Source organism: Alicyclobacillus sp. CIJ1 (genome assembly GCF_057538885.1).
On record NZ_BAAJPH010000137.1, the window covers coordinates 56,728 to 114,398 of the forward strand.

A 57,671-nucleotide genomic window follows, 5' to 3' on the forward strand; every position below is an offset into this window, starting at 1 on the left:
TCGCCCCGTGGAGGAGGACGTGCTGGCGCCCTCGTTCGGCCAGTTCGATCGCGACGGCGCAGACGAGACGGGGTACGACGGGGAGGACGCGCTTCAGGACGTTCTGCGCCATGACCGCCCAGTCCAGGGACTTGCGCGTTACGACGAGCCGGACCTCGATGACGATGCGGGGTATGTCGAGTCGGTGGACCGCATTTCGGAGGACGACTATCGGCGGACGTTGCCGTCCCCGGCCCAGTTGCTCACCGATTACGACGAACCGTGACATTCAGGGTTCTCGAGTGTGAGAACGAAAGTGTCGGCCCGGAGGCCAAGGCGAAGGCACTCGACGGCGATGGCGTCGGCCGGGGGGACATTCCCCAGATTGACGGCCGGGCCAAAGCGGCGAATGAGTTCTACTTGCTGGGATTTTTTTGGCGCTTCCCAGATGACGCGGCTCCGCGCATCAGGGGGCAACGCGTCGACGAACACCGTTAAGGCGTCGTCGAGTACTTTGCCACCGGGATCGTAAATGCCGACACCTTCGCCGGATTCGCGCCCCTCGAGGATCACATAATCGGCGCCGGCTTCGAGATCCCGCAGAACGCCCTCTGCGCAGCGCACAAGGTCCACGTCGTGACTCAGCTTTTTACCCACCTCCGTAATGACGAGGGGAAACACGCGCTTGGCCGCCGCAATGGCCTTTGTGCGATGATCTGGCGGCAGGTCGATAGTGCCGTCCGAGATTTCCATGGCCTGAAACCCGAGCTCGCGACAGCGCAGGAGGTATTCGGCGAATACGCCTTGCGTCCACGCCACCTCGCCCAAGGTCCCGCCGGGGCATGCCATGACGCCCTGTTCCGCTGCGCGCTGGAGTTTGGATCTGAGGATGTGCTCGGGGTATACGGCGCTCGTCCCAAATCCGAGCTTGAGCACATCGATGATGGGCGCCGCCATCGACAGGAGGGACTCCGTCTCGGCCAAACTCAGACCCTTGTCAATCACCATGGTGATCCCGCTCGTGCGGGGCTTCCCGCTCCGCACGCCGAGCGGTGGGGCAATCCATTGTGAGAAGGCGCCGCCCTCTGGTACAATCACCGTATTCACACCCCTTCACGTGCCGCCTTTTCACGGTATGCGACGGCGGCTTCCGAGGGTGCAGGCTGTCAGCCGGCGGGGAGACGGGTCGAGTGGGGAAACAGAAGTGGATCTTGTACGTGGTCGGCCTGGTGGTGCTCATTGCCGACCAATGGATCAAACAGCTCGTGCGGGCGAAGTTGGCCATCGGCAGCGCCGTCGTGGTCATCCCTGGCGTGGTCGAGTTCACGCACCTTCAGAATCCGGGTGCTGCCTTCAGCCTGTTGCCGCATCAAGTTTGGCTCTTTGTCCTCGTGGCCATTGCAGTCGTGGCGGCCGTGGTCGTGGTGAACACGCGCTTTCAGCTGAGCGCCTTGGCGCAAGTGGGACTTGGGCTCTTGCTCGGCGGGGCGCTCGGCAATATGGTGGATCGCGTCTTTTCCCCGACCCATACGGTCACCGACTATGTGTACTTCTACACCATTCATTTTCCCGTCTTCAACCTCGCGGACGCCTCCATCGACATCGGCGTCGTGCTCCTCATCCTCTCCACGTTCCGAGGCGGACATGATGCCCGCGACTGATTGAAGGAGGACACCATGAGACCGGCCATCCACGTTCAATATGAGGTGAGTGCGGAGGACGCGGGCGAGCGGCTCGACCGATGGCTGACTGACAGGTTGCAGGAAGACGACATTGAGGTCTCGCGGACGCAGGTGCAGCGCTGGCTTGATGATGGGTTGATCCGTCGCGCGCGCCCTGGGCGGCTCAAGGCGAGTGAACCGGTTGAGGCGGGCGACCTCTACGAGGTGGACGTGCCGGAAGAGGAGCCGCTGGAGCTTGTGCCGGATGAGGGCGTGCCGTTTGTCGTCGCCTACGAGGACGACGACGTCATCGTGGTGGACAAGCCGCGCGGCGTCGTGGTACACCCGGGGGCGGGCCACTTGCGGGGCACGCTGGTGAATGGCCTCTTGGCGCGCGGCACCTCGCTCTGTACGCTCGCGGGCGCGATGAGGCCGGGCGTCGTGCACCGGATCGACAAGGACACGAGCGGGCTCGTCGTGTTTGCCAAGTCGGATCGGGCCTATCGCACGTTGGTCCAGGCGTTTCGGGCGCACGATGTCGAGCGGGAGTACGTGGCCATCGCGCACGGCCGCCTGCCGCACCGCGAGGGCACCATCGACATGCCCATCGCGCGGGATCCGGCGGATCGCCAGCGGATGGCCGTCCGCCAAGGGGGCAAGCGCGCCGTCACGCACTTCGAGGTCCTCGAGCTGTTTGCGAACTATTCGTACCTCCGCCTGCGGCTGGAGACGGGCCGCACGCATCAGATCCGCGTCCACCTCGCGGCCATCGGTCATCCCATCGCGGGCGATCCCGTCTACGGTCCTCGCCACACGCTGCCTATCGACGGCCAGGCGCTCCACGCGCGGACGCTCGGCTTCACGCATCCGGACGGTCGTCGCCTTCGGTTCGAGAGCGCCGTGCCCTCCGACATGGCCTGGCTCCTTGAGGGGTTGCGCCAGGGGCGAATCGGAGCTTGACACCCTTCGCCCGAACTGATAGTCTACTTTCGAACTGAAGATGGACACTGCCTTTAAACCAATCCCGTGAGGTTGGTAAGGAGTCGGACGTGTTGGGAGAATGGCGCACGCGTGGCGCGTCTTCCGGGCTAAGGCCACCTCTCGCGGAGAGGCGGCCTTTTTTCGTGCCGACGAGAGCGGTGCCGAGGAGGGAAGGCTGTGGCTCAAAAGACGCAGATTATGGACGAAGCGGCGATGCGCAGATCGCTCACCCGCATGGCGCACGAGATCCTCGAGCGCAACAAGGGGCTCGACGACCTCGTGCTCGTCGGGATCGTCACGCGCGGCGCCATCCTGGCGGAGCGGCTCGGGCGGAAGCTGTTCGAGATTGAGGGACAGAGGGTGCCGTGCCACCGGCTGGATCCCCGCCCGTACCGGGACGATCGCGACCGGACCGCGTCGCCCGAGGCGCCCGCGCCAAACATCGACGTGGCGGATCGCAAGGTGATTCTGGTGGACGACGTGCTGTACACGGGCCGGACGGTGAGGGCCGCGCTCGACGCCATGATGCGTGCGGGCCGCGCGCGGTGCGTGCAGCTCGCGACGCTCGTGGACCGCGGCCATCGGGAGCTTCCCATTCGGCCTGACTTTGTGGGGAAAAACGTTCCGACGGCGCGAGACGAGCAGGTCATTGTCCGCCTGGCGGAAGTGGACGGGGTGGACGGCGTCTGGATTGCGGAAGGAAGGGCGTGAGGGCGGTGGCGGTGAACATGCGAGGCGCGGTGTTTCACGCGTTGACCGTGAACCAGTTCGATGTGCCGCTGGTATGGGAGTTGATGGAACGCGCTGAGTGGCTCCGCGGCTTGGACCGTGAAGAGGCTCGGACGCGACTTCAGGGCAAGATTGTTGCGACGCTGTTCTACGAGCCGTCCACGCGCACGCGGCTCTCGTTTGAATCCGCGGTCCTCCGTCTCGGCGGCAGCGTCGTGGGGGCCGAGAACGCGCGCGAGTCGTCGTCGTCGAAGAAGGGCGAGACACTTGAGGACGTGTTTCGCGTCGTAGGCTGTTACGCCGACGCCATCGTCATTCGCCACCACGATCCGCACGAACTCGATCGGGCCGCGCGCTTCTCGCCCGTGCCCATCGTGAATGCCGGCGCCGGAAGCGGGGAGCACCCGACGCAGGCGCTGCTCGACGTGTACACCATCTGGCGCGAGCTCGGCCGGATCGAACATCTCACCGTCGCGGTGATGGGCGATCTCAAGTACGGCCGCACGGTCCACTCGCTGCTTCGGCTTTTGGCCAAGTTCCCCGGCGTGCGGGTTCGCCTCTTTCACCCGGCGCCGCTCGGCTTGCCGGACGATCTCGCCAGCGAACTTGCCGCCTCGGGCCTCTCGCTCGAGCGGGCGCCGGATCTCGCGTCGGCCATCCGCGGCGCGGACGTGGTCTACCAGACGCGCATTCAGTTCGAGCGGCTGACCGGCGAGGTGGATCCCAACGCAGCCAGCCTGTATGCCCTCACCAAGGACCACCTGGCGCTCTTGCCCGATCACGCGCGGATCCTGCATCCGCTTCCTCGCGTCGGGGAAATCGCGCCCGAGGTGGACGAGGATGTCCGGGCGGCGTACTTCCGGCAGGTGGAAAATGGACTCTACATGCGCATGGCGCTTCTCGACGCCATGCTGGGAGGCGAGCGGCGATGAGGATTCGATGGGACGGCGGGCGCGTGTGGGACTCGGGCCTCGGCGATTTCATGGAAGCGAGCGTGGCGTTCGACACCGAGACGGGCGAGATTGTGGCCGTTGGGCACCCGTCCGCCATCCGCGCGGACGAGGTGCGTTCCATCCGCGGTTTGTGCGTGTTGCCTGGCTTCGTCGACGTGCACGTCCACTTGCGCGATCCCGGCCTCACGCACAAGGAGACCCTCGCGAGTGGCTTGCAGGCCGCCGCGGCCGGCGGGTTCACGCAGGTAGCGTGCATGCCGAACACCCAGCCTCCCATCGCGCGTGCCGAGATCGTGGAGGATATCATCCGCCGAGGAGAGGCCATCGGCAAGGCTGAGGTGCATCCCATCGCCTGCCTGACATTGGATCAGGAAGGCGAGGCGCTCGCGGATTACGAGGCGCTCGCAAAAGCGGGCGCGCTCGGGTTTTCCGACGACGGCCGCGGCGTACAGGACGGCGGGCTGATGCGGGAGGCGTTGACCAAGCTCGCCGCCCTCGGCAAACCCGCGATGATCCATGCGGAGGACGAATCCATCTCGCGCGGGGGGGCGCTCCATGAGCGGGCGGCCGCGCGGCTCGGCACGACGGCGCAGCCAGGGAGCGCGGAGGCGGCAATGATTGCGCGAGACATCCTCCTCGCGGAAGAGACAGGCGCGCACCTGCACGTCTGCCACGTGAGCCGCGAGGCGTCCGCTGCCCTCGTGCAATTTGGAAAGCGTCGTGGCATCCGCGTGACAGCGGAAGTGACGCCGCATCACCTGCTCTTGTCGGAGCGGGACATCCAGAGCGCGGACGCCAATTGGAAGGTGAATCCGCCGCTTGCATCCGAGGAGGACCGGCGGGCGTGTCTTGCCGCGTTCGCGGATGGAACGTTGGACATCATCGCCACCGATCACGCGCCGCATCACCCGGACGAAAAAGCGAAGGGCATGGACGAGGCCCCGTTCGGCATGGTGGGGCTCGAGATGGCGTTTGCCCTCTTGTACACGGGGCTCGTGTGCGAGGGGCTTGTGCCGATGCGCCGGCTGGTAGAGGCTATGAGCGAGCGGCCTTGCAGGTTATTTGGGCTTGAAGGCGGCCAGATTCGCCCAGGCGCGCGGGCGGACCTGGTGCTGGTGGATCTCGGCAGGCGATGGACCATCGACCCGAGCGCATTGTACACGAAAGGCAGGAATACGCCGTTTGCTGGGCAGTCGGTGGTCGGCAAGGTGATCGAGACGATTCGTGCGGGGCGCGTGATTTTTCGCGAGGGAGAGGAGCGGTTGTCATGATGCTGAACGGTCGGAGAAGGGCCCGGCTGGTGCTGAAGAACGGCCTCGTGTTTGAAGGCGTGCACTTCGGCGCCACGGGCACCCGGTTCGGCGAGGTCGTGTTCAACACGGGCATGACGGGATATCAGGAAATTTTGACGGATCCGTCGTATTACGGGCAGATCGTCACCATGACGTACCCGCTCATTGGCAATTACGGCGTGAACGTAGACGACGTCGAGAGCCGCCATCCGCACGTGCGCGGATTTGCGGTGAGGACGTTCTGCGAGTGGCCGTCTCATCACAAGCTGGTAGACAAGCTGGAGTCGTACCTGGTGCAGCACGACATCGTCGGGATCGCCGGGATTGACACGCGCGAGCTGACGAAGGCCATCCGGACGGTGGGGGCGATGCCGGGAGTCGTCACCACGGAGGATGTGCCGGTGGAATCGCTTCTTGCGCGCATGGACGAGGCGCTGGTGCCGGATGCGGTCAAGCGGGTGACCACGCAAACCGTGTACCGCGCGCCGGGGCCTGGGCACCGCGTTGTGCTCATCGATTACGGGATGAAGGCGGGGATCCTCCGCTCCTTGCTGGAGCGCGGATGCGACGTGATTGTCGTGCCGGCCACGTCGACGGCGGAGGACGTGCTTCGCTGGAAGCCGCACGGCGTGATGCTGTCGAACGGCCCGGGCAACCCGGAGGACGCGCCTTACGCGGTGGAGGCGCTTCGCGGCCTCATCGGCAAGGTGCCCATCTTCGGCATCTGCCTAGGGCATCAGCTCATTGCCCTCGCGTGCGGCGCCAAGACGCGCAAGCTGAAGTTCGGCCACCGCGGCGCGAACCATCCGGTGAAAGACCTTCGGACGGGCCGCGTGGACATCACGTCCCAAAACCACGGGTATGTCGTCGATGCGGACTCGCTCCGCGGGACGCCGCTCGAGCTCACGCACGTCAATCTGAACGACGGCACGGTAGAGGGGCTGGTGCACCGACACGAACCCGTTTTCTGCGTGCAGTATCATCCGGAGTCGAGGCCGGGGCCGAGCGATGCCCGCTACTTGTTTGACGAGTTCATCGACCTCATGACGCGCGTGAGAGAGGGGCGGTTTGCGCATGCCTAAGCGGACGGACATTCGCAAGATCATGGTCATCGGGTCAGGGCCGATTGTCATTGGCCAGGCGGCCGAGTTCGACTACGCGGGCACGCAGGCTTGCCAGGCGCTGAAGGAAGAGGGCTACGAGGTTGTGCTCGTCAACTCGAACCCCGCCACCATCATGACCGACGAGCACATGGCGGATCGGGTGTACATCGAGCCCATCACGCTCGATTTCGTCACGCAGATCATCCGGAAGGAGCGGCCGGACGGCCTGCTCGCCACGCTTGGCGGTCAAACGGGCCTGAACATGGCCGTGCAGCTCGCGGAGGCCGGCGTTCTCGAGGCAGAGGGGGTTGAACTCCTCGGCACGCCGCTTGAGGCCATTCAAAAGGCCGAGGATCGCGAGAAGTTCCGCCAGCTCATGCAGGAGATCGGCCAGCCCGTGCCGCGCAGCGCCATCGTGAGAAACCAGGCGGAGGCGGACGCGTTCGCGGAGGAAGTCGGCTTTCCCATCATCATCCGGCCTGCGTACACGCTCGGCGGAACGGGGGGCGGGATTGCCTCCAACTGGCGCGAATATCACGAAATTGTGGAGCGCGGACTCACGCTCTCGCCGATTCACCAGGTGCTTGTGGAGCAGAGCATCGCGGGCTTCAAGGAGATTGAGTACGAGGTCATGCGCGACGCCGACGGCACGGCCATCGTCGTGTGCAACATGGAGAACATGGATCCCGTCGGGGTGCACACGGGTGACTCCATCGTCGTGGCGCCGAGCCAGACGCTCTCGGACGAAGAGTACCAGATGCTGCGCGACGCGAGCCTCCAGATCATTCACGCGCTCGGCATTCAGGGCGGGTGCAACGTGCAGCTTGCGCTCGATCCCCACTCGTCGCGCTACTATGTGATTGAGGTCAATCCGCGCGTCAGCCGCTCGAGCGCATTGGCTTCGAAGGCCACGGGGTATCCCATCGCGCGGATCGCCACGAAGATCGCCGTCGGATACCGGCTTGCGGAACTGAAAAATCCGGTCACGCAGGATTCGTACGCCGCGTTCGAGCCGGCCTTGGACTACATCGTCACGAAGATCCCGCGCTGGCCATTCGACAAGTTCCGGAGCGCGAATCGGTCCCTCGGCACCCAGATGAAGGCGACGGGCGAGGTGATGGCCATCGGCCGCACGTTCGGCGAGTCGCTGCTCAAGGCGGTTCGCAGCCTGGAAATCGGCGCCTACAGCCTATGGACGAAGCAGTCGGACAAGTGGTCGAACCTCGAGATTGAGAAAAAGATTCGCGTGGCTGACGACGATCGCCTGTTTGCCATCGCTGAGGCGCTGCGCCGGGGCGTGTCGGTGGAACAGATCCACGATTGGTCGAAGATCGACCGCTGGTTCCTGTGGCATTTGGAGGCCCTGGTGGACCTGGAGCAGCGCATTGCCGCGGTTGCCAACCCGCGCCTGCCCATCGAGCAGGTGCTGGACGAGCACCGGGAACTCATTCACGAGGCGAAGCGAAACGGGTTTCCGGACCGCGAGCTCGCTCGTCTCCTCCAGGCGGATGCGATGGCTATCCGCGCATGGCGAAAAAAACGAGGCATTGTCCCGGTGTACAAGATGGTGGACACCTGCGCCGGGGAGTTCGCGGCTTCCACGCCTTATTACTACAGCACGTATGAGCGGGAGGACGAGGTCGAGACGAGCCCGCGCAAGAAGATGGTGGTGCTTGGTTCTGGGCCTATCCGCATCGGCCAGGGCATTGAATTCGACTACTGCACGGTGCACGCGGTGTGGGCGCTGCAGCGGGAAGGCTACGAGGCAGTCGTCATCAACAACAACCCGGAGACCGTTTCGACGGACTTCAGCACGTCGGACCGGCTGTATTTCGAGCCGCTCGACGTGGAGGACGTGCTGAACGTGATCGATCGGGAGCAGCCGGAGGGCGTGATCGTCCAGTTCGGCGGACAGACGGCCATCAATCTGGCGGGGCCGCTGGCGGACGCGGGCGTGCGGATCTTCGGCACCTCCCGCGAGAGCATCGACGCCGCGGAGGACCGCGAGAAGTTTGACGCGCTGCTCACGCAGCTGGGGATTCAGCGCCCAGAGGGCCGAACGGTCACCACCGTCGAGGCGGCGGTCGAGGCGGCGGAGTCGATTGGCTATCCGGTGCTCGTGCGCCCCTCGTACGTCCTCGGCGGGCGCGCGATGCAGATCATCACGAACACCAACGAGCTTCTCCAATATATGGAGGAAGCGGTGGAGGTGTCGCAGCAGCACCCGGTGCTCGTCGACCGGTACGTGAACGGCATTGAGGCGGAGGTCGACGCCATCTCGGACGGCGAGACGGTGATCATCCCGGGCATCATGGAGCACATCGAGCGTGCGGGCGTGCACTCGGGGGACTCCATTGCCGTGTATCCGCCGCAGAACCTGACGGAGGACGTGAAGCGGATCATCGAGGATCACACCATTCGCATCGCGCAAAGCCTCAACGTGAAGGGGCTCATGAACGTGCAGTTCATCGTGCACGACGGACAGGTGGAGGTCATCGAGGTGAATCCAAGGTCGTCGCGCACCGTGCCGTTCCTCTCCAAGGTGACCGGCGTGCCCATGGTCCAACTCGCCATGCATGCGGTCTGTGGCGGCAGGTTGGCGGATCTCGGCTATACCAGCGGGCGCGTGCCAGAGTCGCCCGCCGTGGCGGTCAAGGTGCCCGTGTTCTCGTTTGCGAAGCTTCACCAGGTCGATATCAGTCTCGGCCCCGAGATGAAGTCGACGGGTGAGGTCATGGGGCGCGATCTCGTCTACGAAAAGGCGCTGTACAAGGGGCTCATTGCCTCCGGAATTGCGATCCCGGCGCACGGGACGGTGCTCGCGACCATTGCGGACAAAGATAAGCCGGAGGCGTACCCGCTGCTGCGCGAGTTCGCGCGCCTCGGCTATCGGCTCGCGGCGACCGAGGGCACGGCGAAATACCTGCGCGATCGCGGCCTTGAGGTGCGCGTCGTGAACAAGCTGGCGCAGGGCACGCCCAATCTCGCGGACGACATCCGGCAGGGCAAGATCCAGCTTGTCATCAACACGCTCACCAAGGGTCTCAAACCCGAGCGGGACGGCTTCCGCATCCGGCGGACGGCCGTCGAGCACGGGGTGCCGTGCTTGACCTCGCTCGACACGGTCCGATCCGTGCTCGACATCATGAAGCTCATTCACTTCCAGACCATGGCGCTGGGCGATCCGGTCCCAGGGCAGGGAGGTGGCGACGGTGACTGAGGCGCTGATGCAGGAGCTCGCCTCGCCCGCGTACGACGAAGCGCGCAGGCGCATCTACGTCGCGCTGGACGTGGACTCGGAGGAGCGCGCGTTGGACTTCGTCGATCGCCTGTCGCCCGTGGTGGACGGCTACAAGGTGGGGCTGGAGCTGTTTCACCGAGCGGGCATGCGCCTCGTGGAGGCCCTGCTGAAGCTGAATTTGCGGGTGTTTCTCGATGTCAAGCTGCACGACATCCCGAACACCGTCGCCGGCGCGCTTCGGGCCATCGCGCAGTATCCCATTGAAATGGTGAACGTGCACGCGTCGGGCGGCCTCAAGATGCTCGCGGCAGCGCGCGAGGCCGTGGACGGATCGCCCCATCGCCCGCTTCTCGTGGGGGTGACCGTGCTCACAAGTTTGACAGACGCGGATCTTGAGGGGATGGGCGTCGGCACGACCTCGTCTGCGTGGGTGCGCCGGCTGGCGCAGATGGCCGAGCAGGCGGGGCTCGACGGCGTGGTCTGCTCGGCCCAGGAGTTGGAGATGCTCCGCGACGTGGTCACCCCCTCCTTCGAGCGCGTGGTGCCGGGCATCCGCCTCGCGGGCGACCGGGTGCACGATCAGGCTCGCGTGATGTCGCCCGATGCGGCCATCCGGCACGGAGCCACGCGCCTGGTCCTCGGGCGAGCGGTGACGGAGGCGGACGATCCCGTCGCCGCCTTGGCGCGCTACCTTCGTTCCGTGAGGGAGGGATTGACGCATGAGTGAACCGACGTTCACCGTCGAGTACGACGACCTTTCATACACCATCGCGAGGGGACTTCTGCAAATCGGCGCGGTGGAACTGAGGCCGCATCAGCCGTTCACCTGGTCGAGCGGCTGGCGTTCCCCCATCTACTGCGACAACCGCCTCATCCTCGGATATCCGCTGCTTCGCAGCCAGGTCGTTTCCGGTTTTGAGTCGATCATCGACTACGAGCTGCCCGCGGTAGAACTCATCGCAGGCGCCGCGACGGGAGGCATCCCGCACGCCGCCATGCTGGCGGATCGCCTGGGTCTGCCATGCGCGTACGTGCGCTCCGAGCCGAAGGCGCACGGCCGGGGCAAACAGATTGAAGGCTACGCGCGTCCCGGGATGAAGGCCGTCGTCATCGAGGACACCCTGTCGACGGGACGGTCCGCGTATCAGGCCGCCCAGGCCCTTCGGGACGCGGGGGTGGACGTGATGGCCATCCTCACCATTCTGTCATACGACTTCGACGTCGCCACCAAGCGCGCCGAGGACACCGGCATCCCCGCGTATCGGCTGGTGCCGTACGAAGTGCTCATTCAGGTGGCGCTCGAACGCGGCGATATCCAGGAGTCGGACGTGGCGCTTCTCATGCGCTGGCGCAAGTCTCCCGATACGTACGGACTCTGATATCACGCTGCAGACAGGCGGTCCTTGGGCGATATCCCCAGGGGCCGCTTGACTCTTTCTCCGCCGAACGGGACATCCTACCCGACAGGTGAAGGAGGGGCTCACGTGGATCTTCACACGGGCCGCACGCTGTGGTCGGAGTCGGACATCGCGTCGACATCCTATCCCCGGCTCGACCGGGATGTGCAAAGCGATGTCGTGGTGGTGGGCGGCGGCATCGGGGGAGCCATCGCCGCGTGGGAAATTGCGGAACGCGGATTGGACGTCGTGGTGCTGGAGCGACACCGCGTAGGCATGGGATCGACCCGAGGAAACACGGGCCTTCTGCAATACGCGAACGACATGCCGCTCGCCGAGATGATCCGCGTGCACGGGCGTGCACGAGCGGTCGCGTTCTACCGGCGTTGTTGGGAAGGCCTCGGACGGCTTCGGGAGATCGTGAAGCAACTTCCAGAGGACGTCGAGTTTGCGGATCGGATGAGCGTCTGTTACGCGTCCGTTCCGGCTCACATCTCCCGCTTGAAGGACGAAGCCCGCACGCTTGCGCAACACGGCTTTGCTGCCGAGCTCGTAGTCGGCCGCGACGAACTGCGGCGGGCCTTCGGGATCGACCGCGAGGCGGCGTTCGTGACGTACGGAGATGCGGAGGTCAATCCGCTGAAGTTCACTCGGGCGCTTTTGGCCGAGATCGTCCGCCGCGGCGCCGCCCAGGTCTTTGAGCGCACCGCGGTGGTTCGCACGGAAGAGAACGACGCGCACGTCGCCGTGGAGACGGACGCGGGGTTTCGCGTCCGGGCGCGCGCGGCGGTCTTCGCAACGGGATACGTCTTCCAGAACACGCGGCCCCTCGCGGGTGCGCGGCTTGGCTGTACGTACGCAATCGCCACAGAACCGCTGTCGGACCTGGCGGCTTGGCCAGTAGGTGCCCTCATCTGGGAGACCGCTCGTCCGTATTTGTACATGCGAACGACGCGCGACAGGCGGCTCGTGGTCGGTGGGCTCGACTTACCCGTTCCAGACGGCCCTCGGCGCGACGAAGGCCTCAACGTGCGCGCCGAGCAGCTGGCCCGCATGGCACAGGAGGTCCTTCCCGACATCGGATCCTTGTCCATTGCCTACCGCTGGGCCTCAACGTTCGGCTCGACAGTCGACGGATGGCCTATCGTCGGCGTGTATCCGGGCTTTCGTCGGATCTTCTGCGCGCTTGGCTACGGCGGAAACGGGATGGTCTGTTACGCGGTAGCGGCGGACATGCTCGCGAGGCGGCTTGTGGGGAAAAACCGGCCCGAGGACGAGGGGCTCGGGCCGGCACGATGGTCTCTGTGGCGGCGCGCGGCGAGAAGGCTGTCGCGGGCGGTGCGGTTGTGACTCATGAGGCGCCGGGCTCTGGCGCTTCCACCGTAGGCGATGGCGCCCGCGGCGTGGGTGGCACAGCGAAAATCGCGATGCCAAGCGCGCAGATGCCGATGGCGATGAGGAAGATATCGGTCAGCGACATCGCGTGGGTCATCGCGGTGCTGACGAGCGGCGCAATGGCGCCGCGGATCCCAAACAGAAGGAAATGAAGTCCAAACGCTTCGGCTTCTCGCCCGGGGACCGCGCGAAAGATATACGACATGCAGCCGATGTCCCAGACGGCGTCGCCGACGCCCAGCAGGGCGCAGGCGGCGATCACGGCCGCAAACGACCCGCTGAACACGTACAGCACTGGGGCGAGGGCGTAGGCACTCATGCCGATGAACATGGCGTGGCGCGGCGACCACGTGTCGATGATCCATCCCACCACAAAATATGCCACTAACAGGGCCACGTAGTACGACACGCGCGTCACGCCAATCTGGGCGTTGGACAGGTTCAGGGTGTGAACCTGATAGATCTGGTAAATCGGTCCCGCCAACAGGTTGCCGAAGCCGGTGGCCATGGTGGCCATCAGGAAGATGGTCAGAGGCCGGCTGGCGCGGGCCACTTGCCAATGCCCGAAGATTTGCTCGATTCGCCGCGAAGGCTGCGCCGAAGTGGCTTCCGGCCCAGGCGTCTCGACCTCACGGGCGCGGGAGAACAGAATCACCGACAGCGTCCCCATGATGGCGGCACCGATGAGCGGCCATCGGTCGCCCTGATGTTGGCTCCACTCCCCGACGATGTATGCGAGGGGGATGAGGAGCGTCCCCTGCGCGACGCGCACGTAGCCCATCAGCCGCCCCCGGAGCGCAGGCGGATACATGCGGGCGAGCAGCGCGGGATAGGCGGGCGCTTGAATGCCGTTCATGAAGTTCACGATGAACGCCGTCACGAGGAAGGCCGTGGGTGTCAACAGCGCACCTGCCAACAGGACGGACAGCCGACCGACGACGAGCGGCCACAGGACGAAAGGCTTCGTCGATCGCCCGCGCATGAGGTGAGCCCACATCGGCGACCACAGCATGCCAATGGCCGGTGCCGCCGTGAGCAGCCCAACTTCGAGATTCGATGCGCCGTGTCGAATGGCCATGGGCACGTAAAATTGGTTGACGACGACATTGAACAGAGCGAACAGGACCGAACCTCCAAAATCGATTCGGAAGTTCCACCACGTCTTCCACTTCATCTGCATCCCGAGGCGGGTGACCACGTCGTCGGGACTCATGCTCGCGCTCCTCATGCTCATCCCCAGCGCAAGGGCGCGGCCGAGCCGCGCCCCGAGAATTGGCGAGTGTTCACATGCTCGATGAGGGTCATACCCATCCGCGCCAGCGCATGGCCTCCGCGAACGGGCGAATGCCCACCATGTAGGCTGCCATGCGAGGCAGCACGTCGTACCGCTCCGCGGTGTCGAGAATGTTGTGCACGCTCTGCACCATCATGTTTTCCAGGCGTTGGTTGACTTCGTCCTCCGTCCAATAGAAGCCCTGGTTGTTTTGCACCCACTCGAAATACGAAACGGTGACGCCGCCCGCATTGGCCACGACGTCCGGCACGACGACGATGCCGCGCTCGTGCAGGATGTGATCCGCCTCAGGCGTGGTGGGTCCGTTCGCCGCCTCGACGATGAGGCTCGCCTGGATCTTGTCCGCGTTGCCTTCGTGAATTTGGTTCTCCAGCGCCGCGGGAACGAGGACGTCACACGGCTTGGTCAAGAATTCCTCTGTCGGAATGACGCCGGAAAGTCTTGGCGTGACCATGCCGAACGAGTCCTTTTCCTCGATGAGTTCCGGGATGGGCAGGCCATTCTCGTTGTACACACCGCCGCCCGCGTCGCTGATGCCAACCACGGTGGCGCCGAGCTCGTGAAGGATGCGAGCCACGTTTGAACCGACGTTGCCGAATCCCTGCACCAGAACCCGCAGCTCCGAAAGCTTTTTGCCCATTCGCTCCGCGGTCTCCCGCAGCGCCACTACGACGCCCAGCGCGGTCGCAGATTCGCGCCCGCGCGATCCGCCTAGGACGAGTGGCTTACCCGTGATGAAGCCCGGTGAGTCGAACTCGCGGATGCGGCTGTACTCGTCGTACATCCATGCCATGATCTGGCTGTTCGTGTACACATCCGGCGCCGGGATGTCCTTCGCCGGGCCCACAATCTGACTGATGGCCCGCACGTAGCCGCGCGCCAGTCGCTCCTGCTCGGACAGGCTCATGCTGCGCGGATCGCAGACGATGCCGCCCTTGGCTCCGCCGTACGGAAGGTTGAAGATGCCGCACTTCAGCGACATCCAGATGGACAGCGCCTTGACCTCATCCAGCGTCACGTCGGGATGGAAGCGAACGCCGCCCTTGGTGGGGCCAATGGCGTCGTTGTGCTGCGCTCGGTACCCTGTAAAGACTTCTACATGCCCGTCGTCCATGCGGACCGGGATGCGAACCGTCATGACCCGGATAGGCTCCTTGAGAAGCTCGTAGACAGCCTCCTCATAGCCGAGGCGATCCAGGGCTTCGCGGATGGTCGCCTGCGTGTTGCTGAGAATGTTGGTGTCGTGCGCGGGCTTATTCGCACCGACGATCAGGCGTTTGTTCCCTTGTTCCTGCGACATGGTCCATCTCTCCTTCAACGGGAATCGCTCGTTTCGCGCCTCGCAAGCGTTCGGGACATGATGCTCTCCACAAGCGATCGCTCCGGCGTCACGAAGAGCGTCCTCTGATGGTCGTACAGCGCAAACCCGGGCCGGGCTCCATTCGGTTTCCATACGTGGCGGACTTCTGTCACGTCGACGGGTACGTTTGCCGAATCGCGCATTCGGCTGAAATACGCGGCGAGCGTGGCCGCCTCTTCAATGGTGCGTTCCGGGATCTCGTCCGCCTGCCCCCGTTCGATCACGACGTGCGATCCCGGCGCGTCTTTGACATGGAGCCACAGGTCGCGCTTGTCGGCCTTGCGAAACGTCAGCCGATCGTTCTGCACGTTGTTCCGGCCGACGCGGATGACAAAGCCATCGCTGGACCGAAACGCGTGCGGCTCCGACTCTGTGGCGCGCCGCTTGCCGCCAGTCCCTCGTCGATTGGTGCGCGCCAAGAACCCCTGCGCTTCGAGTTCGCGACGCACCTCTTCGAGGTTTTCGAGGGAGGTATCCCCGAGGGCCTGCAACACATCTTCTAGATAGCGCAGGTCTCGCAACGTGTTTTCGCGCTCCGCTTCGATCCACTGCCGCGCCCGCTTCCGTTTCGCCGCCATGCGAAAGAGGCGTTGCGCGTTGGCGATGGCGTCGAGTGCGGGATCCAGCTCGATCCGCAAAGGCCGGTTGTCGTCATAGTAGTTCGGGAGCTCGATCTCCGAAGCCCCACGCGGGACCTCGTGCGCATATGCGGTCAGAACCTCGGCCTTGATCCGCAGTTCTTCCTCCGCTTCGGCGTCTTCCCACTCCTGCTCGAGGCGGACGAGCTTGCCCCGCAGGCGGTCCATGTGTTCTCTCACGGTCCGCTCCAGCTCTCGGGCCAAGCGCGACTGGCGCAGAGATTCGCCGGTATCGGCGAACAGCCAGCGGATAGCCTCGCTCACCGTTTCGCACTCGGCGAACCGAGCGCGCGACGTGAGCCGAAACGGGGCGCATTCTACGGCCCGGCCCACGTCGTCGAGGCCGACGGAAGCAGGTTCCCGCCCTTCGTCCACGGCGGCTGCGAGATCGAGCGCCGCCCGATGAATGGACGTCGGCTCAGCGGAACCCGTTCGCGCGATGGCGCGATGGAGGATCTCGCGAGCCGTCACTGGTCCCGTACCGGCGAGCTTCTCCACGATGGCCATCTGATTGGCGCGGGAGGCGCCGGCGGATGGATCGACACCAAGGAAATCCTCGGGCGCGCACTGTTCCACCGGCTTCTTGCGTTGCGGGGGCGGCGGAAGATAGGGGACTCCCGGCAACACGGCTCGGTAGCGGGACATCTCCTCCGAGACGCGCACGGCGCTGTCGATGATCAGGCGGCTTCCGTCGGTCCGCTCTTCGACGAGCACGATGTTGCTGTGTCGCCCCATGATCTCGCAGATCAGCGTGTACGCGCGCCGGTCGCCGAGGTCGTCCAGTGCTTCAATTGCCAGTTCAAGCACCCGATCCCATCCCGGCTGTGTGACGCGGAGGATGCGCCCCCCCTCAATGTGTTTGCGCAAGAGCACGCAGAACATCGGCGGCGTGGCCGGGTTGTCTGGGCGTTCGTCCGCGAGAAAGTGGACGCGCGCAAATTGTTGGTGGGCGGACACGTACAGGCGCCGCGCCCCCAAATGGGCCGAGCGGACGGCGAGGACGAGATCGCGCTCGCCGGGTTGATAAACTCTGTCGATCCGTGCGCCTCGCAACGCGTCGTCGAGTTCGCGCGCGAGGCGGCGCAAGGTCCAACCGTCCACGCTCGATGCTCCTCTCTCACGAAGCCAGTATACCGCAGTTTCCTGCATTCGGCGCGGTGATTTCTTGACAAAGGTCGTCTGGATACGACCAGGTCTCGGACATGTTCGCTCGGCCTGACGCATAGATGATTACGAGACAAGTTCACGAAGGGGTGTGCTCGGTGGAACAACAAACGTGGCATGCGCAGAGCGAGGCCGAATGCCTCGCGCGACTCGGGACGTCGCTTGACGGGCTCTCCCAAGCGGAGGTGGAACGGCGGCGCGAGGTGCACGGGCTGAACTTGCTGCACGACGGAAACAAAGTGTCGCTGTTGACCGTCTTCTTCAATCAGTTTCGCGACTTTATGATACTTGTGCTCATCGCGGCCACGCTCATCTCCGGCCTTCTCGGCGAATACACCGACGCCATCACCATCATCGCCATCGTCTTTCTGAATGGGATCCTCGGCTTCGTGCAGGAAGTGAGGGCTGAGCGTTCACTCAAGGCGCTCAAGGAGCTCACGGCACCGGTGGCGAAGGTGCGACGCGAAGGCGCAGTGGTGGAGGTCTCCGCGAAGGAGCTGGTGCCAGGGGATATCGTGCTGCTCGAAGACGGGGATCGCGTCCCAGCCGACGGCCGCATCGTTCGTGCCCGATGGCTGGAGGTGGAGGAGTCAGCGCTCACCGGCGAGTCGGTGCCAGTGGCGAAGGATCCGCGCGTCACGGTACCGGCAGACAGCCCGCTTGCCGAGCGCCGGAACATGGTGTACATGGGGACAATGGTCACCCGCGGCCGGGCGGAGTACGTCGTGACGGCCACGGGCATGCAAACCGAGATGGGGAAGATTGCAGATCTCATTGATCAATCCGAGGATCAGGAGACGCCGCTTCAGAAGCGGCTGGATCAGCTCGGCAAGACGCTCGTCTGGATCTCGCTCGGCATCACCGTGCTCGTGGTCGTGGCGGGCGTGCTGCATGGGCACGCGCTCTACGAGATGTTCTTGGCGGGCGTGTCGCTTGCGGTCGCGGCCATTCCGGAGGGACTACCGGCCATTGTCACCATCGCCCTCGCGCTTGGCGTCCAGCGGATGATCAAGCGGAATGCCATCGTGCGCCGGCTTCCTTCGGTCGAAACGCTCGGGTGCGCCACCGTGATTTGCTCGGACAAGACGGGGACGTTGACTCAAAACAGGATGACGGTCACGGAGATTTACGCGGATGGACTGTACGTAGAAGTGACGGGTTCCGGCCACCAATTGCAAGGCGAATTTGTCGCGAACGGCCGCCGGATCGAGCCCGGGCGGCGGGCTGCGCTCAAGAGTTTGGTCGAGATCGCGGCCGTGTGCAACCAGGCGCATCTTGAGCCGGGGGCAGACGGCGCGTCCGCGCAGGCCGTCAAGGGAGATCCGACGGAAATCGCGCTTCTCGTCCTGGCGCACAAGGCGGGCTTCACGCAGCCGGACAGCGTGTACGAGCGCGTTGACGAACGGCCCTTTGATGCAGATCGGAAGATGATGAGCGTGCTGGTGCGTTCGGGCGACGAGTGGTTCGCGTTCGTCAAAGGGGCGCCGGACGTGCTTTTGGCGCGCTGCACCCACGTGCTTCTCGGCAACCGCGAAGAGCCGATTGGGCAGTCGTTGCGCAAACAGATTCTCGCGGCCAACGAACAAATGGCTTCTCGCGCGCTGCGCAACCTCGGGTTCGCGTACCGGCGCTTCCGTTCGGCGGAAGAGGCGCGCCAGGCGGATTGGGAGTCTGAGCTTGTGTTCGTGGGGATTTGCGGCATGATCGATCCGCCGCGGGACGAGGCGAAGGCGGCCATCGCCAAGGCCAAGTCGGCCGGCATTCGCACGGTCATGATCACGGGGGATCATCAGGCGACGGCGACGGCCATCGCGAAACAGCTCGACATCCTGCCGCCAGGCGGACGCGTGCTCACGGGGGCCGATCTGGAGGGCTTGGACGACAAGCGCCTCTCCAACCTCGTGCGCGACACCTATGTCTACGCGCGTGTGACCCCGGAGCACAAGCTTCGCATCGTGCGAGCGCTCCAGGCGAATCACGAGGTGGTCGCGATGACGGGGGATGGCGTCAACGACGCTCCCGCCATCAAACAGGCGGATATCGGCATCGCCATGGGGCAGAGCGGGACGGATGTGGCGAAGGAGGCGTCCAGCCTCATCCTCGCGGACGACAACTACGCCACCATCGTGGCCGCGGTGGAAGAGGGGCGCGCCATCTACGACAACATCAAGAAGTTCATCCGTTACCTGCTCGCGTCGAACGTGGGCGAGATTCTGACGATGTTCCTGGCCATGCTGGCCGGCTGGCCTCTGCCTCTGACGCCGATTCAAATCCTTTGGGTCAACCTCGTCACGGACGGACTGCCGGCCATCGCGCTCGGCGTCGATGCGCCCGAGGACGACATCATGAGCCGCCCGCCGAGAAACGTGCACGAGGGCATTTTCGCGCGCGGCATGGCGGTCAAGATTCTGTCCCGCGGCGTGCTCATCGGACTGGCCACACTCGCGGTATTCGCGTGGTCCCTGCGCCAAGGCGAGGAGCTCGCGCACGCGCAGACGATGGCCTACGCGACGCTCACCATGGCCCAGCTCATCCTCGTCTTCGACTCGCGGAGCCTCGAAGGCGGCATCTTGCGGCGGAATCCACTGGAAAACGTCTGGCTTCTGTTGGCCGTGCTGTCCTCGGTCGCGCTGTTTGCGTGCACGATGTACGTCCCGCGCATGGCCGAGGTGTTTCACACGACGCCGCTCGGATTCAGCGATTGGGCCATCGTGCTCGTGGCGGCAGCGGTACCCACGTTCGCGCTCTCGGTGCGGCGGATGGGCCGGAACAGGCTTCACAAGTTCCAGCAGCGGTCCGGTTCCGACGCGGCGGCCTGATTGCCAACTCGTCTGCCCATCGGTACAATCCTGACCAGACGATAAGCGGTCAGGAGGCATGCGCGTGGGGATTCGCAGCATGACAGGTTTTGGCCGGGCGGAAGGGCGCGTCGGACCGTACGACGTGGTGGTCGAGGCGAAGTCGGTGAATCATCGCTTCCTGGAGGTCTCCGTGCGCTTGCCGCGGGAATGGTCGTTTGCCGAGATGAGGGTGCGCGATCGCGTCAAGTCTCGTTTGCACCGCGGTCGGCTGGATATCGCCGTCTCGCTCGCCGGGGCAGGTGCGGAAGCGGGGGAGGTTCATGTCGATTGGGCGCTCATCGACGCGCTCGTCGAGGCGGATCGGACCCTGTGCGAAAAGCTCGGGATTGAGTTTGATCCGCGCGCGGCGCGCCAGTGGCTGATGTTCCCCGGTGCCGTCGCGGTGCGCCCTGCGGCATTAGACGAGGAAGAGGCCATCACGTCGCTCACAGGACTCGTGGACGACGCGCTTGAGAAACTCGTGGCCATGCGCGAACGCGAAGGAGAAGATCTCGCCCGCGCCTGCATCGGCTACCTCCAGGAGGTGGATGCTCACCTTCGTGCTGTCCGGGAGCGGGCGCCGGCGTCTGTTTCGGCGTACCGCGCGGCGCTTCTGGCCAGGGTGTCGGAACTCGGCGTCTCCGTCGACGACGCGCGCCTGGCGCAGGAAGTCGCGCTGTTTGCCGAACGCGTCGCGATCGAGGAGGAACTGGTGCGGCTCGAGGCCCACGTGCGAGCGATGCGCGACGATCTCGGCCGAACGGAACCCGTGGGTCGTCGACTCGATTTCCTCGTGCAGGAGATGCACCGCGAGGTGAATACCATCGCGGCGAAGTCTCAGGACGCCGAGATCAGCCAACACGTCGTGGAGATGAAGGCGTTGGTCGAAAAACTGCGCGAACAGGCGCAGAACGTCGAGTAGCAGACCTCCCCTTTCCTTTGCGCCGAGATCGATGTACAATGTAAGGAAGCGTCGTCTGTGTTCGAGGATTTGCGTCCGCCCTGCAGGGCGGAGATTTCGATATGGGGTGACCGTCGTTGATCTATCCGTCCATTGACCGGTTGTTGGAGCGGTGCAACAGCAAATACGCGCTCGTTGTGCTCGCGGCGAAGCGCGCGCGCAAGCTGCAGAACGAGACCCTGAATCAGCCTGGCGCGTCGACAACGCGGAACGTGAGCCGCGCGCTGTGGGAAATTCACGACGGCGTCGTTCGCTGCAAAAACTTCGACGGCGAGTGACGCAGATTCGTGATCAGGCGATGAGGCAGGACAACCGCGCGTTGTTCTGCCTCTTGTCATGAACGGCAGGAGCCAAGGGAGGGTGCGGTATGGACAAAAAGACCATCCTCGTCGGGGTAGGAGGAGGCATTGCGGCGTACAAGTCCGCGAATCTGTGTTCACTCCTGGTGAAGCGCGGTTACGAGGTGCAGGTGCTGATGACCGAACACGCGACCCGGTTCATTCAGCCGCTCACCCTGCAGGCCCTGACCAAGCACCCGGTGATCTTTGACACGTTTGCAGAGCCGAATCCGTCCGAGATTGCGCATATCGCGGTGGCGGATCGCGCCGACCTGTACGTGATTGCGCCGGCCACGGCCAATCTCATCGCCAAGCTAGCGCACGGCCTGGCGGACGACATGGTCACGACCACTGCGCTTGCCGCGACCTGTCCCACGGTTGTGGCGCCGGCGATGAACGTCCACATGTTTGAACACCCCGCCGTGCAGGAGAACCTGGACATTCTCCGTCGCCGGGGGACGCTCGTGCTAGATCCAGGCGAAGGGCCGCTCGCCTGCGGTTACACGGGCCGCGGGCGCATGCCCGAACCCGAGGATATCGCGGACGTGATTGAGGCCGTGCTCCACCAGGAGCGCGATTTGGAGGGCCTCACCCTTCTCATTACGGCCGGGCCGACGGTGGAGGATATCGATCCTGTCCGGTATCTCACCAATCGGTCGAGCGGCAAGATGGGGTACGCGCTCGCCGAGCAGGCCGCGCGCCGCGGCGCCCGCGTCACCTTGATCTCAGGCCCGACGCATCTCAAACCGGTTCCCGGGGCCCGGATGGTCTACGTCCGCTCGACCGAGCAGATGCTGCACGCCGTAAGCGAGTTCTTCCCCGAGGCGGATGCGTTCATCTCGGCTGCGGCACCGGCCGATTTCCGGCCTGCCCGCACCTTGGATCATAAATGGAAAAAATCACAAGGGCCGCTCAAGCTCGATCTCGTCGAGACGCCCGACATCCTGCTCGCCGCGAGCCGCCTGAAGCGCCCTGGCCAGGTCGTGGTCGGATTTGCGGCGGAGACGGACATGCCTTTGGAACACGCCCGGCGCAAGCTCATCGACAAGGACCTCGACCTGATTGTGGTCAACGACGTGACGAAGCCAGGAGCAGGCTTCGAAGTGGACACCAACCAGGTCACGCTCATCGCGAAGGACGGATCGACGGAGGCCCTGCCGGTCATGGAAAAGCACAGAGTGGCGGATCACATCCTGACCCGCGTTCGGCAGGTCGTTCGCGTGTCGGACGGTGAGCGGCCTTTATGACCGCTCGGACCGCCCGCGTCGCGGAGGTGGTGGTCGATGGGACGGCGCTGTTTTTGGACAAGCGGTTCGATTACGCCGTTCCAGCGGGGATGGATGTCTCGCCGGGCGTGCGCGTGGTGGTGCCGCTGCGGGACTCGTTCCGGTCCGGCATCGTCTGGGCGGTGCGGGAGGCCGAAGATGCAGGCCGGCTTCGTCCGCTCGCGCGCGTGATGGATCGAGTTCCCGTGCTCACGCCGGATCAGATGCGCATGGCGGAGTGGCTCTGCGACCGCTATGCCGCCACACTGCCCGAGGCTGTGTCGGCCATCTTGCCGGGGGCATTTCGCGTGCGCGTCCGGAAAGTCATCGTTCCCAGTGCGGATGCGTCCGTCCCAGACGACGTGCAAGCCTCGGCGCTCTTTCGCTGGATCGCCGACGCCGAGCCAGAGTGGAGCGAGCTTCGCGCGCGTTCCAAGGCGGACGAACGTGCTGTCCGGGCGTGGTTGGAGGCCGGTTTCGTCCGGGAAGAGATCCGGGTGGACGAGGCGGTGGGCGAGAAGCGGCGGGCCTACCTCGTCGCCTGCGCGCCAGACGAGGATCTCAGGCTCGAGGCGGAGCGCCGGCGTCGGCGCGCGCGGCGCCAGAGTGAAATCTTGCTGCGACTTGCAGACGAGCGCGAGGTACTTTGGGATCGGCAGGCGTATCCGCCCTCGTCCGTGGCGCCCCTCATCGAGGCGGGACTGGTGGCTGTGGCGGAGCGGCGCGTGAGACGGGCTTTTGCCTCGCTCGACGAAGACGCGCCTTGGCCCGAGCTCACGACGTATCAGGCGGCCGCGGTGCGCGCGCTCAGCGAGATGGCCGGACAGGGCCATGGCGTGGCGCTGCTGCACGGCGTGACCGGCAGCGGCAAGACCGAGGTGTACATGCACCTGATTCGCGCGGCCATCGAAGACGAGGGGCAGGCCCTTGTGCTTGTGCCGGAGATTGCCCTTACGCCGCAGCTTGTGCAGAGGTTCGAGCGGAGGTTCGGAAGCCGGGTTGCCGTCCTGCATTCGGGATTGTCGCTCGGCGAGCGGCGCGAGGAGTGGACGCGGGTTCTCGAGGGAGACGCAAGCGTGGTCATCGGGGCGAGATCGGCGGTCTTTGCGCCGATGCGCAAGCTTCGGCTGGTCGTGATCGATGAGGAACACGAGCCGTCGTACAAGCAGGAAGATGCGCCCCACTACGACGCGCGCGAAGTGGCCATGTGGCGCGCGCGGGAGGCCGGGGCGCTCGTGGTCTTGGGATCGGCGACGCCATCGCTCGCGTCCATGTTTCGGGTGGAACGAGGCGGCGCGAGGCTTGTCTCCTTGCCGGTTCGGGCGAATCGACGGCCGCTGCCGCCGGTGGACGTGATCGACATGCGCGAGGAGTTGCGCGCGGGAAACCGGTCGATTTTCAGCCGCAGGCTCGCCGCGGAGCTGGAGCGCACGGTGGCCGAGGGCATGCAGGCCATCCTGTTTCTGAATCGCCGAGGCTACGCGCACGCAGCGCTATGCAGAGCGTGCGGCCACAGCATGGAGTGTCCGCGCTGCGACATTCACCTGACGGTCCACCGGCAGACGAGCGGGCACGTCCTTGTGTGCCACTACTGCGGGCACGAGGAGCCACTCGTCCGCCGCTGCCCCACTTGCGGCGAAGATGCGCTGGTCCCGTATGGACTCGGGACCGAGCAGGTGGAGCAGCACCTGCTGCGCACGTGGCCCGCGATGCGCGTATTGCGGATGGATTTGGACACCACGCGGCGAAAGGGAGCGCTTGAGTCCATCATCGATCGGTTCCAGCGGGGCGAAGCGGACGTGCTCGTGGGCACGCAGATGATCGCGAAGGGGCTCGACTTTCCGCGCGTGCGGCTGGTGGGGGTCGTGGCGGCCGACGCGATGCTCACGCTTCCAGACTATCGCGCGAACGAGCGCGCCTTTCAGCTGCTCACGCAGGTGGCCGGACGCGCAGGACGCGCAGACACGGACGGCATCACGCTCATCCAGACGTATCAGCCCGGGCATCGCGCCATCGAAGCGGCGAAGTCCCACGACTACCGCATGTTCTACGAGCGCGAGCGGGAGAGCCGCGAATTCTTTCGCTATCCGCCGTTTTGCGAACTGGCGGTTTTCCTCGCCTCGCATTCGGAGGAGCGGCTGGCGCGCGGCGCCGCGGCGCGGTTCGAGCGGGAACTCGCGCGTTCGCCGTCTGCGGCGTCCTTGACCGTGCTGCCGGCGGGGCCAAGCGGCATTCGGCGGATCGACAACGTGTATCGGTATCAGGTTGTGATGAAGTACGCGGCGTGGCAGGATGTGAAAGAGGACGTTGTGCGCGCGTACCGATTGGTGAAGGAGAAGATGAACCGGCTGGGCGGATCCGCCGTGCTCGACGTCAATGCCCAACGGATCGGTTGACATATCGGGAGGGGATGAACGATGGCCATTCGCATCATTCGCAAAGGGGAGGATCCGGTGCTGCGGCAGAAGGCGCATGTCGTGACGCAGTTCACCCCGGCCATTCACCGGCTCCTCGACGACATGGCGGAGACCATGTACGACGCCGACGGGATTGGCCTCGCGGCCAATCAGATTGGGATTCTCAAGCGCCTCGTCGTGATTGACGTGCAGCCGAAGGAGGACAGCTTCCAGAAGCGCGCCTGGATTGAGCTTGTCAACCCGGAGATTATCGAGCGAAGCGGGGTGCAGCGCGAGCGCGAGGCGTGTCTCTCTCTGCCGGGGCTCTCGGGCGTGGTGGAGCGCGCCGCCTACGTGCGGGTGCGGGCCCAGAACCGGTACGGCGAATTCTTTGAAATTGAGGGCCGCGATCTGCTGGCGCGCTGCCTGCAGCACGAGATTGATCACCTGGACGGCATCCTGTTCACGGACTACCTGCGGCCCGAGGAAATCGAGCGCCAGCCGGTCGGAGAGTCGTCGAGATGACGGTTCGAGCGCTGTTTTGCGGGACGCCGGATTTTGCGGTGCCGAGCCTCGATGCGCTCTGCCGCTTGGGCTACGAGGTGGTCGTCATCACGCAGCCAGACAGGCCTCGCGGGCGATCCCGGACGCTGGCGCCGCCTCCGGTCAAAGTGCGAGCGCTGGAAATCGGCCTTCCGGTCTGGCAGCCCGAGCGCCTGCGAGACGCGATGGAGGACATCCGCCGTTTCGCGCCGGATCTCATCATCACGGCCGCGTACGGCAAGATCCTGAGCGAGGCGCTGCTCTCCCTTCCGCGCGTCGGATCGGTCAACGTGCACGCGTCCCTTCTCCCCCGTTGGCGCGGTGCGGCGCCCATCCAGCGCGCCATCTGGGCCGGCGACGCGGAAACCGGCATCACGCTGATGGAAATGGTGCGCGATCTCGACGCGGGGCCCATTTTGGCGCAGGAGCGCGTGACCATCGAGCCGACGGACACGGCCGGATCGCTGCACGACAAATTGGCTCGGCTCGGCGGCGAGGTGTGCGAGCGGTATCTCCCGCTTTATGTCGCCGGCGAGCTTGTGCCCGTGCCCCAGCCGGCTGAAGGGGTCACGTACGCCGAAAAGGTGACGCGCGAGGACGAGTGGATCGACTGGACAAAAAGCGCGGCCGAGATCGACAGGCAGGTGCGGGCGCTCGCGCCGGTGCCGGGGGCGACTGCCGCGCTCACCACGGGCGAGGAGCTGAAGATCCTCAACGGCCGTCCCGTGAACATGGAGCCCTTCGGCGATCCCGGCGAGGTCAAGCCGCGCGGCGAAGTGGTTTGGGTGTCGTGCGGCGCGGGCATCTACGAGATCCTCGAGTTAAAGCCGAGTGGTCGCCGCGCGATGCCAGCGGGCGCGTTTTGGCGCGGGCTGCGCGGAGAAGGCGTGCGCATGAGGGGGAGCGCGAGGGATGATGGCTGAGGGTAGGCGGCGCGCGTACCAGGCGCTCATCCGGGTGGAACGGGACGGGGCGTACCTCAACGTCGCCCTCCAGGAGGCGCTCGCAGGCGCAGGCGTGGACGAACGGGACCGCGCGCTGGCCACTGAAATCGCCTATGGGACATTGCGCCGGCAGATCACGCTCGACCGACTGTTGTCGCCGCTCGTGCGTCGGCCTATCTCGAAACTCGACCCTGAGGTGCGCGTCATCTTGCGGATGAGCGCGTACCAGATGACCTGGCTCGACCGCGTTCCGGCGTATGCCGCGGCAAACGACGCGGTCGAACTCGCCAAGCGGCATCGACCACAGGCGTCAGGCTTCGTGAACGCGGTGCTTCGCCAATACGCCGAGCGCGCGCAAGAGTGGGAGAGTTTGCTCAAGAAGGCCCTCGCGGGGGCGAAGGACGTCGACCGCTGGTCGGTCATGTACAGTGTGCCGGCCTGGATTGTGGAGCGGCTCGTGGCGGATCATGGGGCGGAGCGAGTTCTCGCCGCGCTCGCTTCGATGAATGAGCCGGCGCCGATGTCGCTCCGCGCCAATCGCCTGCGCGGATCCCGCGAGGAGACCGTCGCTCGGCTGGCGCAGGAGGGCGCTATGGCGGTGCCCGCCGCGCTGGCAGAGGACGGCCTGCGAGTGCGGGGGCAGGTCGACGTGACGCGCTTGCGGGCGTATCAGGACGGCTACGTGACCCTTCAGGACGAGGGAGCTATGCTCGTGGCGCCGCTTCTTCGCCCGGAGCCTGGCATGCGCGTGGTGGACCTGTGCGCGGCGCCGGGTGGCAAGACGACGCATCTGGCCGAGCTGATGGGCGATCGCGGCGAGATCGACGCCTACGACGTCACCGTGGCAAAGGTTCGCGCCGTCCGGCAACAGGCGGAGCGACTTGGCCTGCGAAGCATTCACCCGAGGCTCGGCGACGGCCGGCAGGTGGAACCGGAGGAACCGTACGACGCGGCGCTCGTGGACGCGCCCTGCACAGGCCTTGGCGTCATGCGCCGTCGGCCGGATCTGCGATATCGGCGGCGCCCCGAGGACGTCGCGCAGTTGGCGAAGCTTCAGCAGTCCTTGCTGCGCCGCGCGTGTGCCATCGTCCGGTCCGGCGGCTGCGTCGTGTACTCGACGTGCACACTGTTGAACGAGGAGAATGAGTCCGTCGTGCGAGAGGTCGCGTCCGATCCGGCCGTGGGCGTTCGCATCGAGGACATCGGAGGCGACTTGGCGCCGGCGCTGGCGACTCGTGTGGGAGAGCGCACGGCCGGTTTCCTGCTTTGGCCGGACTGGCACGAGACGGACGGATTTTTCATGGCGCGCCTGCGCCGAATTTGACGGTCGGCTTCGCCAGGGAGGTGAGACGATGGTCCATTTGTATGATTTCACGCTCGAGGAGTTGCGCGACTGGGTGGTGCAAGAACTCGGCGAGCGGCCATTTCGCGCGGTTCAATTGTACGAGTGGATGTACCAGAAGCGGGCGAAGTCGTTTGAAGAGATGACGAATCTCCCGAAGGCGCTTCGCCAACGTTTGAACGAGATGGCTTACCTGCGGTCCGCCAAGCAGGTCGTGCGACAGGATTCCAAGGTGGATCCGACGACGAAATTTCTGCTCGCCTGGCCGGACGGCGTCACGGTCGAATCGGTGTTGATGCGCCACAACTACGGAAATAGCGTCTGTGTGTCGTCTCAGGTCGGGTGCAAGATGGGCTGCACGTTCTGCGCGTCCACGCTCGGAGGCATGATCCGCCACATGACCGCGGGCGAGATGGTGGAGCAGGTGATGCACAGCCAGGCGCTGTTGGACGAAGTGGGGCAGCGCGTGTCCTCCGTCGTGGTCATGGGTTCCGGTGAGCCGATGGACAACTACGATCAAGTTATGCGATTCATCGACATCATCACGAACCAACACGGTCTCAACATCGGACAGCGCCACATCACGGTGTCGACCGTCGGGCTGGTCCCCGGCATTCGCCGTCTTGCGGAAGAAGGCCGTCAAATCACGCTGGCTGTATCTCTACACGCGCCGAACGACGCCATCCGCGGGCGCATGATGCCCGTGAACAAGGCGTACCCGATTGCCAAGTTGATGGAGGCATGTCATGATTACTATCGAAAAACGGGACGCCGAATCTCGTTCGAATACGCGCTGGTGGCAGGCGAGAACGACAGCCTCGAGTGCGCCCAAGAGTTGGCGGAGTTGCTGAAGGGTTTACCGTGCCACGTCAACCTGATTCCAGTGAACGATGTGCCTGAGCGCGGTTATCGCCGCACGGACAGGAAGCAGATCTTCGCATTTTGGCGCGCGCTGTTGGATGCGGGTGTGAACGCCACCATTCGCCGCGAGATGGGACACGACATCGCGGCGGCGTGTGGACAGCTTCGCGCTCAATACGCGAACCGGCAAGCCTGAGGCGGCCCGTACGCTCGATGAAGCTCGGTTCGGGAGTCGAGGTGTTGAGATGATCTACGCGGCGAAGTCTCATATCGGGCTGGTGCGCACCATGAATCAGGACGGCTACGCGGTTGTGGACGATTTGCCGGTGGGCGTCCTATTCGTGGTGGCCGACGGCATGGGGGGACCTCAGGCCGGGGATGTGGCCAGCCGGATCGCCGTGGAACGGGTGAGTGAATACGTCGGACGGCATCTCTCGGCCGAGGCGAACCCGCGGGAGGTCGTTTCGTCGGCCATCGCGGACGCGAACGAAGAGATTTACAGGCAGGCGGCGGCAGTGCCCGAATACGCCGGCATGGGAACTACCATCGTGTGCGCGCTCGCCCTCGCGGACAGGATGGTGGTGGCTCACGTAGGAGATAGCCGCGCGTATGCGTTGACCGGCGGCGAGTTCCGCCAGGTCACAGAAGATCACAGCCTTGTTGCCGAACTGGTGCGGCGAGGCCATCTGTCTGCCTCGGAAGCCAGGCATCACCCGCAGCGCAATATTGTGACGAGGTCCCTTGGCACCGAGCCCGTGAGTCTTCCAGATCTGACGGAGGTGCCGTGGCGGGAGGGCGATGTCCTGCTTCTGTGTTCGGACGGGCTTTCGAATTTGGTGGAAGATGATGAACTGAAAGTGTTCCTGGAACAGGCGCGTGAGGCACGTGCAAAGCGAGACGTGTCCGCGGCCGTGGACGCGATGATCCAGCTTGCGCTCGACCGGGGCGGGACGGATAACGTCACCGCACTTGTCGCGGTGCATCGAGAGGAGGATACCATCGGATGACGGCGCGCGCGCTCGGGGGTCGTTACCGTCTCGAGCAGAAAATCGGCGAAGGCGGCATGGCGGAAGTGTATCGCGCCATCGATACGCTCCTCGATCGCACGGTGGCCGTGAAGATGCTGCGCAGCCAATACGCGGAGGACGAGGAGTTCGTTCGCCGTTTTCGTCAGGAGGCGCAGGCTGCTGCGCGCCTTTCCCATCCGAACATCGTCAATGTGTACGATGTGGGCGTAGAGGACGGCCAGCAATACATCGTGATGGAGTACGTCGACGGTCCCACGTTGAAGGACGTGATCGTCGAGCGCGCACCGCTCCCGGTCGAGGAAGTGATCCGCATCAGCAAGCAGATCTGCTCGGCCTTGCAGCATGCGCACGAGCTGCACGTGGTTCACCGCGACATCAAGCCGCACAACATTCTCCTGACGAAGAGCGGCCAGGTCAAGGTGGCCGACTTCGGCATCGCCCGGGCCGCGACCGGACAGACCATTGCGCATCGCCAGGCGACGACGGTGTTGGGATCGGTTCACTACTTTTCGCCCGAACAGGCGAGAGGGGGTCCCACAGACGCGAAAAGCGATATCTATTCCCTTGGGGTCGTCATGTACGAGATGCTGACGGGTAGACTCCCCTTTGAGGGCGACTCCCCCGTGAGCGTCGCGCTCAAGCACCTCAGGGAGCCGTTCGTTGAACCGCGCCAGCTGAACAAAGACATTCCGCAGAGCGTGGAGAACATCGTTTTGCGCTGTCTCGTCAAGGAGCCGGAAGGCCGTTACCCCAACATGGCCGCGGTGATGGCCGATCTCGACGCTGCGCTCGAGCGCCCCAATGTCCCGAAGTTCGTCTCACCTAGCGGTATGGACGACAAGACCATCGTGGTGCCTGCGATGGGGGATCGCCTGAGCGAGGCTCTGAAATCTGCGGAGGCCCAAGGTGGACGGGGCGAGGCCGAGGGAGCGCGCGCGTCCAAACCGCCGATGGCACCCTGGAAACGGGCGAGTCTCATTGCAGGCATTGTGGTGTTGTCGCTGGCGGCGCTCGGCCTCGGCGGCTACGCGGCCATCGTGATTGTGACGAGGCTTCTCACCGTGCCGAACGTCGAACTGCCGTCTGTCGTCGGGAAGCCGGTGGCCTCGGCCGTGGCCACGCTGGAAGCGGCGGGCTTTTCCAGGCAACAGATTCAGGAGAAGTTTGAGCCCAATCTGAAGGCTGCATCTGGGATTGTGTATCAGCAGTCACCCGCGGGCAACACCCAGGTGAAGAAGACGCGAGACATCACGCTCTACGTCAGCCAGGGCGCGCCGAAGGTGGCGGTTCCGGACGTGACCAATGAGCCGCTGGATCAGGCCAAGCAGGCGCTCGTGAGCGCCGGATTTTCAGCCAACAACATTGTCGTTCAGACGGAGACGAGCACTTCTGTGCCGTCGGGGGACGTGATCTCGAGCAATCCGGCGCCTGGGACGCAGGTTCCCATCACGTCGAAGATCACCCTCACGGTGAGCCAGCAGCAATACGTCACGGTGCCGAAACTCGTGGGGCTTACACTTCAACAGGCGGAGGCGGCCATTCAAGCGGCGGGCCTCACCTTGGGCACCGTGACGCCGAGCGATCTCGTCAACCAGAATCCGCTCGTTTCCTATGCGTACCCGTATATCCAGGGGGATCGCGTGCCCGTCGGATCGACCATCAATCTGTATGTCGTGCCGAACCCTGCCTCCATCCCGCCGTCTAATGGGACGGGGAACGACACGGGCAACGCGGCGAACGGCGGATCGCAAAACGACCTCGGCAACGCGGCAGGGTTGGGCAATGGCAGTACCAACAGCGCGGCCGGCGACAATTCCGCGGGGGATACCGGAAACGCTACCCAACCCACGGCCCAGTCAGCGCCCCAACCGCAGCCGCCAGGCAAGGCGGCGCCTGGTCATCTGAAGCATAAAGGGCATTGAGGAGGTGCGCGGTGAGAGAAGGGCGTGTCATTCGCGCCATCAGCGGATTTTTTGACGTGTTCGACGATGGTCAGGTCCGCCGTTGCCGTGCGCGCGGCGTGTTCAAGGTCAAGGGTACGACTGTCTTGGTGGGGGATTTCGTCCGCTACGAGCCCGTCGGGGCGCAGGAGGGCATCATTCGCGAGGTGCTTCCACGCCGGACCGAGCTCATCCGTCCCCCCATTGCCAACGTCGATCACGTCGTCGTCGCGTGTTCCTTTGTGACGCCTGACCTGAGCTTTTACATGCTCGACAAAACCCTACTTCAGGTCAGCGTCGCGGGCGTGGAACCGACCATTGCGTTCACAAAGGCGGATTTGGTATCTCCGGAGCGCGCGGCCGCGACGGTCGACCTGTACCGCCGCCTGGGCTACGAAGCCGTCGCCGTGGCGGCCAAACAGGGCGAGGGGGTAAGCCTACTCCGAGCGCGCCTTCAGGGCCGTGTGACGGTTCTCGCGGGGCCGTCTGGTGCAGGCAAGTCCACGCTGGCCAACGCTCTTGCGCCGGGGATCTCGTTCAAGACCGGCGAGGTGAGCGAGAAAATTGGCAGAGGACGGCAGACCACGCGTCACGTGGAACTGGTGCGGCTGGACGACGACACGTGGATGGCGGACGCGCCGGGGTTCAGCCAGCTTCAGGTGCCGGTGGCGTCGCGCGAGGTGAGACTCCATTTTCCAGAGTTTCGGCCTTTGGCGCAGGAATGCGCCTATCGAGATTGCCTTCACCTGGATGAGGACAACTGTGCGGTGAAGCGGGCGGTGGAGGAGGGCCATATTCCTGCCACCCGTTACATGTCCTACAGGCAGCTGTATGAGGAAGCGCGCGAACAGGAGTTGAACGCGTACTGATGAAGACACCGGTGATTGCTCCTTCGATTCTGTCGTCAGACTTTGCTCGGCTGCGCGACGAGGTCGACGAGGTCATCCAGGCTGGGTGCGATTGGATACATATTGATGTGATGGATGGTCACTTTGTGCCCAATCTCACCCTTGGCCCTCTCGTCGTCAAGGCTCTGCGGCGCCATGTGCAAGCGACGTTCGACGTGCACCTGATGGTCGAATCGCCCGAGCGATGGATCACGGCCTTTGTCGATGCCGGCGCCGACATCCTGACCGTGCACTACGAAGCGACGCCACACGTGCATCGCGCGCTGCAGATGATCCGCGAGTCTGGCCGCAAGGCAGGTTTAGCGCTCAATCCGGGCACGTCTCCGGATGGGTTGTCGTACCTTCTCGCCGATGTCGATCTCGTCCTTGTCATGACGGTGAATCCCGGCTTTGGGGGGCAATCGCTCGTGCCGAGCACGCTGGCCAAGGTCGCGGAAATTCGCCGCATGTTGGACGACGCTGGCCGTCAGGACGTGCACGTGGAAGTAGATGGAGGCATTCACGCGGGAACCATCCGTCAGGCGAGAGACGCGGGTGCCGATGTGTTTGTAGCAGGGTCAGCCGTGTTTGATCAACCCAATCGCGCACGCGCGATTGAGGCCCTCCGCGCGGCGCTTGGCGAGTGAAATGAATTCGCGAGCTCGTCCTGGCACATTTCGACAGGGGGCGCATATACATAGCTAGCGACAGACGCCTATGCCCTCGAGGCAGAGCGGGACTTGCGGCGGGTCAGACTCCGCTCCGACAATGGCGCAGGTTGTTCGAGGGGGGTAGAGGTCGTGAAGGTCTACACCATCAAATTGCCGCGCTTCCTGGGTGGAATTGTGAAGGCTGTGCTCAGCACATTTACGAAGGACGAATGAAGCGAGACGTAAGAGCACTCATGCGAAACCATCCATACAAAGAAAAAAGCACCTCAAAGGTGCTTTTTTCTTGTTCAGATGGCGCGCTTCACCTTGCCTGCCTTGAGGCAGCGGGTGCAGACGCGGATGCGCTTCACGGAGCCGTCGACGACGGCGCGCACGTTCTGCAAATTCGGATACCAGCGCCGCTTCGTGAGAATGTGAGAGTGGCTGATTTTGTTGCCGACTTGCGGACCCCGGCCACACACTTCGCAACGGCGAGCCATGCGAGCACCTCCGTTCCCTCAAAGTGTATGAATCGGAAACCTCACGCGTGGGCTTTTGCGTGATGAACCTCGCCTAGCTTAGCATATTCGCCGAGAATCCCGCAACCGTCCTTCCAGGCGCCTTTCTGGGTATAGTACAATGAGGCAGAGTCGTGCCGCCGTGGGCGGCGTTCACACGGGGAGGGCAGCGCATTGTCGCTCAAATCGCTGTCCGTGCGCGCGCTGCCGGGTGTAGGCCCGCAGAAGGAGCGAGCACTCGAAGCGCTCGGCATCCGAACGGTCGACGACTTGTTGCACACGTATCCGTTTCGATATGACGAGCGAGCGGAGAAGCCGTTTCCCGACTGGCGCGATGGCGATCGCGTCACAGCGCGGGCTGTCGTCGAAGGCCCCGTGCAAGTGAGGTGGCGCGGTTCGAAGTCCATCATGACGGCGCGCGTGCGCGTAGACGGCCAGCACCCGGTCGTGTGCCTGTGGTTTTCCCAACATTACTTGCGTTCCAAGCTGTCCGACGGGCGGTTCATTGTGGTGACAGGCAAATGGAACGAAGCGCTGCGCCGCTTGGTCGTCAGCGAGACATCGTTTGAGGTCGGGACCCACGCACCTGCGCTAGTGCCGGTATACCGCGCAAACAAAGATCTGTCGACGAAGGCCATCCATCAACTGATCTTGAAGGCCCTGGAACACTACGCGGAAGACATCCAGGAGTCTCTCCCGTACGCGCTCATGCGCAAGTACCGGCTTTGGACGCATCGAGATGCGCTCGTCGGCATCCACCGTCCCCAATCGCTCGAGGACGTCCGTCAGGCCCGTCGGCGGCTCGTGTTTGAAGAGTTTCTTTTGTTTCAAATTCAGCTCCAGTGGCTTCGCGCAAAGCGCGAGGAGCCCGCGGGGCGCGCGCAGCCCGTGCCGAGTGACGCGCTGAACGCGTTTGAGGCCCTCTTGCCTGTTCCGATGACGAGCGCGCAGCGGCGCGCGTGCGAGGACATTTTGCGCGATCTTCAGCGCCCCGTGCCGATGACGCGCCTGATTCAAGGGGACGTCGGATCGGGCAAGACGTGGGTGGCCCTTTTTGCCTGCTTTGCGGTCCACCTCGCGCGCGGGCAGTCTGCGCTCATGGCGCCCACTGAAATCCTCGCCGAGCAGCACGCGAGGCTCGCACACCAGTTGCTCGGCCCTGCCGGCGTTCGCGTGGAGCTTTTGACGGGTTCCGTGACCGGACGCGAGCGGGATCGCGTGCTGGCAGGCCTCGCTTCCGGGGACGTATCGCTGGCCGTCGGTACGCACGCTCTCTTGTCCGAAGGGGTCGAGTTTCGCGATCTCGCCCTGCTCGTCACCGATGAACAGCATCGCTTCGGCGTCGCGCAGCGCGCGAGGCTGCGAGAGAAGGGCCGGGCGCCGGACGTTCTCATGTTGTCGGCGACGCCGATTCCGCGGACGCTCGCGCTCGCCATCTACGGTGACATGGACGTGTCCGTCCTGAACGAGTTGCCAAAGGGCCGGAAGCCCATTCAGACCCTTGCGGTGCCGTCCAAAGACGAGGAAACCGCTCTTCGCCTCATCCGCAAAGAGTTGGCGCGCGGGCGCCAAGCCTACATCGTCGCGCCGGCCATCGAGTCGTCGGAACGCGACGACGTGGCGTCCGTCACCCAGTTGTACGAGCGCGTGCGCGAGTACCTGGCGGGATTTCGCGTGGAGCTCCTGCACGGTCGGATGCCAAGTGCGGATAAAGAGCGCATGATGCGCGCGTTTCGCGACGGCGACATCCACGCGCTCGTCGCGACGACCGTGATCGAGGTCGGCATCGACGTGCCCAATGCCACCGTGATGGCCATCTATGGCGCGGAGCGCTTCGGTTTGGCGCAATTGCATCAACTTCGCGGGAGAGTCGGGCGAGGGCCTCATCCGAGTTACTGCCTGCTCATTCACGACGCATCGTCCGAGGCGGCGCGCGCGCGAATCGAGACCATGCTGCAGACGAACGACGGGTTTGAGATCGCGGAGCGGGATCTCGAGTTGCGCGGGCCTGGGGAACTGTTCGGCCTGAGGCAGAGCGGTCTTCCGGAGTTCGCGTTGGGCGATCTCGCCCGCGATTACCGGATCATGGAGGTTGCGAGGGAAGAGGCGCTGGCGCTCCTCAGGCGGGATGATTTTTGGTACGCCCCGTGGGCCGAAGGTCTGCGTCACGCGCTGAAGGAGGCCATGGACAAGGTTTCGTATCGAGACTGATGGCCACCATGGGTGGATCGAAGTGACATCTATAATTCCACCTCCCCCGAACATACTACGGTACACCAGGGGGAGGTGAAGGGTGATGGCAAACCAGAACGGAAGCAACAAGGTGCTCGTGCAGGGCGCCAACCGCGCGCTGGATCAGATGAAGTACGAAATCGCGACGGAGTTCGGCGTTCAGCTGGGCCCCGACACGACCGCTCGCCAGAACGGCTCTGTGGGCGGCGAGATCACGAAGCGCCTGGTGGCTTACGCCGAGCAGCAGCTTGCTGGTCACTGAATAAGGTTCGACGAGGGTTGGCGCAAGCCAACCCTCGTCGCGTGATGAAAACGCCACCCCGCGCACTATAATGAGACTTGACCCTGCAATGCATGTGAGAGGCGGGATGGCATATTCGTATAACGAGAGCGGCCTTGTACGCCTTTCCGAAGCGCGCGTACACATTTTGTCTTCGGCGTTTTGTCGACTCCGGGATCAGTCGCCGGGCCATTCCGTGGTTCATTCGCCATTACAACGTTGAGCTTTGCGACATTGCGGGAGACTTGTCTGACTACCATACCCTCGGCGAGTTTTTTGCTCGGAAACTTCGCCACGGAGCACGCCCCATCGGGGACGGGGTTACGTCGCCGACGGACGGGCTCGTGCGGGAGGTTGGCCGCTTGCAGGGTCGCCTTTGGGTGAAAGGGGCCCTGTTCGATCTCGCCCAGTTGGTTCAGGATGATCGCCTTGCGGACGAGTTATCGGGCGGATACGTCGTCACGGTGTATTTAAGCCCACGGGATTATCATCGCATTCACGCGCCCGTGGACTGCGCGCCAGAACGCGTGTGGCGAATTCCGGGCACGCTGTTTCCGGTCAACCCCGCGTCTACGCGCGTCATTCCAGGTCTTCTCGCGAGAAATGAACGGGTCGTGACGCGCTTTTCCTCTCCTCTAGGGCCTTTTGCCATGGTCATGGTTGGCGCCTGCGGGGTGGGGACTATCCGCCTACGATACGCCGTGAGCCGGGGGCGACGGCTCAAACTCATCCCGGGCCAAGCCTATCGCCGGGGCGAGGAAATTGGACACTTCGCGCTCGGGTCGACCGTCCTTGTGCTTTTCCCTCCGTCCTGGGGCCTCGAGTGGTCGGTGGAAGTCGGCGATCACGTGCGGATGGGACAAAGTCTAGCAACAGTATCCATGGAGTGAAATGGTTAGGAAGAACCTCGTACTTGCTGCGCGGATCGAAAACTTGTACATTGGTAGGGAAGTCAGTAGTGCTAGCGGAATGTTGGGGTGAAGACATAACGTGAAGATTATCATTGCTGGCGGTGACGGGTTTTGTGGATGGCCGACGGCGCTCCATTTCTCCGAGCGCGGTCATGAAGTGGCCATTGTGGACAACTGCATCCGCCGCGAGTGGGACAAAGAACTCGGGACCCGCTCGCTGACGCCCATCGCCACCATTCAGGAGCGTCTGGCGGCTTGGAAAGAAATCTCGGGCAAAGACATCAAGCTGTATTATGGCGACCTGCAAGATTACGAGTTTGTTCGCCACGTCTTCGAGGACTTCGAGCCGGAGGCGTTTGTCCACTTTGCCGAGCAGCGCTCGGCTCCGTACTCGATGATTGACCGCGACCACGCCGTGTTCACGCAGGTGAACAACGTGGTGGGCACGCTCAACGTCCTCTTTGCCATCAAAGAGACGGTACCCGACTGTCACCTCATCAAATTGGGTACAATGGGCGAGTACGGAACCCCCAACATCGACATCGAAGAGGGGTACATTCGGATTCAGCACAAGGGGCGCGAGGACGTCCTGCCCTATCCGAAGCAGCCCTTCTCGTTCTATCACCTTTCGAAGGTACACGACAGCCACAACATCATGTTTACCTGCAAGGCGTGGGGCATTCGTGCCACGGACCTCAACCAGGGCGTCGTGTACGGACTCTGGACGGACGAGACGCGCCGGGACGAAAGGCTGTACAACCGCGTCGACTACGACGGCGTGTTTGGGACCGCGCTCAACCGGTTCTGCGTGCAGGCTGCGGTCGGTCATCCGCTTACGGTCTACGGGAAAGGCGGACAGACGCGCGCGTTCCTGGACATTCGGGACACGCTGCAGTGCATTGAGCTCGCGGCGCTTCATCCCGCGGATCGCGGTGAATTCCGCGTCTTCAACCAGTTCACGGAGCAGTTCTCCGTCCTCCAACTGGCCGAGCGCGTGCAGAAGGTGGCCCGCGAGATGGGCCTCGATGCGGAGATCGAGCATTTGCCGAATCCGCGCGTCGAGAAGGAGGAGCATTACTACAACGCTGTCCACACGAAGCTGCTCGACCTCGGCCTGAAGCCGCACTATCTCTCGGACGAGCTCATTCGCGAGCTCATCCAGACCGCCGAGCGCTATCGCCATCGCGTCGATTTTGACGTGATCCGCCCGAAAGTGACCTGGAGGTAACGGTGAGCATGAGGATCGCGATGTTTACGGAGACGTTTCTGCCGTCGACCGACGGGATCGTCACGAGGCTCTGTGCCACGCTGAAATATTTGGAGCGAGAGGGCCACGAGGTGCTGTTATTCGCCCCGTCAGGATCGCCGGAGACCTACGCTTCCGCAACCATCGTCGGGATCCCTGCGATGCCGTTTATCCTGTATCCGGAAAAGCGGTATTCCCTGCCGCTGCCGCGCATCGGTAAGCATTTGCGGGCGTTTCGGCCAGACCTCATTCACGTGGTGAATCCGGCATTCCTCGGCATCGGAGGCATCTACTACGCGTGGAAGTCTCATCTGCCGCTGGTGGCGTCGTATCACACCAACGTACCGGCCTACGCTCGCCACTACAAGTTGGAGTTTCTCGAACCGCTGTTGTGGTGGTATTTTCGAACGCTGCACAACCGGGCTCACCTGAATCTCGCCACGTCGCGCGCGACGCTGCGAGAACTGGAACGCCAGGGGTTTCAGAATCTGGAACTCTGGGAGCGCGGCGTGGACGTCGAGCTGTTCCGAAACGCTCCGTACAGTGAGGAAATGCGCCGTCGCCTAGCACCCGAAGCGAAGCCGGGAGATCGCGTCCTGCTGTACGTCGGGCGCTTGGCGTCCGAAAAGAACATTGAGCGCATGCGCCCGGTCTTAGACGCCATCCCGGACCTTCATCTCGCCATCGTCGGCGACGGCCCGCACCGCCCCGAACTCGAGCGCGTGTTCGCCGGGACGCGGACCCACTTCACCGGATACCTCCATGGGGAGGAACTGGCGCAGGCGTATCGCGCCGCGGACGCATTCTTGTTTCCGTCGACCACGGAGACGCTCGGGCTGGTCTTGTTCGAGGCGATGGCGGCCGGACTTCCCATCGTGGCGGCGGATAGTCCCCCCACGCGCGAGGTCCTGGAGGACGGCCGAGCCGGGTTGATCTTCGATCCCGATTCCACCGAGTCCCTTATTGCGACCGTCGAGATCGTGATGCGCGACGAGGCGAGGCGAGAGGCGGTCAGGCAGCGGGGCCTGGCCATCGCGGAGCAGCTGGACTGGGAGGGGCCAAGTAAGCAACTGCTCGGTCACTACGAGCGAGTCTTGCAGTCGTTCAGCGTCGTCGCGGGCGCCGTCACTGGCACCCGCTGACGGCGCCTTTCTTATGGCAGGTGGGAGGCGATGTCCGCCTCAATCCGGCGGGCGATGCGAAGGAGTCGGGCGTCGCCGCCAGGTTTTCCCACAATCTGAAGCCCCATCGGCAAGCCCGACACTTGGCCGGCCGGGATCGAGATGGCCGGCGCCCCCGATAAATTCCACGGATTCGTAAATCGCGTGAGGAGCGGCCGCACGGCGCGCTCTTCCCCGTGGATCCACACCGACTTTTCCCCCATGCGCGTCGCCGGAATGGGCGTCGCTGGAAGAAGGATGCAGTCGTACTGGGCGAACATGTCCCGAATGAAATGCCGGAAACGGGCTCGAAAGCGCAGACTCTCCGCGTAGGAGGCCGTGTCCACGCGCGCGCCCTCTTCCAGGCGCTCCCGGACGTCCTCGCCGTACGCGTCTTTGTGATCGGCGAGCCACGCTCGATGCGTCGCATACGCTTCCGCGCCCAGGATGTTCGCCTGATGGCGGGCGATCTCGTCCGCATCCAGCTCGATGGACCCCGCGATGTCGATGGTGCCGCGGCTTTGGAGGAGGTGGATGAGCCCCTCAAACCACGCGGACACCTCGGGTGCCGCAAATCGCTTGACCAAGCCCGGGACGACCGCTGCGCGTAGGCGCCCGGCTGGCGGTGGAGGCGAAAGCCAGGAGTCGGGATCGAGGCCTGCCATGACGGCGGTCACGATGGCCGCATCTTCGACGGAGTTCGCAAGTGCACCGACGTGATCGAGCGTTGGGGCGAGCGGGAGCACGCCGTCCGTTGGGATGAGGCCGTACGACGGCTTGAATCCGACGCACCCCGTCAGCGCGGCCGGAATGCGGACGCTGCCGCCGGTGTCGGTACCCACGCTGGCTTGCGCCAAGCCACCCGCGACCGAAGCGGCGCTGCCGCCGCTGGAGCCGCCGGTGATCCGACTCAGGTCGCGTGGGTTGCGCGCAGGCCCGAAGTGCGGATTCTCATTGGTCACGCCAAACGCGAATTCATGCAGGTGGGCTTTCCCAATGATGAGGGCGTGCGCGCGCTGGAGCCTCGCCACGCACACGGCTGTGCGATCCGGCACGTGTTCTCGGAACCGGCCATGCCCGTACGTCGTCGGGAGAAACGAGGTGTCGATAAGGTCTTTGACGCTGATGGGGATGCCCGCGAGCGGACCCAGTCCTTCGGGAAATCGCGCCGCCAGTTGGTCGATGGCACTCGCCTGTTGGCGGCATGTCTCGGTCGCCACGCACAGAAGTGCGTTCAGCCGTCCGTTTTCGCGTTCAATCGCGGCAAGCCACTGCGCGAGCGCGGCCGATGCGGAGAGACCTCGGCCCAGCTGGGCTACTTGCTGGCGAATCGAGGGGTTGTTGGGTGACAACGCCATCTCCTCCGTCCTCCAAGGCTCTACGTGCAGAAAAGGTGCCTAGGACGATTATAGCGGACGCGCATCTGGGCATGCGGAGCAAGGGCAGGTCCGGAAATGAAACGGGCCCCGCGCCCGGGTTTGCGCGAGGCCCTGCGTCAGCACGACTGACGCGTTCTGGGAGAGGAGAAACCGGAGGAAGAGTGGATGGGGATCGCCTCTTCGCACTCGGTTGCCACAACAGCTGTCGCCGTTGTCGTTCACAGAATGTCCAAAAGAAGGAACGGATATACGTCCCGTTGGCGCTCGCCCCTCGTTGTGATACGTTGGTGCAGAGAAAGGTGGCCCAGCCACCCGAGAGGAGATCAGGCATGCGGGTCATTGCGGGCAGGTGGCGCGGCATCTTGCTCGAGTCGCCGAGGAGCCAGGCGGTCCGGCCCACGACGGATCGCGTCAAGGAATCGATGTTCAATCTCATTCCGCACCGGTTGGAAGGACTCGTCATCGACCTGTTCGCCGGGACGGGGTCTCTTGGCATTGAGGCGCTGAGCCGGGGCGCATCGCGGGCCATTTTTGTCGACAAGGATCCCCGTTCGGCTCGGCTCGTGCGCCGCAACCTGGACCGCGTCGGCGCCGCGTCTCAGGCAGAGGTTTGGGTGCTGGACTGGGCGCGCGCCCTGCGGCGCTTTGAATCGTCTGGGGACGTCGCCACGTACGTGTTCGTGGATCCGCCGTATCACGCCGACCTGTGGATTCCGGTGCTTCAGGCGCTGCCGGCCTCTCGCGTGTCCGGGGCTGTCGTGTGCGAAACGCCGGCCTCACGCAGATTGCCCGACGAGGTGGGCGATTTTATCCTTCACAAGGCACGGGCATACGGCGACATCGCGGTTCGGATTTACAAGGGCCGATCTGACGTAGAGATATAGGAGGGGTCTTCATGCGCAAAGCCGTGTATCCTGGAACGTTTGATCCCATCACGCTCGGGCACGTGGACGTGATCGCGCAGGTCGCACCGCTCTTCGACGAACTCGTGGTCGCGGTCTTACACAATCCTTCGAAGCGCCCCTGGTTCGATCTCGACGAGCGGCTCGACATGATTCGGGAGGCCGTTCGCCCCTATCCCCACGTGCGCGTCGACGCGTTCACGGGGCTTCTCGTGGACTACTGCCGCTCGTCTGGAATTGCGTGCGTCGTGCGCGGCGTACGCAATCACGTCGACTTGCAGAACGAGATGGCCATGGCGCAAATGAATCGGGCTCTATACGCCGATCTCGTCACGCTCTTCATCCCGACCTCGCCCGAATGGTCGTTCGTCAGTTCGTCGCTCGTCAAGGATGTGGCCATGCACGGGGGCGATGTGTCGCGGTTTGTGACGCCGCGAGTAGCCGCGGCACTTACCGCGCGCGCGGAAGGGCGAGAGCAACGCCATGTCTGATGGACATCGGGCGCGCGAGAAGGTCAAGGTCGGGGTGGCCCTCGGCTCCGGCGGCGCCAAGGGCTTCGCGCATATCGGCGTGCTGTTGGCTTTCGCGGAGCACGGTGTTCCCGTGCACGCCATCGCCGGCTCGAGCATGGGAGCGCTGGTGGCGGGTGTGTACGCGATGGGGGTGTCGCCGCGCGTGATGCGCGCTCTCGCCGTCAACTTGAGGCGGCGTCACTGGCTGGATTTCACCGTTCCCAAGATGGGCTTCATCCAAGGGGAAAAGGTGCGCGCCGTGGTGGCCACCATGACCCGCCAGGGGACGTTTGCCGATACCGCCATCCCGCTCGCCATCGTGGCGACCGATCTCATCCAGCGCCAGTTGGTCGTGTTTCGCTCTGGCCTCATAGCCGACGCGGTCCGGGCGAGCATCTCCATCCCTGGCGTGTTTGTCCCCGTCGTGCGCGATGGCGCCGTGTACGTCGACGGAGGCGTGCTCGAGCGCGTGCCTGTACAGGCGTGCTGGGACCTTGGGGTCGATCTCGTCATCGCCGTGGACGTGGGCGTGACGCCGAGAGGCACGCCCCCCACCTCTGTCATGGACGTGATCATGCAGAGCCTTGAGCTCATGCAGGACGAAGCACTTCGCGCGCGCGACCGGGGCGCAAGCCTCACGCTCGTACCGGACGTCTCTCATATCGGGACGGCGCAGTTCCAGCGCGCATCTGAAGCCATCGATCTCGGCTATCAGGCGGCGGTGGCACAGTTGGACCGGATCTGGGATGCCATTGACCGCGCAGGCGCCTTTGTGTCATAACAGCAGTGTCGGCGTCGGCTTGCGCGGCAGAAAGGGGCTCATGGCTATGAACATCGATGTGGAACGATTGAAAGAAGAGGGCGAGCTCGATCTCGCCGAGATCGTGTCGCTGCCGCGCATCGCTCGGGAAGTGGTGGATGTCGAATCGCTGGACGACGTCAACGTCCGCCTGCACGCGACCTATCACCACCCCTACGTGGTCGTGCGCGGCGAACTCGATACCGTAGTGCACTATGTGTGCGCCCGTTGCCTTGCCGAGTTTGCGCGTCCTTTGAGCACACCCTTTCACGAGCGGTACACGACCGACGAGCACAAAGCGGAAGACGAAGTGCGATTTGTCGGCGACGAGATGGTGGATGTCACGCCGGAGCTGGAGCAGGCCATTTTTCTCGCCATCGACAACCGTCCGCTCTGCAAGGAGACGTGCCAAGGGCTGTGCCCGGTGTGCGGGTGTGATCGCAATGTAGAGGTGTGCGGCTGTGATGTGCGGCCCATCGATCCCAGGCTGGAGGCGCTGAAGGGCTTGCTTTCCGACCATGGTTCGGAGTAAGATAGTGCGCGGTACGCGGAAAAGGGGGTGGGTTCTGTGGCGGTCCAACAACACCGGGTGTCGAAGACGAGAAAGCGCAAGCGCCGTACGCACTTCAAGCTGGAGCAGCCGACGCTGGTCACCTGTCCCCAGTGTGGTGAATACAAGCTTCCGCATCATGCGTGCACGAGCTGCGGTACGTACAAAGGGCGAGTCGTTCTGTCGGTCAAGTGAGCGAAAGGTCTAGAGGCTGTCCGTCACCGCGCAGGGAACCGCGGGTGTGGGCAGCCTCTTTTCGCATCAACCGACGGAGGCCGCGCGCATTCGACGCATTGCAACATAGACGGGCGCGCCAATTCTCGGTATCATGATGAGGTGTACTCGGTGGGAATCTTCGTCTCGGCGCCGTCGCGCCGGGTGACAGAGGCATGGATAACCGGAACGTGATGGGTCGAAAGAGGGTATCTGCGCTGAAAAAATCGGAGCGCCGGTATGCGCTTGTGGCACTCCTGGAACAGAATCCGTTTGCGACGGATGAGCAGTTGGCGGAACAATTTGGCGTGAGCGTCGCGACGATTCGGCTGGATCGCAGCGCGCTCCACATTCCCGAGGTTCGCGAGCGCATTCGGCGGATGGCCTCGGATCGGCAGGACCAGGTGCGTTCGCTCGACGAGCAGGATCTGATTGGGCGCCTCACGAAGCTCGAGTTGAACCGTCACGCCGAATCGGAGTTGACGATTCAAATAAATCACGTCTTCAAGCGCACCCAGATCGTGCGCGGCCACGTCCTCTTCGCGCAAATCAATTCCCTCGCTGTCGCGGTGATGGATGCGGACTTCGCAGTGACGGCCAAGACGGAACTGCGGTTTCTGCGCCCCGTGCGCCTGGGGGAGACGGTGCGAGCAAGAGTGGACGTGATCGGAGAACACGGCGGGATCGTGCGCTGTCGGGCGGTGAGCCACGTCGACCACGATACCGTGGTGGAAGGTGTGATTTGGGTGTACAAAGATCCTTCCCACGCAGGGGTGCAGTCGATGAACGAGGGGGAAACCGAGTGATCACGATGGCCGTGGACGCGATGGGCGGCGACTACGCCCCGGAGGCCCCGATGGAAGCGCTGTGCCAGGCTGCGACTCAGTACACCGACACGAAATTCGTCGTGATCGGCGATGAGGCGCGGATTCGGGAGTTGGGAGGGGCGAGGCTGCCCGACAATGTCGAGGTGCGCCACACCGATGTGGTGATTGCGGGGGATGAAGAACCCGTCAGGGCTGTACGGCGAAAGCCCAACTCGTCGCTCGTGATGGCTGCCACGATGGTGGCAAACCGGGAAGCGGACGTGATGGTTTCCGCGGGCAACACGGGGGCCATCATGGCGGCCGGAACGCTCATCATCGGGCGTTTACCCGGCGTGGAGCGGCCGGCGCTCGCTCCCATCTTGCCGACGTTCGACGGGCGAGGCGTCTTGTTGCTCGACGCAGGCGCGACGATGGACGCTTCCGCGGAAAACTTGCTGAGCTACGCGTACATGGCGGATGCTTACGTGCGTCACGTTTTGGACATCGAGAAGCCTCGCATCGCGCTGTTGAACGTGGGCACGGAGGACTCGAAGGGCAACGCGGTGGTGAAGCAGGCGTTCGCGCTTTTATCCCAGTCACCGTTGAACTTTATTGGCAACATCGAAGCGCGCGAAATGATGGCGGGCTGCGCGGACGTCGTGGTCTGCGACGGGTTTGTCGGAAACGTCGTGCTGAAGTTAGCGGAGGGCATTGGCCTCGGCCTGTTTTCCGATATCCGCACCGTCCTGACGAAGACCATGAGCGGCAGACTCGCGGCGCTGCTCGTGGGGAAGCGGCTGCGTCAAATGCGAGCTCGGTACGACTGGGCTGAACATGGCGGCGCGCCGTTCCTCGGGGTGAACGGCGGTTGTTTCAAAGCCCACGGCAGCAGCAACGCGCGGGCGTGGTTCATGGCCATCACCCAGGCCCGAAAGTTCATCGCGAATGATCTGTTACACAAGCTGACGGTGGCCATGGGTGAACGGCACGTGTCCGTGCCCAATTCCGAACTCGGAGAGGGTCGAACATGAACGTCGCATTCGTGTTTCCAGGACAAGGCGCCCAGTACGTCGGCATGGGGCGCGCCATCTTTGACGAGTACCCTGTGGCGCGCGCGCTTCTCGAGGAGGCCGACGACACGCTAGGGATGAAACTGTCGGACATCATTTTGAACGGCCCGGACGAGACGCTTCGCCTCACCTACTACACGCAGCCCGCCCTTCTGACGGTCAGTGTGGCCGTGTGGCGCGCGCTGGTGGATCGCGTCGATATTCAGCCGCTCGCCGTGGCCGGTCACAGCCTGGGCGAATACTCGGCGCTTGTCGCGGCCAAGAGCCTTTCCTTCGCGGATGCAGTCAAGCTCGTGTATGAGCGCGGAAAGCTGATGGACGAGGCGTATCCGGCGGGGCAAGGCACCATGGCAGCTGTCCTGGGGCTCGACGAGGAGCCGCTTCGCGAGGTGTGTAAGCGCGCGAGCGAGGAAACGGGCGAGACAGTCGAGTTAGCGAACGTGAATTGCCCAGGACAGATTGTCATTTCCGGAGCCAAGGCCGCGGTGGAACGAGCTTCTCTTTTGGCAAAGGAGGCGGGAGCTCGCCGGGTGATGCCCCTCAACGTCAGTGGGCCGTTTCATTCGAGCCTGATGCAGCCGGCCGCAGAGCGATTGGGGCAGCTTCTGGATGACACGGAGTTTGCGGACGCCAAGACGCCGGTGGTGGCGAACATCGACGGGCATCCCCGTCGAATGGCCTCGGATTTGCGCGACGCGCTGAAGAAACAACTGGTCATGCCGGTACGGTTTGTGGACTGCGTCCTGTCGATGAAGCGGCTGGGCGTGGACTGTGTCGTAGAATTGGGGCCCGGGACGGTGCTAAGCGGGCTGGTGCGCAAAATCGACAAGTCGCTTGAGACGGCTCACGCCGAAGATCCTGCGACGTTGGATGAGGTGTGCGCGATGCTGACGCGCGGGGGTGAAGGCAGTGAGTGACGCTCGAGTGGCGCTTGTGACGGGCGCTTCGCGCGGCATCGGGCGCGCCATTGCGCTCGAACTCGCGGCGGAGGGGCGCGACGTGATCGTGAATTATCGCAGCGGCGGGGACCTTGCGGCGGAGGTGGTTCGCGCCATTGAGGAGATGGGGCGCCGCGCCGTTGCCATCCAGGCGGACGTCTCGAAGCCCGAGGAGGCAAAGCGGCTCGTGGCGGACGGATTGGCCGCGATGGGCCGGATCGACATTCTGGTCAACAACGCCGGCATCACGCGCGACGGACTCTTAGTGCGCATGAGCGACGACGATTTCAACCAGGTCCTTGACACGAACCTCCGCGGCGCGTTTTATTTGATTCGCGAGGTTGCGCGGCCGATGATGAAGGCGAGATGGGGGGCCATCGTGAACATCACCTCCGTGGTGGGGCTCATGGGCAACGCCGGCCAAGTGAACTATGCGGCGGCCAAGGCGGGGCTCGTCGGTCTGACGAAGGCCACCGCAAAAGAGCTCGCGCCTCGCAACATCACGGTCAATGCCGTCGCCCCAGGGTACATCGACACGGATATGACGCGAGATCTGGGTGAGGACCGGATGCGGGAGCTCTTAGCGCACATCCCGCTCGGGCGGACGGGGCAGGCGGAGGAGGTCGCGTACGCGGTCGCCTTCCTGACGTCGGAGAAAGCGCGTTACATCACGGGTCAAGTGGTCGCTGTCGACGGCGGCATGGCCATGTAGTATACTGCAAAAGGAGGTGAGACGATGGCAAACGACGTGTTTGAACGCGTGAAGAAGATCATTGTCGATCGACTGAATGTCGATGAGGATAAGGTCACTTTGGACGCGACGTTCAAGGACGATCTCGGTGCGGACTCGCTGGATATCGTCGAACTCATCATGGAGCTGGAAGACGAATTCGATATGGAGATCTCCGATGAGGATGCTGAAAAAATCAGCACGGTCGGCGATGTGGTTACATACATCGAGCAGCACCAGGGATGATGTGCGAAATCTGGGTAGCATAGTCCCCGTGCGCGAGCCGGGGCTTTATGCTATGTAGGGGGGTGAATCCATGGCACGACGCGTGGTGGTGACGGGGCTTGGGGTCGTCTCGCCAGTCGGAAACAGCGTCCCTGCGTTTTGGGACAGCTTGCTTTCGGGCAGGTCGGGCGTTCGCGAGATCGATCGGTTCGACACCTCCGAATACCCCTGTAAAATCGCCGGCTTGGTGAACGACTTTGACCCAGAGCGCTATATCGACAAGAAGGAACTTCGGCATATGGACCTGTTCACGCAGTACGCCTTATATGCGGCGTACGAGGCCGTCCTTCAGTCCAAGCTCGAGATTACGGACGAAAACCGGGATCGCATTGGCGTGTACATCGGTTCCGGCATCGGCGGCATCAGCACGACGCTGTCGAACTACCGGACGCTCATCGAGCGCGGGCCGAAGCGCGTGAGCCCGTTCCTCGTGCCGATGATGATCAGCGATATGGCTTCTGGACAAGTCTCGATCGAATTTGGCGTGCGTGGCCCGAACAGCTCCCCCGTATCCGCGTGTGCGACCGGATCGCACGCGATCGGCGATGCGTTTAAGATCATCCAGCGCGGTGCGGCCGATGTGATGATTGCGGGCGGCGCTGAGGCCGCGGTGGTCGATCTTGCGCTGGCCGGCTTTTGCAACATGAAGGCCTTGTCCACGCGCAACGATGAACCGCAGCGCGCCAGTCGGCCGTTCGACAAAGATCGCGATGGCTTCGTGATGGGCGAAGGCGCTGGCATCCTCGTTCTCGAGGCGCTGGATCACGCCTTGGCGCGCGGCGCCACGATTTTGGCCGAGATCTGCGGCTACGGGATGTCCGGCGATGCGTACCACGTGACGGCCCCGGACCCGGAGGGCGACGGCGCGTATCGGGCGATGAAGGCGGCGCTCGAGGACGCCGGCCTTGCGCCGACGGACGTCGACTACATCAACGCGCACGGGACGAGCACCGACTACAACGACCGCATCGAGACGTACGCAGTGAAGCGCTTGTTTGGCGAACATGCCTACAAGCTCGCGATGAGCTCGATTAAATCGATGACAGGTCATCTGCTCGGCGCGGCGGGCGGCGTGGAAGCTGTGGCGTGCGTGATGACGCTAGTCGACGGCGTCATTCCGCCGACCATCAACTATGAGACGCCGGATCCGGACTGCGATCTCGACTACGTTCCCAATGAGGCCCGACGGGCCGACGTCAACGTGGTGCTCTCGAACTCGTTCGGGTTCGGCGGACACAACGCGTGCTTGGTCTTCCGCAAGTACGTGTCCTGAGTCCGCAAGAGAGAGAAGCCCCTGGCCTGTCCGGGGGCTTTTTACCATGAGGGCTTTGAGGGACCGCCTCCGGCGCGAGACGGCGCCTCAAAGCCCCCAAGGGGGAGAGGAAAGGATTGCAGAACAAGTGGCTTGAACTCCAAGGGTTGCTCAATCTTCAGTTCCACGATATCAACCTGCTCAAGCAGGCCTTCACGCACGCCTCGTACCGCAATGAGCATCGAAAGCTGCACGTGGAGGACAACGAGCGCCTCGAGTTTTTGGGCGACGCAGTCCTCGAGCTTGTCGTGAGCGACTTTTTATACCGCACGTACCCCAAGATGCCCGAGGGCGAGCTCACGCGCATGCGCGCGGCCATCGTCTGCGAGGCGTCGCTGGTCCGCTTCGCGAAGCGGCTGTCGTTTGATCAGTACATTCGCCTCGGCCGGGGCGAAGAGCGCAGCGGCGGACGATCTCGCCCAGCTCTCCTGGCCGACGTGTTCGAAGCGTTCCTCGGGGCACTGTACCTCGATCAGGGTCTGGAGGCCGTTCGCCAGTTCGTCCACGCGCACATGGTGCCGTATCTCCCCGACGTGTCCGCTGGTCTGGACTACAAGACCGCGCTGCAGGAGCTTGTGCAGCAGCGCCACCAGACACCTGTTCGGTACGTCATCGTGGAAGAGCGTGGACCCGCGCATGCGCGCGAATTCGTCGTTCAGGTGGAACTGGGCGGTGAAGTTCGCGGCGTCGGAATCGGCCGTTCCAAGAAGGAGGCGGAGCAGCAGGCGGCGGCGATGGCCCTGGCCTCGCTCTCCGAAGAACGCTCGGAGGAGCGTGTCAACGGTGTATCTCAAACAGATTGACATCCTCGGGTTCAAGTCGTTTGCCGACAAGACCCAGATGATCCTTTCTCCCGGCATCACGGCCATCGTGGGCCCGAACGGCAGCGGCAAGAGCAACATCGCCGATGCGCTCCGCTGGGTCTTGGGCGAGCAGAGCGTTCGAAACCTTCGCGGCAGCAAGATGGAGGACGTGATCTTCGCGGGCAGCGAGCTGCGCAAGGCGACGAACTTCTGTGAAGTGTCCATCACGCTTGACAACACGGACCATCACCTGCCGGTGACGTTCGAGGAGGTGACCATCACCCGGCGCGCGTTCCGCTCGGGCGAGAGCGAATATTGGATCAATCGCCAGCCTTGTCGGCTGAAGGACATCCACGAGCTATTCATGGACACCGGACTCGGGCGCGAGGCGTATTCCATCATCGGGCAAGGCAAAATTGAGGAAATGTTGTCCACGCGGCCGGAGGATCGGCGGGGGCCGTTCGAGGACGCGGCCGGGATCGTGAAGTTCAAGCACCGTCGCAAAGAGGCGGAGCGAAAGTTGGAAGAGACGGCGGCGAATCTGGTGCGGGTCGACGACATCCTCGCGGAACTCGAGGCTCAGCTTGGTCCGCTCGCGGAGGCGCGGCGGATTGCAGAGCGATATCAAGCGTTGTCGGACGAAATCGAGGAGATGGAGATTGCCCTGCTCGTCGTCGAGATCGACCGGCTGCACGAGCGGTACGTGCAGTTGAAGAACCAGGTGGCTCGCGAGGAGGCTGCGCGTAACGAGGCCCAGGCGCGCATGCGCCAAGGCGAGGAGGCGTGGAAGGCGCGGCGGCAGGCGCTTGCCGAGGCCACGGCGCGGCTCGAGTCGCTGCAGCAGCAGTACGTCGAGGTGGTCGAGGCCCGGCAAAAGGCAGAAGGGTCGCTCGCGCTGGCGGAGGAGCGACTCGCAGCCCTGGCGCAGCGAGCGGAAGACAGGCGGCGGCGCAGGGACGAGCTGGCGCGCGATCTCGCCGAACTCGACGCCGCCATGGAGGCGGTTGCGCGGGCCGAGGCGGAGGCCGCCGCGGCGCTCGGGGAGCGACAACACCTGCTCGCGGACGCGCGCCAGCGGGCAGACGACGCCAGGAGGTTCGAGTTGGCGGACGAGATCGACCGCCTGAGCGGGGAACTGATCGATGCGAATCACCGCGCGGCCACGCTTCGCAACGAGTGGAAGACGCTCGAGGAGAAGCTTCAGGCGGGCGCGACGCGGCACGAGCGGTTTGAGGAAGAAGCGGCGCGCATTCGAGCGGAGCGGGACCGCATCGAGGCCGAAAGGCAAGCGCGTGCGGAGCGGGCGGAGGAGACGCGGCGCGAGCTGGAGGAACTCGAGCGGCAATTGGCCGCATTGGAGGCCGAGCGTGAGCGGGCGGCGGCTGAGGAGGCGCAGGCCGTATCCGCGTGGCATCGCCTGCAGGCGGATGTGCAAGGACTGTCAAGCCGCCTGGAACTGCTGCGCGATCTCGAGGCGGGTTACGACGGATACGCGCACGGTGTGCGCATGGTGCTTCAGCAAGCCAGGCGCGGGGCGCTCAAGGGGGTGTGCGGCTCCGTCGCCGAGCTGATTCGCGTGGATCGGACGTACGAGCTGGCCGTGGAGACAGCTTTGGGCGGCGCGCTGCAGAACGTGGTCGTCGAGACGGAGCAGGACGCGATGGATGCGATTCGCCTATTGAAGGCGCGCCAGGGCGGTCGGGCGACGTTCATCCCGCTTGACGTCGTTCGGTCGCGCCGCATGGAGGAAGGGCTCGTGTCGCGCGCGGCGCAAGAGCCCGGTTTCCTTGGGCTCGCGAGCGATCTCGTCTCGTTCGACGAGCGCTTCCGCCACGCCATTGAACACCTGCTTGGAAACGTGGTCATCGCCCAGGATCTCGAGCGCGCGAGCCGCATCGCGCGGACGTTGAACCACCGCTTTCGCGTGGTGACGCTGGAAGGCGATGTCATCGCGCCGGGCGGCCTCATGACCGGGGGTCACGTGAATCGCAAGGGGCCGGGACTGCTCGGCCGCCAACGCGAGCGCGAGGATTTGGAAGGGAAGCTCAAGGCGCTCGAGGCGGAGCGAGCGCGCCTGAGCGCTCGCCAGAAGGAGCTTCGGGCGCGCGTCGTCGAACTCGGGCGCGAACGGGATCGCCTCGAGGCGGAGCGAGCGGTGCGCCTGGGTCGTCTGAAGCAATTCGACGACGAGGACCGGCAGTCGGACTTTCAGCTCAAGACGTTGACTGAGCGCATGGAAGCCCTCGACTGGGAACGCGAGACGCTGGCCGCGGATCGCTCACAGATCGAACGGCGTCAAGCGGAGGTCCGGGACTTGCTGGCGGAAGCGGAGGCCGAGGTGGCCCGGATCACGGCCGCCATCGCGGACCGCCGAGATCGCCTTGCAGCCCTGGAATCGGAGCTCGCGGAGGCGAAGGAACGGCTCACGGGGCTTCGGATTGAGGTGGCGACGCTCGAGCAGGAGCGGGAGAATCTGGCGCAGCGGATGAGCGAGTTGCGCGAGCGAAAGGACCGGCTCGAGCGCGCCTATGCGGAGATGCGCCAGGAGCAGACACGCGATGATGCGGAGGCTGCGCGCCTTGCCGCAGTGCGCGAATCGGAGCGCGCCGGGGCCTTGCGCCTGGCGGAGGAACTGGATGCGCTCGAACAGGCGCTGGCCGCGGCCCGTCAAGCGCGACAGGAACTGGAGGCCGAAGCTCGCGAGCTCGAGGACGAGGTGCGGCGCAAGCGGCGAATCGCCGAGGAGCAGGAGGCCGCTCTGCAGCGCGCGCTTGTCGCCGTGGAGCGCGCGGATGCCGATCTCTCCCACGCGCTCGCGAAGATGGGCGAGCAATTCGGCATGACCTACGAGTGGGCGAAGGAGCGGTATCCTCTTCAGGGCACTGTGGCCGAGACGGAACGGCGGCTCGAGTCGTTCCGGCGGGAGCGCGCTTCGCTCGGCGACGTGAACCTCGGCGCCATCGAGGAGCATGAGCGGCTGTCGGAGCGGGTCCGCTTCCTCACGGAACAGCGTGACGATCTTGTCGCAGCTCGAGAGCAGCTCGAGCAGCTGATCGACGAGATCGATCAAGAAATGGCAGAACGGTTCATGGAGACGTTTCAGCAGATCCGCGCCGAGTTCGGCAAGGCGTTTCACAGCCTGTTTCAAGGAGGCGAGGCGGATCTGGTCTTGACGAACCCGGCGGACCCCCTCACCACCGGCATCGAAGTGGTGGCGAAGCCTCCTGGAAAGAAATTGCAGAACCTCAACCTTCTCTCCGGGGGCGAGCGCGCGCTCACGGCGATGGCGCTCTTGTTCGCCATCCTGCGCGTTCGACCGGTCCCGTTCTGTGTGTTGGACGAGGTCGAGGCGGCGCTCGACGAGGCCAACGTGGCTCGCTTCGCGCACGAGCTTCGCCTGCTCGCCGCCGACACGCAGTTCATCGTCATCACGCACAGGCGCGGTACGATGGAGGAGGCGGACGCGCTGTACGGCGTGACCATGCCCGAACGCGGGGTGTCGTCGCTGGTGAGTGTGCGTTTAAGCGACGAGATCGACTATGAAACGGCGTAGGCGGATGAGTCTTTGCGAAGGGAGATAAGTCCTTGGGGCTGTTCGATCGATTTCGAAAGGGACTTGAGAAGTCGCGCGCGGCGATGGCCGACAGGCTCTTGTCGGTGTTCCGCGGCCGAAGGTTGGATGACTCCGTATTCGAGGAGATGGAGGAGACGCTCATCCTGTCTGACGTCGGCGTGGATACCGCCGTGGAGCTGGTGGAGGCCATCCGGCGCGAGGCGCGCAGGCGGCGCATCGAGCGGGCGGAAGACCTGCCCGACGTCATGGTCGACGTCATGGTGGAGTTTTTAGGTCCGCCCGCAGAGATGGCGGAGAACCCGGACGGCCCAACGGTGGTGCTCGTGGTGGGCGTCAACGGCGCCGGGAAGACGACGACGATTGGCAAGCTCGCGCATGCGTACAAGAGCCAGGGCAAACGCGTCATCCTCGCGGCCGCCGACACCTTCCGGGCTGCGGCCATCGAGCAGTTGATGGTGTGGGGTGAGCGCGTCGGCGTTGACGTCGTGCGCCATGCGCAGGGTTCGGATCCCGCCGCTGTGGTGTACGACGCCATTCAGGCGGCGAAGGCCCGGCGATGCGATCTCGTCCTCTGCGATACGGCAGGCCGGCTGCAGAACAAGGCGCACCTGATGAACGAGCTTGCCAAGATCCGCAAGGTCGCGGAACGCGAACTCCCGGGCGCCCCACACGAGGTGCTTCTGGTGATTGACGGCACCACCGGGCAGAACGGCCTCGTGCAGGCGCGCGTGTTCAAGGAGGTCGTACAGGTCACCGGCATTGTGGTGACCAAGCTCGACGGCACGGCCAAGGGCGGCATCGTGTTCCCCATCGTCCGGGAGGAAGGGATCCCGGTCAAGTGGATCGGGCTCGGGGAAGGCATGGACGATCTTCAGCCTTTCGATCCACGGATGTTCGCGGAAGCGATCTGCCGCCCTGAGACACGGGTGTAAAGGAGATTTGCTTGACAGTGACTGAAAACCCGGATAGTATGAGAGACGTCACGCGCGTGGGCGATCTGTACGCCTTTTACGAGCCGCTTCTCACGGAGCGTCAGCGGCAGATTGTGGAACTTTACCACTTCGAGGATATGTCTCTCGGCGAGATCGCCGAGATCTTATCCATCAGCCGGCAGGCGGTTCACGATCAGCTTCGCCGCGTCGAAGATCAACTCGAGTCGTACGAAGCGGCGCTTCACCTCCGGGAACTCGCGCGGGCCGAGCGGAAGGCATGGGAGCAGATGGTGTCTGCGTGGCGCGAGGCGGCGGCGTACGTTCCCGAAGAAGTGAGGCGTCGCATGGACGATGCGATGCGCGCCATGGGGGCCACGGTTTCGATTCTGTTGGGAGGTGATGCGGATGTTCGAAAGCCTGTCGAATAACCTGCAGGCGGTCTTCCAGCGTCTGCGCGGTCGGGGCCGCTTGACCGAGGCTGACGTCGACGAGGCGATGCGCGAAATTCGCCGCGCGCTCCTCGCTGCGGACGTGAACGTCAAGGTCGTGCGGGATTTCGTCGACCGCGTGCGTGCTCGCGCGGTGGGGCAGGACGTGCTGAAGAGCCTGACGCCCGGCCAGCAAGTTGTGAAGATCGTCTATGAGGAATTGACGGAACTCATGGGCGGATCGCAGGCTCGCATCCGCATGGCATCGAAGCCTCCCACCATTGTGATGCTTGTTGGCCTCCAGGGCGCCGGCAAGACGACCACAGCTGCAAAACTCGCGCTCGCTTTCCGCCAGCAGAACCACCGGCCGCTGCTCGTGGCCGCCGACGTCTATCGCCCTGCGGCGGTCGACCAGTTGAAGGTGTTGGGCGAGCAGATCGATGTTCCTGTCTTTTCCTTCGATGGGGCGGGTGCGGTCGAGATCGCGCAGGCGGCCTTGCGCGACGCGGAGCGGCGTGGTGCTGACGTGGTCATCGTGGACACCGCGGGGCGTCTGCACATCGATGAGGCGCTCATGGGCGAACTCGAGGCGATGAAGAAGGTCCTCGAACCCCATGAGATCCTTCTGGTGGTCGACGCGATGACGGGGCAGGACGCGGTGCACGTCGCGGAGGCGTTCCATCAGCGGCTGGAGGTCACCGGCGTCATCCTCACCAAGCTCGACGGCGACGCGCGCGGTGGCGCCGCGTTGACCGTTCGCGCGGCCACAGGCTGTCCCATCAAGTTCGTCGGCATGGGCGAGAAGATCGAGCCTCTGGAGCCGTTCCATCCGGAGCGCATGGCGTCGCGCATTTTGGGAATGGGCGACGTCCTGAGCTTGATCGAGCGGGCGCAGGAGCGAATCGACCTCGAAAAGGCGAAAGAGATGGAGGCGCGGATGCGATCCGCGAACTTCACGCTCGACGACTTTCAGGAGATGTTCCGCCAGGTTCGCAATCTTGGACCGCTCGATCAGATCCTCAAGATGCTGCCGGGGATGAATCGGGTCAAGGGGCTCGAAAACCTGGATTTGAATGACCGACGCTTTCGCCGGTTGGAAGCCATCATCTCGTCGATGACACCCGAGGAGCGCCGAGATCCCGGCATTTTGAACGCGAGCCGCCGGCGCCGGATCGCCAACGGCAGCGGTACGACGGTGCGCGACGTGAACCAGTTGATCAATCAGTTCGAGCAGGTTCGTGAGATGATGAAGCATCTGACAGGTGGTGGGAAACGCGTGGGTCGCCGCCAGGCGATGAACGCGCTTCGGGCGATGGGAGGCGTCCCTGGACTCACCGGGGGTGGGTTCCCTGCACTCGGTGGCGCCGAGGGCGGGCCGCCGCGTGAACGCGTGCATCGCAAGAAAAAGAAGAAGTGAAATGGATTTAGGAGGTCGATGTTTTCATGGCATTGAGGATTCGTTTGAAGAGGATGGGTGCGAAGAAGCGCCCCTTTTATCGTGTCGTGGTGGCTGAGGCCCGTTCACCGCGCGACGGGCGTTTTGTGGAAGAGATCGGAACATACAACCCGTTAACGGATCCGGCGGAAATTCGAATCGATGAGGAGCGCGCGCTTCATTGGCTCCGCACGGGGGCGCAGCCGTCCGATCGCGTCCGCTATCTGTTCCACCTCCAGGGCATCCTGAAGAAATTTCATGAGGAGAAATTCCAGAAGAAGTAATCTGCGGGCGGCCGTGTGCCGCCCTTCGGAGTGATCGGTCCGTGCAGGATTTGGTAGAGTTCTTGTTCCGGTCATTGGTCACGCGCCCGGATGAGGTGCGCGTGGAGGCTCGCCAGGAGGGCGACGTGACCACGTATCGGGTCACGGTGCACCCCGACGACGTGGGCCGCGTCATCGGGCGGCAGGGTCGGATTGCCAACGCTGTGCGGAGCGTGGTGGGCGCGGCGGCGCATCGTCAGGGGCGGCGCGTCCACGTCCTCATCGGATCGCAAGAAAGCAGTTTCAACGAGGATGCGGGGAGATCGCAATGAAAATTCGACAGCCGGTAGCCGTCAAGTTCATCTTGACCGAAACAGCGAAACAGCAGATTATCGCCGAACATCGTCGGCAAATTGACCAAATTCAGAACGAACTCGAACAACTGGAGCAGCAGGGGAAGATCGCGATCGAACAGGCGATGGCCCAGGGAGGCGAGATCGCCCAGCAGGTTCGCCAACAGCTGGAGAACGAGCGCCGGGTGCGAGAGCAGCGGCGAGAAGAGTTGTTCCGGCAGATGCAGCAGATTCAGCAGCTGGAGCTCGGCACGGAAATTCAAAATATGACGGTTGAAACGGTAGTCGATGTCAAGCCGGGCGACGATTGGACGAAGGTGTTGCTCGGGGCGGAGATTATCGTGAAAGACGGGATTGTCGTCGAACTCCGCCAAAATGGGCAGCGGATCGAAGGGTGACCGCGTACTACACCGTGGGTGTGGTCACCAAGCCGCATGGGCTTCGCGGCGAAGTGCGCGTGTATCCGCGGACGGACTTCCCTGAGGAGCGATTTTCCCCGGGATCTCGGCTGTGGCTGCGCCCGCCGGGTTCGGAACCGATAGCTGAACTCGAAGTGCGAAGCGGCCGGCAACACCAAAATCTATGGATTGTCGGATTCAAGGGCTATCACGCGATCTCGGACGTCGAATCGTGGCGCGGCTATGAGCTGTGCGTCCCGGAGGACATGCTTCACCCGCTCCCCGAGGGGGCGTATTACTATCATCAACTGGTTGGCCTCGAAGTGATTTCAGACGAGGGCGAACCGCTCGGCGTGCTGGCCGAAGTCTGGACCCCCGGCGCCAACGATGTGTACGTCGTGCGAAAGCCGGGGCAGCCAGACCTATTGCTTCCAGCGATACGGGACGTCATCTTGTCGGT

Annotated in this window: 56 protein-coding genes (2 of these 56 only partly in view); 50 read left to right on the forward strand and 6 right to left on the reverse strand. The window is 64.0% G+C overall.

The annotated features are described in order from the left end of the window. On the forward strand, positions 1–265 hold the final stretch of the coding sequence (locus AC27E8_RS12705) for a TraR/DksA C4-type zinc finger protein (protein WP_487099628.1). Its footprint begins 377 nt before the window's first position; only the last 265 of its 642 coding nucleotides appear in the window; the start codon falls outside the window, past its left edge; it ends in the stop codon at positions 263–265. Here the strand turns inward: AC27E8_RS12705 and comA are convergent. Further along, positions 250–1,077, reverse strand: coding sequence for a phosphosulfolactate synthase (gene comA / locus AC27E8_RS12710; RefSeq protein ID WP_487099629.1), 828 nt, complete (start codon positions 1,075–1,077; stop codon positions 250–252). The two genes, AC27E8_RS12705 and comA, sit on opposite strands and share 16 nt — an antisense overlap. Positions 1,078–1,169: 92 nt before the next feature. On the opposite strand from comA, the gene lspA reads away from it, so the two are divergent. The 10 genes from lspA (at position 1,170) to AC27E8_RS12760 (ending at position 12,686) form a co-directional block, all read left to right on the forward strand. Then, positions 1,170–1,640 (forward strand): signal peptidase II, encoded by a 471-nt coding sequence (gene lspA / locus AC27E8_RS12715; protein WP_014464053.1) that lies wholly within the window; start codon positions 1,170–1,172, stop codon positions 1,638–1,640. Positions 1,641–1,655: 15 nt separating this feature from the next. Beyond that, positions 1,656–2,600, forward strand: a complete 945-nt coding sequence (locus AC27E8_RS12720; protein WP_487099631.1) for an RluA family pseudouridine synthase — start codon at positions 1,656–1,658, stop codon at positions 2,598–2,600. Between the two features lie 198 nt (positions 2,601–2,798). Next, positions 2,799–3,332, forward strand: coding sequence for a bifunctional pyr operon transcriptional regulator/uracil phosphoribosyltransferase PyrR (pyrR, locus tag AC27E8_RS12725; RefSeq protein ID WP_487099633.1), 534 nt, complete (start codon positions 2,799–2,801; stop codon positions 3,330–3,332). A gap of 17 nt (positions 3,333–3,349) precedes the next feature. Then, positions 3,350–4,282: an aspartate carbamoyltransferase gene (gene pyrB / locus AC27E8_RS12730; protein ID WP_487099690.1), complete on the forward strand. Its 933-nt coding sequence runs from the start codon at positions 3,350–3,352 to the stop codon at positions 4,280–4,282. Next, positions 4,279–5,574, forward strand: coding sequence for a dihydroorotase (locus AC27E8_RS12735; protein WP_487099635.1), 1,296 nt, complete (start codon positions 4,279–4,281; stop codon positions 5,572–5,574). The genes pyrB and AC27E8_RS12735 overlap by 4 nt, the downstream gene beginning before the upstream one ends. Next, positions 5,571–6,677 (forward strand): glutamine-hydrolyzing carbamoyl-phosphate synthase small subunit, encoded by a 1,107-nt coding sequence (gene carA, locus AC27E8_RS12740; protein ID WP_041695096.1) that lies wholly within the window; start codon positions 5,571–5,573, stop codon positions 6,675–6,677. The genes AC27E8_RS12735 and carA overlap by 4 nt, the downstream gene beginning before the upstream one ends. Next, on the forward strand, positions 6,670–9,918 hold the full coding sequence (gene carB / locus AC27E8_RS12745; RefSeq protein WP_487099637.1) for a carbamoyl-phosphate synthase large subunit: 3,249 nt from the start codon (positions 6,670–6,672) through the stop codon (positions 9,916–9,918). The genes carA and carB overlap by 8 nt, the downstream gene beginning before the upstream one ends. Further along, positions 9,911–10,666, forward strand: coding sequence for an orotidine-5'-phosphate decarboxylase (gene pyrF / locus AC27E8_RS12750; RefSeq protein ID WP_487099639.1), 756 nt, complete (start codon positions 9,911–9,913; stop codon positions 10,664–10,666). Before carB ends, pyrF begins: the two co-directional genes overlap by 8 nt. Further along, on the forward strand, positions 10,659–11,318 hold the full coding sequence (gene pyrE, locus AC27E8_RS12755; protein ID WP_014464061.1) for an orotate phosphoribosyltransferase: 660 nt from the start codon (positions 10,659–10,661) through the stop codon (positions 11,316–11,318). Before pyrF ends, pyrE begins: the two co-directional genes overlap by 8 nt. A 105-nt stretch (positions 11,319–11,423) precedes the next feature. Next, a complete protein-coding gene (locus AC27E8_RS12760; protein WP_487099641.1) occupies positions 11,424–12,686 on the forward strand; it encodes an NAD(P)/FAD-dependent oxidoreductase in 1,263 nt (420 codons plus the stop codon). 1 nt (position 12,687) lies between these two features. Here the strand turns inward: AC27E8_RS12760 and AC27E8_RS12765 are convergent, their stop codons facing one another. The 3 genes from AC27E8_RS12765 to AC27E8_RS12775 all read right to left on the reverse strand — a co-directional run bounded on the left by AC27E8_RS12765 (position 12,688) and on the right by AC27E8_RS12775 (position 17,124). After that, positions 12,688–13,944, reverse strand: a complete 1,257-nt coding sequence (locus AC27E8_RS12765) for an MFS transporter (RefSeq protein ID WP_487099643.1) — start codon at positions 13,942–13,944, stop codon at positions 12,688–12,690. A gap of 88 nt (positions 13,945–14,032) precedes the next feature. Next, the gene (locus tag AC27E8_RS12770; protein ID WP_487099645.1) at positions 14,033–15,325 is read right to left on the reverse strand and encodes a Glu/Leu/Phe/Val family dehydrogenase; all 1,293 of its coding nucleotides are present in this window, start codon (positions 15,323–15,325) and stop codon (positions 14,033–14,035) included. A 14-nt stretch (positions 15,326–15,339) separates the two neighbouring features. Continuing rightward, positions 15,340–17,124 (reverse strand): Rqc2 family fibronectin-binding protein, encoded by a 1,785-nt coding sequence (locus tag AC27E8_RS12775; RefSeq protein WP_487099647.1) that lies wholly within the window; start codon positions 17,122–17,124, stop codon positions 15,340–15,342. A gap of 161 nt (positions 17,125–17,285) precedes the next feature. Between AC27E8_RS12775 and AC27E8_RS12780 the strand changes: the two genes are divergently transcribed. From AC27E8_RS12780 to spoVM, 14 genes are all read left to right on the forward strand, one after another. After that, on the forward strand, positions 17,286–20,006 hold the full coding sequence (locus AC27E8_RS12780) for a calcium-translocating P-type ATPase, SERCA-type (protein ID WP_487099649.1): 2,721 nt from the start codon (positions 17,286–17,288) through the stop codon (positions 20,004–20,006). A gap of 58 nt (positions 20,007–20,064) precedes the next feature. Beyond that, positions 20,065–20,949 (forward strand): YicC/YloC family endoribonuclease, encoded by an 885-nt coding sequence (locus tag AC27E8_RS12785; protein ID WP_487099651.1) that lies wholly within the window; start codon positions 20,065–20,067, stop codon positions 20,947–20,949. A 116-nt stretch (positions 20,950–21,065) separates the two neighbouring features. Next, positions 21,066–21,266, forward strand: a complete 201-nt coding sequence (rpoZ, locus tag AC27E8_RS12790; protein WP_008340497.1) for a DNA-directed RNA polymerase subunit omega — start codon at positions 21,066–21,068, stop codon at positions 21,264–21,266. Positions 21,267–21,355: 89 nt separating this feature from the next. Continuing rightward, a complete protein-coding gene (gene coaBC / locus AC27E8_RS12795; RefSeq protein WP_487099653.1) occupies positions 21,356–22,573 on the forward strand; it encodes a bifunctional phosphopantothenoylcysteine decarboxylase/phosphopantothenate--cysteine ligase CoaBC in 1,218 nt (405 codons plus the stop codon). Next, entirely contained in the window at positions 22,570–24,987 is a 2,418-nt protein-coding gene (priA, locus tag AC27E8_RS12800; RefSeq protein WP_487099655.1) for a replication restart helicase PriA, read from the forward strand. The genes coaBC and priA overlap by 4 nt, the downstream gene beginning before the upstream one ends. 21 nt (positions 24,988–25,008) lie before the next feature. Continuing rightward, positions 25,009–25,512, forward strand: coding sequence for a peptide deformylase (gene def / locus AC27E8_RS12805; RefSeq protein ID WP_014464071.1), 504 nt, complete (start codon positions 25,009–25,011; stop codon positions 25,510–25,512). Then, the gene (gene fmt, locus AC27E8_RS12810) at positions 25,509–26,453 is read left to right on the forward strand and encodes a methionyl-tRNA formyltransferase (RefSeq protein WP_487099657.1); all 945 of its coding nucleotides are present in this window, start codon (positions 25,509–25,511) and stop codon (positions 26,451–26,453) included. Before def ends, fmt begins: the two co-directional genes overlap by 4 nt. Next, on the forward strand, positions 26,443–27,798 hold the full coding sequence (rsmB, locus tag AC27E8_RS12815; protein ID WP_487099659.1) for a 16S rRNA (cytosine(967)-C(5))-methyltransferase RsmB: 1,356 nt from the start codon (positions 26,443–26,445) through the stop codon (positions 27,796–27,798). The genes fmt and rsmB overlap by 11 nt, the downstream gene beginning before the upstream one ends. 28 nt (positions 27,799–27,826) lie before the next feature. Then, positions 27,827–28,873 (forward strand): dual-specificity RNA methyltransferase RlmN, encoded by a 1,047-nt coding sequence (rlmN, locus tag AC27E8_RS12820; protein ID WP_487099661.1) that lies wholly within the window; start codon positions 27,827–27,829, stop codon positions 28,871–28,873. A 49-nt stretch (positions 28,874–28,922) separates the two neighbouring features. Further along, positions 28,923–29,684: a Stp1/IreP family PP2C-type Ser/Thr phosphatase gene (locus AC27E8_RS12825; protein WP_487099663.1), complete on the forward strand. Its 762-nt coding sequence runs from the start codon at positions 28,923–28,925 to the stop codon at positions 29,682–29,684. Beyond that, on the forward strand, positions 29,681–31,627 hold the full coding sequence (pknB, locus tag AC27E8_RS12830) for a Stk1 family PASTA domain-containing Ser/Thr kinase (protein WP_487099665.1): 1,947 nt from the start codon (positions 29,681–29,683) through the stop codon (positions 31,625–31,627). Before AC27E8_RS12825 ends, pknB begins: the two co-directional genes overlap by 4 nt. Before the next feature lie 11 nt (positions 31,628–31,638). After that, positions 31,639–32,514, forward strand: a complete 876-nt coding sequence (gene rsgA / locus AC27E8_RS12835) for a ribosome small subunit-dependent GTPase A (RefSeq protein WP_487099667.1) — start codon at positions 31,639–31,641, stop codon at positions 32,512–32,514. Further along, positions 32,514–33,179, forward strand: coding sequence for a ribulose-phosphate 3-epimerase (gene rpe / locus AC27E8_RS12840; RefSeq protein WP_487099669.1), 666 nt, complete (start codon positions 32,514–32,516; stop codon positions 33,177–33,179). Before rsgA ends, rpe begins: the two co-directional genes overlap by 1 nt. A gap of 153 nt (positions 33,180–33,332) precedes the next feature. Then, positions 33,333–33,416: a stage V sporulation protein SpoVM gene (gene spoVM, locus AC27E8_RS12845; protein ID WP_035469379.1), complete on the forward strand. Its 84-nt coding sequence runs from the start codon at positions 33,333–33,335 to the stop codon at positions 33,414–33,416. A gap of 74 nt (positions 33,417–33,490) precedes the next feature. On the opposite strand, the gene rpmB is transcribed toward spoVM, so the two are convergent. Then, positions 33,491–33,682: a 50S ribosomal protein L28 gene (gene rpmB / locus AC27E8_RS12850; protein ID WP_014464078.1), complete on the reverse strand. Its 192-nt coding sequence runs from the start codon at positions 33,680–33,682 to the stop codon at positions 33,491–33,493. A gap of 192 nt (positions 33,683–33,874) precedes the next feature. Here rpmB and recG point away from each other — a divergent pair, with 192 nt between their 5' ends. The 5 genes from recG (at position 33,875) to AC27E8_RS12875 (ending at position 39,511) form a co-directional block, all read left to right on the forward strand. Continuing rightward, positions 33,875–35,911: an ATP-dependent DNA helicase RecG gene (recG, locus tag AC27E8_RS12855; RefSeq protein WP_487099671.1), complete on the forward strand. Its 2,037-nt coding sequence runs from the start codon at positions 33,875–33,877 to the stop codon at positions 35,909–35,911. Between the two features lie 85 nt (positions 35,912–35,996). Next, positions 35,997–36,194, forward strand: a complete 198-nt coding sequence (locus AC27E8_RS12860) for an alpha/beta-type small acid-soluble spore protein (RefSeq protein WP_008340515.1) — start codon at positions 35,997–35,999, stop codon at positions 36,192–36,194. Positions 36,195–36,328: 134 nt separating this feature from the next. Next, positions 36,329–37,102, forward strand: coding sequence for an archaetidylserine decarboxylase (asd, locus tag AC27E8_RS12865; RefSeq protein ID WP_487099673.1), 774 nt, complete (start codon positions 36,329–36,331; stop codon positions 37,100–37,102). A 100-nt stretch (positions 37,103–37,202) separates the two neighbouring features. After that, positions 37,203–38,351 carry an NAD-dependent epimerase/dehydratase family protein gene (locus AC27E8_RS12870; protein WP_014464082.1) on the forward strand — a complete coding sequence of 383 codons (1,149 nt, stop codon included), beginning with the start codon at positions 37,203–37,205 and terminating at the stop codon, positions 38,349–38,351. Positions 38,352–38,359: 8 nt separating this feature from the next. Continuing rightward, positions 38,360–39,511 carry a glycosyltransferase family 4 protein gene (locus AC27E8_RS12875; protein ID WP_487099691.1) on the forward strand — a complete coding sequence of 384 codons (1,152 nt, stop codon included), beginning with the start codon at positions 38,360–38,362 and terminating at the stop codon, positions 39,509–39,511. 11 nt (positions 39,512–39,522) lie between these two features. Here AC27E8_RS12875 and AC27E8_RS12880 read toward each other — a convergent pair whose 3' ends face one another. Then, positions 39,523–40,887, reverse strand: a complete 1,365-nt coding sequence (locus AC27E8_RS12880) for an amidase (RefSeq protein WP_487099675.1) — start codon at positions 40,885–40,887, stop codon at positions 39,523–39,525. Between the two features lie 350 nt (positions 40,888–41,237). Here AC27E8_RS12880 and rsmD point away from each other — a divergent pair, with 350 nt between their 5' ends. From rsmD to rimM, 20 genes are all read left to right on the forward strand, one after another. After that, the gene (rsmD, locus tag AC27E8_RS12885; protein ID WP_487099676.1) at positions 41,238–41,792 is read left to right on the forward strand and encodes a 16S rRNA (guanine(966)-N(2))-methyltransferase RsmD; all 555 of its coding nucleotides are present in this window, start codon (positions 41,238–41,240) and stop codon (positions 41,790–41,792) included. Positions 41,793–41,803: 11 nt separating this feature from the next. Next, on the forward strand, positions 41,804–42,301 hold the full coding sequence (gene coaD, locus AC27E8_RS12890) for a pantetheine-phosphate adenylyltransferase (RefSeq protein ID WP_487099677.1): 498 nt from the start codon (positions 41,804–41,806) through the stop codon (positions 42,299–42,301). Next, positions 42,294–43,103, forward strand: coding sequence for a patatin-like phospholipase family protein (locus AC27E8_RS12895; RefSeq protein WP_014464087.1), 810 nt, complete (start codon positions 42,294–42,296; stop codon positions 43,101–43,103). The genes coaD and AC27E8_RS12895 overlap by 8 nt, the downstream gene beginning before the upstream one ends. 46 nt (positions 43,104–43,149) lie before the next feature. After that, positions 43,150–43,653: a YceD family protein gene (locus tag AC27E8_RS12900; protein WP_487099678.1), complete on the forward strand. Its 504-nt coding sequence runs from the start codon at positions 43,150–43,152 to the stop codon at positions 43,651–43,653. 36 nt (positions 43,654–43,689) lie between these two features. Next, positions 43,690–43,866 carry a 50S ribosomal protein L32 gene (rpmF, locus tag AC27E8_RS12905; protein WP_008340528.1) on the forward strand — a complete coding sequence of 59 codons (177 nt, stop codon included), beginning with the start codon at positions 43,690–43,692 and terminating at the stop codon, positions 43,864–43,866. A gap of 194 nt (positions 43,867–44,060) precedes the next feature. Continuing rightward, positions 44,061–44,690: a transcription factor FapR gene (gene fapR / locus AC27E8_RS12910; protein WP_487099679.1), complete on the forward strand. Its 630-nt coding sequence runs from the start codon at positions 44,061–44,063 to the stop codon at positions 44,688–44,690. Next, complete coding sequence (gene plsX, locus AC27E8_RS12915; RefSeq protein WP_014464091.1) at positions 44,687–45,721, forward strand: phosphate acyltransferase PlsX; 1,035 nt, start codon at positions 44,687–44,689, stop codon at positions 45,719–45,721. Before fapR ends, plsX begins: the two co-directional genes overlap by 4 nt. Further along, positions 45,718–46,677 carry an ACP S-malonyltransferase gene (gene fabD, locus AC27E8_RS12920; RefSeq protein ID WP_487099680.1) on the forward strand — a complete coding sequence of 320 codons (960 nt, stop codon included), beginning with the start codon at positions 45,718–45,720 and terminating at the stop codon, positions 46,675–46,677. The genes plsX and fabD overlap by 4 nt, the downstream gene beginning before the upstream one ends. Beyond that, positions 46,670–47,410, forward strand: a complete 741-nt coding sequence (fabG, locus tag AC27E8_RS12925; protein ID WP_487099681.1) for a 3-oxoacyl-[acyl-carrier-protein] reductase — start codon at positions 46,670–46,672, stop codon at positions 47,408–47,410. Before fabD ends, fabG begins: the two co-directional genes overlap by 8 nt. A gap of 24 nt (positions 47,411–47,434) precedes the next feature. Then, entirely contained in the window at positions 47,435–47,674 is a 240-nt protein-coding gene (gene acpP, locus AC27E8_RS12930; RefSeq protein WP_008340535.1) for an acyl carrier protein, read from the forward strand. A gap of 70 nt (positions 47,675–47,744) precedes the next feature. Next, a complete protein-coding gene (fabF, locus tag AC27E8_RS12935; protein ID WP_014464094.1) occupies positions 47,745–48,986 on the forward strand; it encodes a beta-ketoacyl-ACP synthase II in 1,242 nt (413 codons plus the stop codon). Between the two features lie 116 nt (positions 48,987–49,102). Next, complete coding sequence (gene rnc, locus AC27E8_RS12940; protein ID WP_014464095.1) at positions 49,103–49,828, forward strand: ribonuclease III; 726 nt, start codon at positions 49,103–49,105, stop codon at positions 49,826–49,828. Beyond that, complete coding sequence (gene smc / locus AC27E8_RS12945) at positions 49,809–53,381, forward strand: chromosome segregation protein SMC (RefSeq protein WP_487099682.1); 3,573 nt, start codon at positions 49,809–49,811, stop codon at positions 53,379–53,381. The genes rnc and smc overlap by 20 nt, the downstream gene beginning before the upstream one ends. A gap of 32 nt (positions 53,382–53,413) precedes the next feature. Next, positions 53,414–54,334 carry a signal recognition particle-docking protein FtsY gene (ftsY, locus tag AC27E8_RS12950; RefSeq protein ID WP_487099683.1) on the forward strand — a complete coding sequence of 307 codons (921 nt, stop codon included), beginning with the start codon at positions 53,414–53,416 and terminating at the stop codon, positions 54,332–54,334. A gap of 17 nt (positions 54,335–54,351) precedes the next feature. Then, positions 54,352–54,762, forward strand: coding sequence for a YlxM family DNA-binding protein (gene ylxM / locus AC27E8_RS12955; protein ID WP_487099692.1), 411 nt, complete (start codon positions 54,352–54,354; stop codon positions 54,760–54,762). Further along, positions 54,740–56,179, forward strand: a complete 1,440-nt coding sequence (gene ffh / locus AC27E8_RS12960) for a signal recognition particle protein (protein ID WP_487099684.1) — start codon at positions 54,740–54,742, stop codon at positions 56,177–56,179. Before ylxM ends, ffh begins: the two co-directional genes overlap by 23 nt. Before the next feature lie 26 nt (positions 56,180–56,205). Further along, a complete protein-coding gene (rpsP, locus tag AC27E8_RS12965) occupies positions 56,206–56,481 on the forward strand; it encodes a 30S ribosomal protein S16 (RefSeq protein ID WP_012810708.1) in 276 nt (91 codons plus the stop codon). 41 nt (positions 56,482–56,522) lie between these two features. After that, positions 56,523–56,792: a KH domain-containing protein gene (locus AC27E8_RS12970; protein WP_014464101.1), complete on the forward strand. Its 270-nt coding sequence runs from the start codon at positions 56,523–56,525 to the stop codon at positions 56,790–56,792. Beyond that, the gene (locus AC27E8_RS12975; RefSeq protein WP_487099685.1) at positions 56,789–57,211 is read left to right on the forward strand and encodes a YlqD family protein; all 423 of its coding nucleotides are present in this window, start codon (positions 56,789–56,791) and stop codon (positions 57,209–57,211) included. Before AC27E8_RS12970 ends, AC27E8_RS12975 begins: the two co-directional genes overlap by 4 nt. Next, a protein-coding gene (rimM, locus tag AC27E8_RS12980) for a ribosome maturation factor RimM (RefSeq protein ID WP_487099686.1) crosses the window boundary here: on the forward strand, positions 57,208–57,671 show its 5' portion. It continues 70 nt past the right edge of the window; 464 of the gene's 534 nt are visible here — the first part of the coding sequence; it begins with the start codon at positions 57,208–57,210; its stop codon lies off the right edge, out of view. Before AC27E8_RS12975 ends, rimM begins: the two co-directional genes overlap by 4 nt.

Excerpts from the sequence above, each read along its gene's own strand:
- AC27E8_RS12720 (WP_487099631.1), top strand. The coding sequence starts at position 1,656 with ATGAGACCGGCCATCCACGTTCAATATGAGGTGAGTGCGGAGGACGCG.
- pyrB (WP_487099690.1), top strand. The coding sequence starts at position 3,350 with ATGCGAGGCGCGGTGTTTCACGCGTTGACCGTGAACCAGTTCGATGTG.
- AC27E8_RS12735 (WP_487099635.1), top strand. The coding sequence starts at position 4,279 with ATGAGGATTCGATGGGACGGCGGGCGCGTGTGGGACTCGGGCCTCGGC.
- carA (WP_041695096.1), top strand. The coding sequence starts at position 5,571 with ATGATGCTGAACGGTCGGAGAAGGGCCCGGCTGGTGCTGAAGAACGGC.
- carB (WP_487099637.1), top strand. The coding sequence starts at position 6,670 with ATGCCTAAGCGGACGGACATTCGCAAGATCATGGTCATCGGGTCAGGG.
- pyrE (WP_014464061.1), top strand. The coding sequence starts at position 10,659 with ATGAGTGAACCGACGTTCACCGTCGAGTACGACGACCTTTCATACACC.
- AC27E8_RS12765 (WP_487099643.1), bottom strand. The coding sequence starts at position 13,944 with ATGAGTCCCGACGACGTGGTCACCCGCCTCGGGATGCAGATGAAGTGG.
- AC27E8_RS12770 (WP_487099645.1), bottom strand. The coding sequence starts at position 15,325 with ATGTCGCAGGAACAAGGGAACAAACGCCTGATCGTCGGTGCGAATAAG.
- AC27E8_RS12785 (WP_487099651.1), top strand. The coding sequence starts at position 20,065 with ATGCGCGTGGGGATTCGCAGCATGACAGGTTTTGGCCGGGCGGAAGGG.
- coaBC (WP_487099653.1), top strand. The coding sequence starts at position 21,356 with ATGGACAAAAAGACCATCCTCGTCGGGGTAGGAGGAGGCATTGCGGCG.
- priA (WP_487099655.1), top strand. The coding sequence starts at position 22,570 with ATGACCGCTCGGACCGCCCGCGTCGCGGAGGTGGTGGTCGATGGGACG.
- def (WP_014464071.1), top strand. The coding sequence starts at position 25,009 with ATGGCCATTCGCATCATTCGCAAAGGGGAGGATCCGGTGCTGCGGCAG.
- fmt (WP_487099657.1), top strand. The coding sequence starts at position 25,509 with ATGACGGTTCGAGCGCTGTTTTGCGGGACGCCGGATTTTGCGGTGCCG.
- rsmB (WP_487099659.1), top strand. The coding sequence starts at position 26,443 with ATGATGGCTGAGGGTAGGCGGCGCGCGTACCAGGCGCTCATCCGGGTG.
- rlmN (WP_487099661.1), top strand. The coding sequence starts at position 27,827 with ATGGTCCATTTGTATGATTTCACGCTCGAGGAGTTGCGCGACTGGGTG.
- AC27E8_RS12825 (WP_487099663.1), top strand. The coding sequence starts at position 28,923 with ATGATCTACGCGGCGAAGTCTCATATCGGGCTGGTGCGCACCATGAAT.
- pknB (WP_487099665.1), top strand. The coding sequence starts at position 29,681 with ATGACGGCGCGCGCGCTCGGGGGTCGTTACCGTCTCGAGCAGAAAATC.
- rpe (WP_487099669.1), top strand. The coding sequence starts at position 32,514 with ATGAAGACACCGGTGATTGCTCCTTCGATTCTGTCGTCAGACTTTGCT.
- rpmB (WP_014464078.1), bottom strand. The coding sequence starts at position 33,682 with ATGGCTCGCCGTTGCGAAGTGTGTGGCCGGGGTCCGCAAGTCGGCAAC.
- AC27E8_RS12860 (WP_008340515.1), top strand. The coding sequence starts at position 35,997 with ATGGCAAACCAGAACGGAAGCAACAAGGTGCTCGTGCAGGGCGCCAAC.
- AC27E8_RS12875 (WP_487099691.1), top strand. The coding sequence starts at position 38,360 with ATGAGGATCGCGATGTTTACGGAGACGTTTCTGCCGTCGACCGACGGG.
- AC27E8_RS12880 (WP_487099675.1), bottom strand. The coding sequence starts at position 40,887 with ATGGCGTTGTCACCCAACAACCCCTCGATTCGCCAGCAAGTAGCCCAG.
- rsmD (WP_487099676.1), top strand. The coding sequence starts at position 41,238 with ATGCGGGTCATTGCGGGCAGGTGGCGCGGCATCTTGCTCGAGTCGCCG.
- coaD (WP_487099677.1), top strand. The coding sequence starts at position 41,804 with ATGCGCAAAGCCGTGTATCCTGGAACGTTTGATCCCATCACGCTCGGG.
- AC27E8_RS12895 (WP_014464087.1), top strand. The coding sequence starts at position 42,294 with ATGTCTGATGGACATCGGGCGCGCGAGAAGGTCAAGGTCGGGGTGGCC.
- AC27E8_RS12900 (WP_487099678.1), top strand. The coding sequence starts at position 43,150 with ATGAACATCGATGTGGAACGATTGAAAGAAGAGGGCGAGCTCGATCTC.
- fapR (WP_487099679.1), top strand. The coding sequence starts at position 44,061 with ATGGATAACCGGAACGTGATGGGTCGAAAGAGGGTATCTGCGCTGAAA.
- fabD (WP_487099680.1), top strand. The coding sequence starts at position 45,718 with ATGAACGTCGCATTCGTGTTTCCAGGACAAGGCGCCCAGTACGTCGGC.
- acpP (WP_008340535.1), top strand. The coding sequence starts at position 47,435 with ATGGCAAACGACGTGTTTGAACGCGTGAAGAAGATCATTGTCGATCGA.
- fabF (WP_014464094.1), top strand. The coding sequence starts at position 47,745 with ATGGCACGACGCGTGGTGGTGACGGGGCTTGGGGTCGTCTCGCCAGTC.
- ffh (WP_487099684.1), top strand. The coding sequence starts at position 54,740 with ATGTTCGAAAGCCTGTCGAATAACCTGCAGGCGGTCTTCCAGCGTCTG.
- rpsP (WP_012810708.1), top strand. The coding sequence starts at position 56,206 with ATGGCATTGAGGATTCGTTTGAAGAGGATGGGTGCGAAGAAGCGCCCC.
- AC27E8_RS12975 (WP_487099685.1), top strand. The coding sequence starts at position 56,789 with ATGAAAATTCGACAGCCGGTAGCCGTCAAGTTCATCTTGACCGAAACA.